Source organism: Variovorax ginsengisoli, from assembly GCF_030811835.1.
GTDB lineage: Bacteria > Pseudomonadota > Gammaproteobacteria > Burkholderiales > Burkholderiaceae_C > Variovorax > Variovorax ginsengisoli_C.
Window position 1 is genome coordinate 333,980 of the sequence record NZ_JAUSRO010000006.1, and the last position, 40,837, is coordinate 374,816.

Here is a 40,837-nt window from a genome sequence, read left to right on the forward strand (position 1 = left end):
CGGGTTGTGGCAGCAGGCGTGCAGCACGACGATGGTGCCCGCAGCGGCGGCGTTCAGTGCAGCGAGCATGCCGTCGAAGTTCACGCCGCGGCGTTCTGCATCGTAGTAGGGGTAGCTTTCGACCTTGAAACCCGCGCTGGTGAACAGCGCGCGATGGTTTTCCCAACTCGGGTCGCTGATGAGCACGGTGGCATCGGGGCTCAACTTCTTCAGGAAGTCGGCACCGACCTTCAGGCCGCCGGTGCCGCCGATCGCCTGGACGGTGGCCACACGACCTGAGGTGACGGGTTCGCTGTCCGCGCCGAAAACCAGGCCCTTGACGGCGTTGTCATAGGCGGCGATGCCATCGATCGGCAGGTAGCCGCGTGCGCTTGGTGTCTTCATCATGTCTTCTTCGGCTGCCTTCACGCATTCAAGCAGCGGCAGTTTGCCGTTATCGTCGTAATAGACGCCGACGCCGAGGTTGACTTTGTGGGGATTGCCGTCGGCGGCATATTGCTCGTTGAGACCAAGAATGGGGTCGCGCGGCGCCATCTCGACGGCGGTGAACATAGACATGAAAAAGTCCTCAGGATGAATCGGATCGCCGGCGGAGAAAGAGAACCCCGCCTCTGGCTCTGGCCCCAAAGCTGTATTAGGCTTTCGGGTTGCCTTGAATTTTACCGACGGCACGCCAACTGGTACGCAACAGTCTATGCCCGAAATCTCTGAAGTCATTCCCGGTTCTTCGCCCGCCGACACCGACGGCGCCGTCAAGGAGGGGCACTTTGTCAAGTACCCCGGCTCACCGTTCGAGCTTTACCAGCCATACCCGCCGGCCGGTGATCAACCCACGGCCATCGAAGGCCTGGTCGAGGGCGTCGAAAACGGTGAAGTGTTCCAGACCCTGCTGGGCGTGACCGGTTCGGGCAAGACCTACACCATGGCGAACGTCATCGCCCGCCTCGGCCGGCCGGCGATCGTGTTCGCGCCCAACAAGACGCTCGCAGCGCAGCTCTACAGCGAGTTCCGCGAGTTCTTCCCCAAGAATGCGGTCGAGTACTTCGTCAGCTACTACGACTACTACCAGCCCGAGGCCTACGTCCCGCAGCGCGACCTGTTCATCGAGAAGGACAGCTCGATCAACGAGCACATCGAGCAGATGCGCCTGTCGGCAACCAAGAGCGTGCTGGAGCGGCGCGACACGGTGATCGTCGCCACGGTGAGCGCCATCTACGGCATCGGCACGCCCGAGGACTACACGCAGATGCGTTTCATCATGCGGGTGGGCGACAAGATCGGCCAGCGGGACGTGATCGGGCGGCTGATCCGCATGCAGTACACGCGCAACGAGCAGGATTTCTCGCGCGGCACCTTTCGGGTGCGCGGTGACACCATCGACGTGTTCCCGGCTGAGCACAGCGAACTGGCCATCCGCATCGAACTCTTCGACGACGAGATCGAGACGCTGCAGCTCTTCGACCCGCTGACCGGTCGCATCCGCCAGAAGATTCCGCGTTTCACGGTCTACCCGTCGAGTCACTATGTGACGCCGCGCGACAAGGTGCTCACCGCGGTGGACACCATCAAGCTCGAGCTGGCGGATCGGCTCAAGGAATTCGTCGGACAGGGCAAGCTGGTCGAGGCCCAGCGGCTGGAGCAGCGCACCCGTTTCGACCTGGAGATGCTCGCCGAGATTGGCCACTGCAAGGGCATCGAGAACTACTCGCGGCATCTGTCGGGTGCCGCGCCGGGCGACCCGCCGGCCACGCTGACTGACTACCTGCCGAAGGACGCAATCATGTTCCTCGATGAGAGCCATCAGATGATCGGCCAGCTCAACGGCATGTACAGCGGCGACCGCGCACGCAAGACCACCCTCGTCGAATACGGCTTTCGGCTGCCGTCGGCCATGGACAACCGGCCGTTGAAGTTCGAGGAATTCGAGCGGCGCATGCGTCAGTGCATCTTCGTCTCGGCCACACCCGCGCAGTACGAAATCGACCATGCGGGCAATGTTGTCGAGCAGTTGGTCCGGCCGACCGGTCTGGTCGATCCGGTGGTCGAAGTGCGCCCGGCCACGCACCAGGTCGACGACGTGCTGCAGGAGATCCGCATCCGCGTCGACAAGAACGAGCGCGTGCTGATCACCACGCTGACCAAGCGCATGGCCGAGCAGCTCACCGATTACCTGGGCGACAACGGCGTGAAGGTGCGCTACCTGCACAGCGACGTCGACACGGTGGAACGGGTGGAGATCCTGCGCGACCTGCGCCTGGGCACCTTCGACGTGCTGGTGGGCATCAACCTGCTGCGCGAAGGCCTGGACATTCCGGAGGTGTCGCTGGTGGCCATCCTGGATGCGGACAAGGAAGGCTTCCTGCGCGCCGAGCGCTCGCTGATCCAGACCATTGGCCGCGCTGCACGCAACCTCAATGGTCGCGCCATCCTGTATGCAGACCGCATGACCGACTCGATGAAGAAGGCCATCGGCGAGACCGAGCGCCGCCGCGTCAAGCAGATTGCACACAACGAGGCGAATGGCATCACGCCGCGCAGCATCGTCAAGAAGGTGCGCGACCTCATCGATGGCGTGTACAGCGAGAAAACCGGCAAGGAAATGGCCAAGCTGGAGCTGGAGCGCGCCAAGGTTGAGGACATGAGCGAGAAGGACGTCGCGCGCGAGATCAAGCGCCTGGAGAAGCTGATGCTCGAACATGCGCGCAATCTGGAGTTCGAGAAGGCCGGGCGGGTGCGCGACCAACTTGCGCTGCTGCGCGAGCAGGCGTTCGGCGGAGCCGGTGGTGACAACATCGCCGTTCTGCCGACGGGAGATGTGCGGGGCTGAGTGCCACAGCCAGCGCGACCGGTGCGGCCTCTTCGGGCTCGCATGCAGGCCCCTCGTTGCGCCGCCGGGTTTACCCGAGCACGCCGAGGGGCTTTCTGTTATACTTGACCGAAACACTCAACAACAAAAATAACTTCGCGATGAAGGGCCGGCATACACCCCGCAGAGGGGGCCGGACAAGGGCGGAGAGCACGCCACCTGGCTTCAGCCGAGGTGTCAAAGTAACGAAGCACATAAGGAGCTTGCGATGCGTCTCACTACCAAAGGCCGTTTTGCGGTCACCGCCATGATCGATCTGGCACTGCGTCAGAACACCGGTCCGGTCACGTTGGCGGCGATCAGCCAACGCCAGCAGATCTCGCTGTCCTATCTCGAACAGCTGTTCGGCAAGCTGCGCCGCCATGAACTGGTCGAATCCACCCGTGGCCCCGGCGGCGGGTACAGCCTGGGCCGCAAGGCGGCGGACATCACCGTGGCCGACATCATCGTGTCGGTCGACGAGCCGATCGATGCCACGCATTGCGGCGGCAAGGAAAACTGCCTGGGCGAGGCCGGTCGCTGCATGACGCACGAGCTGTGGGCATCGCTGAACCAGCGCATGGTCGAGTTCCTGGACTCCGTCACGTTGCAAAAGCTGGTCGACGATCAGATCGCCAAGGGCGTGCAGATCGAAAACAAACCGGCGGTCAAGCGGGCCATTTCGGCGCAGCCGGTGGTCAAGCCGATTCGCGTGAATGCGCCGAACTCGGTGTTCGCGCTGGGCAACGCCTTTGCCAAGTCCTGACTGAAGCCCGGCGCCCTCGGGCGCCATCAAGCCGGTCCGACTCGATCCCACGATATACAAAACCTCAAGCAGACAGAGCCAGCCATGGACGTCACTCCTCATTTCCCGATCTATCTCGACTACGGCGCCACCACGCCAGTTGATCCTCGCGTCGTCGACGCAATGATTCCCTGGTTGCGCGAGCACTTCGGCAATCCCGCTTCGCGCAGTCATGCCTGGGGCTGGGAAGCGGAAGAGGCTGTCGAAAAGGCCCGCGTCGACGTTGCCGACCTGATTGGCGCCGATCCGCGCGAGATCGTCTGGACGTCGGGTGCCACCGAGTCCAACAACCTTGCGATCAAGGGTGCTGCCCAGTTCTACAAGGGCAAGGGCAAGCACCTGATCACGGTCAAGACCGAACACAAGGCCGTGCTCGACACCATGCGCGAGCTGGAACGCCAGGGCTTCGAGGTGACCTACCTCGACGTGCAGGAAGACGGCTTGCTCGACCTGGAGAAGTTCAAGGCCGCGATACGTCCGGACACCATCCTGGCGAGCGTCATGTTCGTGAACAACGAGATTGGCGTGATCCAGGATGTGGTGGCGCTGGGCAACCTGTGCCGCGAACATGGCGTGATCTTCCACGTCGATGCGGCGCAGGCGACCGGCAAGGTCGACATCGACGTCAAGGTGCTGCCCATCGACCTGATGAGCCTCGCCTCGCACAAGACCTACGGCCCCAAGGGCATCGGCGCCCTGTACGTGCGCCGCAAGCCCCGCGTGCGGCTGGAAGCGCAGATGCACGGCGGTGGTCACGAACGCGGCATGCGTTCGGGCACGCTGCCCACGCACCAGATCGTCGGCATGGGCGAGGCCTTCCGCATCGCTCGCCTGGAGATGAGGAGCGACCTCGCCAAGGCGTCTGCGTTGCAGAAGCGTCTGCTCGACGGCTTGAAAGAAGTGGAACAGGTGTTCGTCAACGGCGACCTCGAGCGCCGTGTGCCGCACAACCTGAACATCAGCTTCAACTACGTCGAGGGCGAGTCGCTGATCATGGGCATCAAGGGCTTGGCCGTTTCCAGCGGCTCGGCTTGCACGTCGGCCAGCCTGGAACCCAGCTACGTGTTGCGCGCCCTGGGCCGCAGTGACGAACTGGCGCACAGCAGCCTGCGCATGACCATCGGCCGCTTCACGACCGAAGAAGAGATCGACTACGCGGTCTCCACCATCAAGCACAACGTCGCCAAGCTGCGTGAGCTCAGCCCGCTGTGGGAGATGTTCAAGGACGGCATCGACATCAGCACCATTCAATGGTCGGCTCACTGAGCCCGGCTTCCTGATTTCCTATTCGACAAGAGGTATCCCATGGCTTACTCTCCCAAGGTCATTGACCATTACGAAAATCCCCGCAACGTCGGCTCGTTCGAAAAGGGCGACGACTCGGTGGGCACCGGCATGGTCGGCGCACCGGCGTGTGGCGACGTGATGAAGCTGCAGATCAAGGTCAACCCAGAAACGGGTGTGATTGAAGACGCACGCTTCAAGACGTACGGTTGCGGTTCGGCGATCGCTTCTTCCTCGCTCGTCACCGAGTGGGTCAAGGGCAAGACGCTCGACGAAGCGGCTGCACTCAAGAATGCACAGATCGCCGAAGAGCTGGCGCTGCCTCCTGTCAAGATCCATTGCTCGATCCTGGCCGAGGACGCCATCAAGGCCGCGGTCAACGACTACAAGCAGAAGCATGGCGGCGCGGTCGGCGCGTCGGCTGCTGCCGAAGCGGTCCACTGACATGGCAGTGACGCTCACCGACGCTGCTGCGCGCCACGTCAACCGGTACCTCGGCAAACGGGGCAAGGGCGTGGGCGTGCGGCTGGGCGTCAAGACCACTGGCTGCTCGGGCCTGGCCTACAAGCTCGAGTACGTGGACGAGTTCGCACCGGAGGACGTGGTCTTCGAAGACCGCGGCGTGAAGGTGTTGGTCGACCCGAAAAGCCTGGCGTACATCGACGGCACGCAGCTCGACTTCGTGCGCGAAGGCCTCAATGAGGGCTTCAAGTTCATCAACCCGAACGAACGCGACCGTTGCGGTTGCGGAGAGAGTTTCAGAATCTGACGTTGCGCTTGTCCGCGTCACCAGCCGCCACCATGTCATGTGCTGGCGGTTTTTTCATGCCATGAACCTTCAAGACACCGACTTCGAACTGTTCGCAGTGCCTGCCACCTTTGCACAGGAGCGCAGCATGCTGGACGCCCGCTGGAAGGAGCTCCAGCGCGAGGCGCATCCCGATCGCTTCGCCTCGCAGGGCGCGGCGGCACAACGCATTGCCATGCAGTGGTCGGTGCGCATCAACGAGGCGTACCAGCGGCTGAAAGACCCTGTCCAGCGCGCCAGCTACCTGTGCGAGCTCCATGGCGCACCCGTCGACGCAGAGGTCAACACGGCGATGCCGGGCGCTTTCCTGATGCAGCAGATGGAATGGCGTGAAGCGCTGGACGATGCAGCCTCCATGGCGGCGGTCGATGCGCTGCAGGCCGAGGTCGATGCGGCGCGCACCCGCTCGCTGTCATCGCTCGACTGGCTGATCGATGAAAAGGGCGATTTTCAGGCGGCCGCGCAGCAGGTCAGAGCCCTCATGTTCATCGAGCGCTTTGCGCAGGACATCGAAAAAAAATCCGATCAGTGGGGACAATAGGCACATGGCTCTTCTTCAGATTTCAGAACCCGGCCAGGCGCCCGATCCGCATCAACGCCGCGTGGCTGTGGGCATCGACCTGGGGACTACCCATTCGCTCGTGGCCTCGGTTCGCAATGGCGTGGCCGAATGCCTGCCCGATGATCAGGGCCGTGTCGTGCTGCCTTCGGTCGTGCGTTATGTCGACCGTGAACGCCGCCAGATCGGCTTCGACGCGCTTGCCGCGCGTGCCACCGACCCGGCCAACACCATCACATCGGTCAAGCGGCTCATGGGGCGCGGGCTGGCCGACATCGCCAACCGGGACGCGCTGTCCTATCGCATCGGCGGCGAAGCCGGCATGCTCGCGGTGCACACCGCCGCTGGTGAGAAGTCACCGGTCGAGATCAGTGCCGACATCCTCGCGACGCTGCGCTACCGCGCCGAAGACACCTTCGATGACACGCTGTACGGCGCCGTCATCACGGTGCCCGCGTACTTTGACGAAGGCCAGCGCCAGGCGACCAAGGACGCAGCCGAACTGGCGGGCATTCAGGTGCTGCGGCTCATCAGCGAGCCCACGGCCGCAGCCATCGCCTATGGCCTGGACAACGCCAGCGAAGGCGTCTATGCCATCTACGACCTGGGCGGTGGCACTTTCGATATTTCGATCCTGCGGCTCACACAGGGCGTGTTCGAAGTGGTGGCGACCGGCGGCGATTCGGCGCTGGGGGGCGACGACTACGATCACGCCGTGGCCGACCTGGTGCTGGCCCGGAGCGGCCTCGCCGTCGAAAACGATGTCGACCGTGCCGCGCTGATGATCGCAGCGCGAAGCGCCAAGGAAGCGTTGACCACGGCCGATGCCGTGACGGTGGCGTTCGATCTCCACGGCCAGCGTGTCGAAGTGCCGTTGACCCGCGCACAGTTCGATGCGGCCACCGAGAGCCTCACCGCACGCACCGTTGCGGCCGTGCGCAAGGCGCTGCGTGATGCGCGGCTCAAGCCCGAGGCGCTTGAAGGCATCGTGCTGGTCGGCGGCGCCACGCGCATGCCCCAGATCCGTGAGGCGGTCGCCGCCTTCTTCGGCCGTGCACCGTTGACCAACCTGAACCCCGACGAGGTGGTCGCGCTGGGCGCGGCGATCCAGGCAAACCAGCTCGCAGGCAACGGCGGCGCCGATGACCTGCTGCTGCTCGACGTGATTCCCCTCTCGCTGGGCATCGAGACCATGGGCGGCCTGGTCGAGCGCATCGTGCCGCGCAACCAGACCATTCCGACGGCAATGGCGCAGGACTTCACCACCTACCAGGACGGTCAGACCGCGCTGGCACTGCACGTGGTGCAGGGCGAGCGCGACCTCGTGGCCGACTGCCGCAGCCTGGCGCGCTTCGAGCTGCGCGGCATCCCGCCCATGGCGGCCGGGGCGGCGCGCATCCGCGTGACCTTCACGGTCGATGCCGATGGCCTGCTGAGCGTGGCAGCCCGGGAGCAGGGCAGTGGCGTGGAGGCCAGCGTGACCGTCAAGCCTTCTTACGGCCTGTCGGACGACCAGATCGCCACCATGCTGCAAGAGAGTTTTTCGACCGCGCAGCAAGACATGCAGGCACGTGCGTTGGTGGAGGCGCGTGTCGATGCCGACCGCATGCTGATGGCCACGCAAAGTGCGCTCGACGCCGACGGCGACCTGCTGGCAGCTGACGAGCGCGCCGCCATCGAGGTGTTGCGAAGCGCGCTGCGCGAGGCGATTGCCTCCACCGATGCGGCCGTGGTCGAGGCCGCCACCAAGGCGTTGGCCGAGGGCACCGAGGCTTTCGCCGCGCAACGCATGAACCGCGGCATCGCGCGTGCGTTGTCGGGCCGTCAAATCGAATCGCTGTAGAACAACAAGCACATGCCCACGATCAAGATCCTTCCCCATCCCGAATACTGCCCGCAGGGCGCCGAAATCAGCGCGCCGGCCGGCACTTCGATCTGCGAGGCGCTGCTCGAGCACCATGTCAACATCGAGCATGCCTGCGAGATGAGCGCCGCCTGCACCACCTGCCACGTGGTGGTCCGGCAGGGCTTCAGCTCGCTCAATGCGTCCGATGAAACCGAAGACGATCTGCTCGACCGTGCCTGGGGCCTGGAGCCGCAGTCGCGACTGAGCTGTCAGGCGATCCTGGCGCAGGCCGACGTGACCATCGAAATCCCGAAGTATTCGATCAACCACGCCAAGGAAAACCACTGATGTCGCGCCAGATCGTTCTCGACACCGAAACCACCGGCCTGTCGGCGGAAAACGGCGACCGCGTGATCGAACTGGGTTGCGTGGAGCTGTTCAATCGCAAGCCGACCGGCAACGACCTGCACATCTACTTCAACCCGGAACGCGAAAGCCACGAAGACGCGCTCAAGGTGCACGGCCTGACGACCGACTTCCTGCGCGACAAACCCAAGTTCGCCATGCTGGCGCAGGACGTGGTCGACTATCTGCGGGATGCCGAATTGATCATCCACAACGCAGCCTTCGACGTCGGCTTTCTCAACAAGGAGTTCGAACGTGCCGGCCTGCCGCCGCTGCACACCTTCGTGGCCGAGGTGACCGACACGCTCGCCATGGCCAAGCAGGTGTACCCGGGCAAGCGCAATTCGCTCGATGCGCTGTGCGACCGTTTCGGCGTGGATCGCTCCAACCGCACCTTCCACGGCGCCAAGCTGGACGCGCAGTTGCTGGCGGACGTGTACATCAACCTCACACGCGGCCAGGATGCGCTGCTGATCGATGTGGCTGCGGATGAGCCCGCCTTCGGGAAGGTGGTGGCGGTCGACCTGCGCAGCTTCGAACTGCCGGTGCTGATGGCGGTCGAGCAGGAGATGACGGCGCATGACGCGCTGCTGCAGCAGATCGACAAATCGAGCGGTGGTCGCACGATTTTTCGCAAGCTCGAAGCATCAGCCTGAAAACCTATGGCATAATTCGAGGCTTCGCAGATAACGCGAAACACTTCAAGCAATCGCATACTCATGCGGTTGTGAAGGGCGGTTAGCTCAGGGGTAGAGCACAGCATTCACACTGCTGGGGTCGGAGGTTCGAAACCTCCACCGCCCACCAAATTCCACACCCTATCGCTTCAGTCTCCGGTTTTTACCGGGGACTTTTTGTCGTTGGCGCCCGCTCTGTCGCGCTAAGCTCGACGCATGGAAGATTTCGATTGCGCTGTCATTGGCGCCGGGGTGGTGGGGCTGGCCGTGGCGCGTGCACTCGCGTTGCAAGGCCGGGAAGTGATCGTGCTGGAAGCCGAGGGTGCCATCGGCACGGGCACGAGCTCGCGCAACAGCGAGGTGATCCACGCCGGCATCTACTATCCTCAGGGCTCGCTCAAGGCCACGCTCTGCGTGCAGGGGCGCGAGATGCTTTACGCGTATGCCCAGGCGCGTGGCGTGCCGCACCGGCGCTGCGGCAAGTTCATTGTCGCGACCGCACCCGGACAGGTGGCGCAACTGGAGGCGATCATCGCCAAGGCGCGTGCCAACGGCGTGGACGACCTGGTCATGCTCACGCGTGACGAAGCGCGGGCCATCGAGCCGCAGCTCGACTGCCTGGCGGCCGTGCACTCGCCGAGCACTGGCATTGTCGACAGCCATGCGCTGATGCTGGCCTACCAGGGCGACCTGGAGCATGCAGGCGGGGTGCTGGCGCTTCGGTCCGGCGTGAGTCACGCGCAGTGCGGGCCCCAGGGCATCGTGCTGACGGCGTTGGACGGCACGGTGCTGCGTTGCGCCAGCGTCGTCAATGCGGCCGGACTGGGGGCGCCAGGGCTCGCGCGCCGATTCGAGGGATTGCCGGCGAGCGCGGTCCCTGCCGACTTCTTCGCCAAAGGGAGCTATTTCACGTTGGCCGGTCGAGCGCCCTTTGGCCGGCTGATCTATCCCGTGCCGGAGGCGGCCGGTCTGGGCGTGCACCTCACGCTGGACCTCGGCGGGCAAGCCAAGTTCGGCCCCGATGTTCAGTGGGTCGATGCGCCCGACGACCTCGTGGTCGATCCGGCACGCGGGGAGGCGTTCTATGCCGAGGTGCGCCGTTACTGGCCCGGATTGGCAGACGGAGCCCTCATTCCAGGCTATGCGGGCATCCGGCCCAAGATCTCGGGTCCCGGCGAGTCAGCGCGCGATTTCATGATCGAAGGACCCGAAGCGCATGGCGTGGCCGGCCTGGTCAATCTCTTCGGCATCGAGTCGCCTGGTCTCACGAGCAGCCTGGCGATCGGCCAGCACGTCGCACAACTGCTGGCAACGTGCTGAGCAGCATGTAACATGGAACGGCACGCCGCTTGCTGGCGTGAAGTCGCCGGCGCGCTGCCGGTTGAAAGACGGAGGAACGATTCCAATGAGTGCATCCCACAATCTCGAAGCGGCCGCGAACGCAGTGGTCGAAGAACTTGCCAGCGACGTCAAGGGCGTGCTGGGCGGCAAGGATCTGGAGTCGCTGCCGCAGATCAAGGCATTGCGCCAACGCGTCGAAACCAAGCTGGCGATCGCGCGCGAACTGGCCGCTGAGAAGAGCAAGCTGGCGGCCAAGAAAGCCAAGGAAGCGGCCAACACCGCCAATGCCTATGCGCATGATGAGCCGTGGCAGATCGCTGCAGGCGCGCTTGCCGTGGGCGTGCTGGTCGGACTGGTGCTCGGCCGCCGCCGCTGAAGTGCACAGGGGCGCACCCGATGACGGTGCGAGCAAACTCAGGCAGGGAGGGAATTCATGAAACTGTTGTCCTTGTTCGGGCTGGATGCGCGCATCCGCCGTGTCAAGATCGCCATCGGCGAAGGTGGCATTGCAGCCGAAGACCGTGTGCAACTGCTGCGCATGGCGTGGGAAGAGGAAAAGCAGCGGCTCAAGCTGATGCTGGTCCTGGTGATTGCGGTGTTGGGCCTCGCCACCGTCGCAGTGGCCCTGCTGTCTGTTGCCGTGGTCGTGCATTACTGGGAAACACCATACCGCATCACGGCGGCATGGACCGTGGCGGGTGTATGGATTGCATTGTGGGCGGCTTGCGCGCTGGCGCTGTTCCAACTGCTGCGCCGTCCGAGCCGCGCGTTCGATCCCTTGCGCGAGCAACTGGGCCAGGATTGGGCCTGGGCGCAGGATCAGTTCCACCTCGGCAAGCAGGGCGATGACGAGGGCGACGCGGCGCCTGATGAAGGTGCGCCAAGGGCCGCACGTCCTGTCACCCGTGACGAACTGCTGGCGCGCATCGCAACGCAGCGACAGCGGATTGCGGTACTGCAGACACCAGCGCCCCGGGGTCCGGCGGAAGATATTCCAGCGGACGAGCCGCTCAGCGCAGCGGCCTGGCGCACGGCCCGTACGCATCCTGTCGCCTCGGGTGTCGCAGCCGCTGCCGTGGTGGCGGTGCTCGGTCCGCGCCGGCTGCTGCGCTGGGCTGCCTTTGCCGCTCCCTTGCTCTGGCGCATGCGCTGAGGCAGGCCAGTCGCCCGCGTCGGGCGGCTGGCTTCAGCGCCTGGCGTTGCGTAACGCCAGTGCGGCTTCACGGACGATGGCCGGGCCCTTGTAGATCAGGCCGGTGTAGATCTGCACCACATCAGCGCCCGCAGCGATCTTCGCTTGGGCATCGTTACCACTGAGAATGCCGCCTGTGCCGATGATCGGAAAAGCCGGACCGAGCGCAGCGCGCAGCTGAGCGATCACGCGGTTGCTGGCCTCCAGCACCGGGGCGCCCGACAGTCCGCCGGCTTCCTCGGCATGCGGCAAACCTGCGACCGCGTCGCGCGACAGCGTCGTGTTGGTCGCAATCACGCCGTCCATGCGGTGCCGCTGCAGCGTGGCGGCGATCACGGCCACTTGGGCAGCGTCGAGGTCGGGCGCGATCTTCACGAACAGCGGCACGCGCTTGCCATGCCGGGCCACCAGGGCCTCTCTGCGTTCGGCCACGGCACCGAGCAACGCATCGAGCGCCTCGTCGCTTTGCAGCGAGCGCAGGTTGGCCGTATTCGGACTGGAGATGTTGACCGTCACGTAATCGGCGTGGGCATACACGCCGTCCAGGCACAGCAGGTAGTCGTCGACCGCGCGCTCGATCGGCGTGGCAGCGTTCTTGCCGATGTTCAGGCCCAGCAGCATCGGTGCCTTGCCGGAACTGGCCGCAGAACGAAAGCGCGCGCGTTTCACATTGGCGACGAAGGCAGCCAGACCTTCGTTGTTGAAGCCCAGGCGATTGATCAACGCCTCGCGTGCGGGCAGGCGGAAGATGCGCGGACGCGCGTTGCCCGGTTGCGCCTTGGGCGTGACCGTACCCACTTCGACGAAGCCGAAGCCCATGGCCGCGAAGGCGTCGATACAGCGCGCGTTCTTGTCCAGGCCTGCGGCCAGGCCAACACGGTTGGGAAACTGCAGGCCCGCGAGCGTGACCGGATCGTCGACGCGTGGCGCCGCGTACAGGCAGGCCAGCGGCGTGTTCTGCGTGCGGGCGAGCGCACCGAGCGTGACCTCATGGGCATGCTCTGCATCGAGGCCAAATAAAAAGGGACGGGCAAGGCCGTAGAGGGACGAGGGCAGCGGCATGGGCATCGGATAATTCCGGACTTCGAACGAACAGAGCCAAGGATTCTCGCGCATGACCACTCCCGCATTCACCCAGGACGAACTCAAGGCGCAAGTCGGACGCGCCGCACTGGACTACGTGGTCAAGGGCGCCATCGTCGGTGTCGGCACCGGTTCGACCGTGAACAAGTTCATCGAGGCGCTCGCCACCATCAAGAACGACATCCGCGGCGCGGTGTCCAGTTCGGTGGCTTCGACCGAGCGCCTGCTGGCGCTGGGCATCGAGGTCTTCGACAGCAACGAGGTCGAGGAGCTGGCTGTTTACATCGACGGGGCCGACGAGATCGACGGCCACGGCTTCATGATCAAGGGCGGCGGAGCGGCGCTCACGCGCGAAAAGATCATCGCGGCCCAGTCGCGCAGCTTCGTCTGCATTGCCGATGCGTCCAAGCGCGTGAAGACCCTGGGTGCCTTCCCCCTCCCGGTGGAGGTGATCCCGATGGCGGCGCAGCGCGTGATGCGCCAGTTCGCACGCATGGGCGGCATGGCCCAGGTCCGTGAGCGCGACGGTGTGGCACTGGTCACCGACAACGGCCAGCACATCGTCGACGTGACGGGGCTGAAGATCACCGACCCGCTGGGCTTTGAGTCCGAAGTGAGCCAGTGGCCCGGTGTGGTGACGGTGGGCGTGTTCGCGCACCAGCGTGCGAACGTGTGCCTGTTGGGCACACCCACCGGCGTCGAAACGCTTCGCTTCGACTGAGGCGACACCGCTGCGGACCGCTGCCGCAGCGGATGCCGCCGACTGCGCCCACGCGCGTCAGGCAGCGACCGGCTCGCCCATGCCCTGGTGGCGCAGCAGCGCGTCGAGCTGCGGTTCGCGGCCGCGGAAGGCCTTGAAGGATTCCATCGCGCTGCGGCTGCCGCCCGCCTCCAGGATCGCCTGGCGGTACCTGCGGCCGGTCTCGATGCTCGGCTCGCCGTTGAGGCCTGCCGTTTCCTCGAATGCGGCGTAGGCGTCCGCACTCAGCACTTCGGCCCACTTGTAGCTGTAGTAGCCCGCCGCATACCCGCCCGAGAAGATATGGCTGAAGGTGTTGGGCGTGCGGCTGAAAGGTGGCGAAGGCATCACGGCGAATTCCTTGCGCACCTGGCCGAGCAGTGCCATCACTGCGCCAGGCTGCGCATTGGCGGCCTGGTACTCGGTGTGAAGCAGCATGTCGAAGAGCGAGAACTCGATCTGGCGCAGCGTCTGCAGGCCGCTCTGGAAGTTCTTGGCCGCCGTCATCTTGTCGAACAGGGCACGCGGCAGGGGCTCGCCCGTGGCGACGTGCGCCGTCATGTTCTGCAGCACGTCCCATTCCCAGCAGAAGTTCTCCATGAACTGGCTGGGCAATTCGACCGCGTCCCATTCGACGCCGCTGATGCCCGACACGTCGCGCTCGTCGATCTGCGTGAGCATGTGGTGCAACCCATGGCCGAATTCGTGGAACAGCGTGGTCACGTCGTCGTGGGTGAGCAGTGGCGGGTTGCCGTCGACGCCTTCGGCGAAGTTGCACACCAGTTGGGCGATCGGGGTCTGCAGGGTGCCGGTGTCCGGGCGCAGCCAGCGTGCACGCACATCGTCCATCCAGGCGCCGCCGCGCTTGGCCGCACGCGCGGACGGGTCCAGATAGAACTGGCCGACCTTCTGGCCGCCACGTTCGATGCGGTAGAACTCGACGCTCGGGTGCCACACCGGCGCGCTGTCGCGGCGAATGGCCACTTCGAACAGCGTCTCGACGATCTTGAACAGCCCGGCCATCACCTTGGGCGCCGGGAAGTACTGCTTGACCTCCTGTTCGCTGAAGGCGTAGCGCGCTTCCTTGAGCTTCTCCCCGACGAAGGTCCAGTCCCAGGGTTGTGGATCCAGCAGGCCCAGTTCGGACGCCGCGAAGGCGCGCAGGTCGGCCAGGTCGCGTTCGCCGTAGGGCTTGGCCTTGGTGCCGAGGTCGCGCAGGAACTTGATGACCTGTTCGGGTGTGTCGGCCATCTTCGGCACGACCGAGAGTTCGCCGAAGTTGCGGTAGCCCAGCAGTTTGGCCTCTTCTTCACGCAGTGCGAGGATCTCGCTGATGAGCGACGTGTTGTCGAAGGCCGGATTGCCGAACTCGCTGGCACGGGTGGCGTAGGCGCGGTACAGCGTTTCGCGCAGCGCGCTGCTCTTGGCGAATTGCATCACCGGCAGGTAGCAGGGCATCTTCAGCGTGAGCTTGTAGCCAGTCTTGCCTTCGGCCTCGGCAGCAGCGCGGGCTGCGCTCACCACATCGGCGGGCACGCCTTCGAGCGCGTTGAGCTCGGCGTAATGGGCAAAGGCGTCGGTCGCGTCCAGTGCGTTCTCGCTGAACTTCTGGCTCAATTCAGCCTGGCGTTCCTGGATGGCGGCAAAGCGCTCCTTGGCAGCGCCTTGCAGCTCGGCGCCTCCCAACACGAAGTTGCGCACCGCATTCTTGTGGGCCTGGCGCTGCTCGGCATTGAGGGTCGACGCGTCGATGGCCTTGTACTTGGCGTACAGGCGTTCATCCGAACCCAGGCGCGTCCAGAAGGCGGTCACCCGTGGCATGGCCTCGTTGTAAGCGGCGCGCAACTCGGGCGTGTCGGCGACGGCATTCAGGTGACCCACCGCACCCCAGGCGCGGCTGAAGCGCTCGGACGCCACGTCCAGCACCCGCGAGATCGCCAGCCAGTCGGCCGGAAAGTCGGGCGCGGTCACAGTCTGCAGTGCCGCATCGGCCTCGGCCAGCAGCAGATCGACCGCGGGGGCAACGTGCTCGGGTCGGATCTGGTCGAAGAGCGGGAGGTCGGTGAAGTCGAGGAGCGGATTGGTCATGGAGGGCATCTGGCGACGTGCGCCGCAAGTTCAAGTCAGAGGGGGGTGCGTTCAGCAGCTTCGAGGGTGTTGACGAGCAGCATGGTGATGGTCATCGGGCCGACGCCGCCGGGCACGGGAGTAATCCATCCGGCGACTTCACGGACACCGGCAAAGTCGACATCGCCGCAGAGCTTGCCTTCGTCGTTGCGGTTCATGCCCACGTCGATGACGACGGCGCCGGGCTTGACCATGTCGGCGGTGAGCACATTGCGCTTGCCGACGGCTGCGACGATCACGTCAGCCTGCCGCGTCATGGCGCCCAGGTCAGGGGTGGCGCTGTGGCAGATGGTGACTGTCGCGTTCTTGGCCAGCAGCATCAGCGCCATCGGCTTGCCGACGATGTTGCTGCGACCGATGACCACCGCATGCTTGCCGCGCAGGTCGTAGCCGATCGACTCGATCATCTTCATGCAGCCGTAGGGCGTGCAAGGCCAGAAGCCCGACGCGCCGGTCATGAGGGCGCCTGCGCTGGCGACGTGGAAGCCGTCGACGTCCTTTTCGGGCGCGATGGCTTCAATGACTTTCTGCGCATCGATGTGGGCTGGCAGCGGCAGCTGCACCAGGATGCCGTGGATGGACGGGTCGTTGTTGAGCGCGTCGACGCGCGCGAGCAAGTCGGCCTCGCTCAGTTCGGCGGGATACTTTTCCAGAACCGAATGCAGGCCGTTGTCTTCGCAGGCCTTGACCTTGTTGCGCACGTAAACCTGGCTGGCCGCGTTGTCACCGACCAGGACCACGGCCAGACCGGGTGTCACGCCACGGGCCTTGAGCGCCGCAGCGCGGGTGGCAACGTCGGCACGAAGCGTGCGGGAGAGGGCGTTGCCGTCGATCAGTTGTGCAGTCATCGGGTTCTGATTTTCCAAGTAAAAACGCCCGCTTGCGCAGGCGTGGAGAACGGTTGTGCCTATCGCGGCGATAGCGCTCAGGGCGTCTTGACCGGCGCTTGCGCCTGTCCGAGCGCGATCTTCAGCAGATCGGCCACGGTGTTCGCATTGAGCTTTTCCATGATGTTGGCGCGGTGCGCCTCCACCGTCTTGATGCTGATGCCCAGGTCGTCGGCAATCTGCTTGTTCAGGCGGCCGGCGACGATGCGTTCGAGCACCTGGGCCTCGCGGCCCGTCAGCTTGGACAGCAACGCGTCGCGGCTGGCCGATTGCTGGTGCTGCGTGAAGGTCCCTCGTGCATGTTCGAGCATGCGCTCGACCAGGCTCACCAGGTCGTCTTCCACGAAGGGCTTCTGGATGAAGTCCATTGCACCTTTTTTCATGCTGTCGACGGCCATCGGCACGTCGCCGTGGCCGGTGATGACCACGATCGGGAGTGGGGATTTGCGCTCGATCAGGCGATCCTGCAATTCCAGCCCGGTCATGCCGCCCATGCGGATGTCGACGATCAGGCACGCGACTTCGCGCGGATCGTAGCGCGACAGAAAGGATTCTGCGGAGTCGAAGCATCGAACCCGGTAGTCCTTGCCTTCCAGCAGCCATTGAAGCGAATCTCGTACGGCTTCGTCATCGTCGACGACATAGACCGTGCCCTTCTTCGGAATCAAACTCATGCGGGTACCTTTGCCTCGTCGTTTGCTACGGAACTGATAGCGTCCATCACCGGAATCCAGAAGGAAAAACGGCATCCGACCACGTCCGAACCATTGTAGATGTTCTCAGCCTGCATGCGACCGCGATGCGACTCCACAATCGTGCGGCAAAGGTTCAACCCAATGCCCATGCCTTCGGGCTTGGTAGAGAAAAAGGCTTCATAAAGCCGGTCCATGACCTCGGGCGCCAGGCCCATGCCGGTATCCTGCACCGAGAATTCCACGGCCTTGTGGCCTTCGATCACCTTGGGCAGCACGCGCAGCTCGACGCTGCGGCGCGCCAGCGGGCGTTCGGCCAGGTCGATCGACTCGGCCGCATTCTTCAGCAGGTTGACCAGCACCTGCTCGATGAGGATCGGGTCGACCAGCACGATCGGCAGCCGTGCCGCCACATAGTGGTTGAGACGCACGTTGCGCCGACGCAGCTCGATGCCCGCGAGTTCCACCGCTTCGCTCACCATCAGCGCCACGTCCGATGGCGTGCGGTTGGGCTCGCTGCGCTTCACGAACGAGCGGATGCGCTGGATGATCTGGCCCGCGCGCTGGGCCTGCTTGGACGTCTTCTCCAGCGCGGCGAGCAGCGTTTCCGAATCGATCTGTTGGCCCTTGATGCGCGACATCATGCCGTTGCAGTAGTTGCTGATGGCCGTCAGCGGCTGGTTGAGTTCGTGCGCCACGCTCGACGCCATTTCGCCCATCGTGATCAGCCGGCTGGCCGACTGCGCACGGTCGGCCTGCGCAGCCGCCTGTTCTTCGGCATCGCGGCGCGGGGTGATGTCGGTGGCGATCACCAGCTGCGCCAGGCGGCCGTCGACCCAGGTCAGGTAGCGTGAACGCACTTCGAGCCACTTGCCGAGCTCGGGCACGAAAATCTCGTTGTTGGCGGGTTGCGCAGTGGTGAGGGTGTCGATCGGCAGGCCGGCGAACGGGTCGACGTCGTCGAGCTCCTCGTCGTGCGCGGCCGATGCCGGCACACCGGCCTGCGCGACCATGCCCAGATGGCCGACGGTGTTGGAGCCGAACCAGAGCCGGTAGAGCTTGTTGGCAAACAGCAGTTCCTCGCTGCCGATGGGTGCCACCGACACCGCCGCGTCGAGCGCTTCGAGCACCGTCGTGAAGCGCTCGTACGAGGCAGACAGCTGTTCGCGGATGCGCGTGGGCTCGGTGATGTCGGTCATCGAGGTCATCCAGCCGGTCTGGTGGCCGCGCGCATCGATCAGCGGCGAGACGTAGAGCCGCGCATTGAAGATGGTCCCGTTCTTGCGCTTGACGCGCACCTGGAACCCGCCGGGCAGGGCGCGGCCATGCAGCTCCTCTTCGAGGCGCTCGTTCATCACCTCGCGGTCGGATTCGAGCCAGTAGGGGAAAGGGGGTTTCTGGCCGACCAGCTCTTCCTCCGACCAACCGGTCATCGCGCAGAACGCGGCGTTCACGTAGGTGATGTGGCCCTGGAGGTCGAGCACCCGCATGCCGGTGAGCATCGAGTTTTCCATGGCGCGGCGAAAGTTGGTCTCGGCGATCAGCGCTTGCTGGGCCTGCAGGCGCTTGCGCGTGTGGCGCCAGGTGCCGATCAGCATCCAGCTCGTGAGCACGCTCAGCGCGCCCACCAGCCAGAAAAGTCCATTGCCCACCACGCCCTGCGACGTGCGATAGGCCTGCGCCCGCAGCACGAGTGCATTGCCCACGGGCGACACCGGCACCTCATACTCATTGGTGGTCTCGCTCCAGGGCAGCAGCCGCGTGACCGTCTCGCGGGGATTGGCTACCGTGTTGCCCGCGATCAGGCCGCCCTTGGCGTCGAGCAGCGAGAGTGCATAGCGGGCCGACACCTCCGCCGGCATGCCATAGCGCAGCAGCCCGTCGACCGAAAATTCGCCCATCACCACGCCAGCGAACAGGCCTTGGTCGAACAGCGGGATATGCAACTGGAGCATCGAAGGCGGGTCGCTGCCCGCAACCGGTTGCGAGAACACGGGCTGGCGCAGCTCGCGGGCCAGGGCATAGCTGCTTTCGATGTCGCCGGGGCGCAGCACCTCGCCGACGACGTGCTGCAACGCCGGGTGCACGCTGGGCCCCGCATAGCTTGCCTTGAAGCGACGCCGGTCGTCGATCCAGCTGATGGCCTGCAGTTCCGGGAACTGGCTGACCAGCGACTCGGCCCGGCTGGTGAATTCGGCGGCATCGATCTCTCGGTTGGAGGCATCGCGTGCAATGCGCATGAGCTGTTCCTGGCGCTCGAGCAGGCGCAGGCGCACGCGTTGCTGCGCGTATTCGACGTCGCGCTTGACCGATTCCTGCTCGCGCTCGACCTCCTCGACACGCAGGTACCAGAAGGCCGAGACGATGGCTGCCAGGAACAGCAGGACGGCTGCCATGGGGGCGAGCATGGCGACCGCGTCCTGCAGCACCGGGGTCTGGCCACGCCACCAGCGGCGCCACCACGACAGAGGTGATGCGTTTGCCGCACTCCGTGCGGACGCGATCTTAGAGAAGAAGGGCATGGCGCCAAGTTTAGGGGAAGCCCCCTGTCCGCACGCCCAATAGCAGGTCATATTGGGTCGTCAGCAACTCTGTCGACCGACATCACCATGGCGCATTCGTCTTTTGATATTTCATAATAAGAAAAGCATGCGCACCATTTGAAATCATGTGGTTTCTGTGCGAAACTCCCGCGCGCTGGCCTCTGCAGCAATCCTTTTCCGTCACACCCCTATCCAGGAGACAAGCATGTCGGCAAATCCCGAGAACACTTTTGGCTCGGCCGCGAACGACGCGGATGCGCAAGAAACACGTGAATGGATGGACGCGCTGTCCGCCGTCATCGAGAGCGAGGGCCCCGAGCGCGCGCACTTCCTCCTCGAACAGCTGCTCGAGCACGCCCGCCAGAACAGCATCGACAAGCCCTTCTCGGCCAACACCGCCTACGTCAACTCGATCGAAGTCGACCAGGAAGAGCGTTCGCCCGGCAATCTGGCGATCGAAGAGCGCCTGCGCTCGTACATGCGCTGGAACGCCATGGCCATGGTGGTCAAGGCCAACCGCCTGCATCCGCCCGAAGGCGGGGACCTCGGCGGCCACATCGGCTCCTTCGCCTCGCTGGCCAGCATGTTCGGCGCCGGCTTCAACCATTTCTGGCACGCCGAGAGCGAGAACCATGGGGGTGACTGCCTCTACATCCAGGGGCACGTGTCGCCCGGTATCTACGCACGGGCCTACCTCGAAGGCCGCCTGACCGAAGAGCAGTTGCTCAACTTCCGCCAGGAAGTCGACGGCAAGGGCCTCTCGAGCTACCCGCATCCCAAGCTGATGCCCGCGTTCTGGCAATTCCCCACGGTGTCGATGGGCCTTGGCCCGCTGATGGCGATCTACCAGGCGCGCTTCCTGAAGTATCTGCATGCCCGGGGCATCGCGAACACCGAGAACCGCAAGGTCTGGGTGTTCTGTGGCGACGGCGAAATGGACGAGGTCGAATCGCTCGGCGCCATCGGCCTGGCCGCGCGCGAGAAGCTCGACAACCTGATCTTCGTGATCAACTGCAACCTGCAGCGTCTGGACGGCCCGGTGCGCGGCAACGGCAAGATCATCCAGGAACTCGAAGGCGAGTTCCGTGGTGCCGGCTGGAACGTGCTCAAGCTGATCTGGGGCTCGGGCTGGGACCCGCTGCTCGCGCGCGACAAGGACGGTGCGCTGCGCAAGATCATGATGGAGTGCAACGACGGCGACTACCAGTCGTTCAAGGCCAACGATGGCGCCTATGTGCGCAAGAACTTCTTCGGCCGCGATCCGCGCACGCTCGAGATGGTCTCCAAGATGAGCGACGACGACATCTGGCAGCTGCGCCGTGGCGGCCATGATTCGCAGAAGGTCTATGCGGCCTTCGACGCGGCCGTCAAGCACGAGGGCCAGCCGACCGTGCTCCTGATCAAGACGGTCAAGGGCTTTGGCATGGGCAAGATCGGCGAGGGCAAGAACAACGTCCACCAGACCAAGAAACTGGCCGACGAGGACATCAAGGCCTTCCGCGACCGTTTCAACATCCCGATCCCGGACAGCCAGATCGCGGACATCCCTTTCTACAAGCCGGCCGACGACACGCCGGAAATGAAGTATCTGCACGAGCGCCGCAAGGCCCTGGGCGGCTACCTGCCGCACCGCCGCGTGAAGGCCGACGAGAGCTTCACCGTGCCGGCACTGGAAACCTTCAAGGCCGTGCTGGAGCCGACCGCCGAAGGCCGCGAGATCTCGACGACGCAGGCCTACGTGCGCTTCCTCACGCAACTGCTGCGCGACCAGGCACTGGGCCCGCGCGTCGTGCCGATCCTGGTCGACGAGGCGCGCACTTTCGGCATGGAAGGCCTGTTCCGCCAGATCGGTATCTACAACCCCGCAGGTCAGCAGTACACCCCGGTCGACAAGGACCAGGTCATGTACTACAAGGAAGACAAGGCCGGACAGATCCTGCAGGAAGGCATCAACGAGGCCGGCGGCATGTCGAGCTGGATCGCAGCCGCCACGTCGTACAGCACGAACAACCGCATCATGGTGCCGTTCTACGTGTACTACTCGATGTTCGGCTTCCAGCGCATCGGCGACCTGGCCTGGGCGGCCGGCGACATGCAGGCGCGCGGCTTCCTGCTGGGTGGCACGTCGGGGCGCACCACGCTCAACGGCGAAGGCCTGCAGCATGAGGACGGCCACAGCCACATCCTGGCCAACACCATCCCGAACTGCGTGAGCTACGACCCGACCTTCGCGCACGAGGTCGGCGTGATCCTGCACCACGGCTTGAAGCGCATGGTCGAAAAGCAGGAAAACGTCTACTACTACCTGACGCTGCTCAACGAGAACTACGCGATGCCTGGCCTGCAACCGGGCACGGAAGAGCAGATCCTCAAGGGCATGTACCTGTGCAAGCAGGCGCCTGTGATCGCGCCCGCCAAGGGCAAGGATGCCGAGGAGGTGCCCACGGTGCAGTTGCTGGGCAGCGGCACGATCCTGCGCGAATCGTTCTTCGCGCAGGAACTTCTGGAGAAGGACTGGGGCGTGAGCGCGGCCGTGTGGAGCTGCCCGAGCTTCAACGAGCTCACGCGCGATGGTCAGGACGCCGACCGCTGGAACCTGTTGCATCCGACCGAAGAACAACGCGTGTCCTTCGTCGGGCAGCAGCTCGCTGCGAGCAGTGGCCCGGTGGTGGCATCGACCGACTACATGAAGGCGTTTGCCGAGCAGATCCGTCCGTACGTGCCCAAGGGCCGCAACTACAAGGTGCTGGGCACCGACGGCTTTGGCCGCAGCGACTTCCGCAGCAAGCTGCGCGAGCACTTCGAGATCAACCGGCACTTCATCGTGGTGTCGGCGCTCAAGGCGCTGGCTGAGGATGGCACCATCCCCGCATCCAAGGTCGCCGAGGCCATCAAGAAGTACGGCATCAACGCCGAGAAGATCAACCCGCTCTACGCATAACCGACGCGCCTGGCGCGGGAGACAGACATATGGCAACAGTGGATATCAAGGTGCCGGACATTGGCGACTTCGACGAGGTCGCGGTCATCGAGGTGCTGGTGAAGGTGGGCGACACGGTCAAGGCCGAGCAGTCGCTGATCACGGTGGAGTCGGACAAGGCGTCGATGGAGATTCCGTCGAGCCAGGCCGGCGTGGTCAAGGAGATCAAGGTCGCGGTGGGCGGCAAGGTCAAGGAAGGTTCGGTCGTGCTGGTGCTCGAGGCCGACGGTGCACAGGCGCCTGCGCCCGCAGCTGCCCCTGCGCCGGCCGCAGCGTCACCGGCTGCCGCTGCGGCAACGCCGGCCCCTGCTGCACCCGCCCCTGCACCGGCCGCAGCAAGCGGCCCGGTCGAGGTCAAGGTGCCCGACATCGGCGACTTCAAGGACGTTTCGGTCATCGAGGTGCTGGTGAAGGTGGGTGACACGGTCAAGGCCGAGCAGTCGCTGATCACGGTGGAGTCGGACAAGGCGTCGATGGAGATTCCGTCGTCGGCGGCTGGCGTCGTGAAGGAACTCCGGGTGAAGGTGGGCGATGTCGTGAACATCGGCGACCTGGTGGCGATGCTGGAAGGCACGTCGGCCGCTGCACCCGCCGCCGCAACCGCGCCTGCTGCAGCCGCTTCGGCACCTGCCTCGGCGACCGCGTCTGCGCCGACGCCAGCTGCTGCATCGCCATCGCCTGCAGCAACGACCGCCGCTGCCGCGCCTGCGCACAACCCCACCGTAGCGCCGACCGGCAAGCTGCCACACGCGTCGCCGTCGATCCGCAAGTTCGCACGCGAACTCGGCGTTCCGCTCGACGAGATCAAGGGTTCAGGCCTGAAGGGCCGCATCACGCAGGAAGACATCCACGCCTTCACCAAGGCCGTGATGAGCGGCGCTGCCAGCACCAAGGCTGCCGCGGCGAAGGCTCCGGTGGGTGGTGGCAGTGCCGACGGCGCGGCGCTCGGTCTGATTCCGTGGCCCAAGGTCGACTTCGCGAAGTTTGGCACGGTCGAGCGCAAGGACCTGTCGCGCATCAAGAAGATCAGCGGCGCGAACCTGCACCGCAACTGGGTGATGATCCCTCACGTCACCAACAACGACGAAGCGGACATCACCGAGCTCGAAGCCTTCCGCGTGGCGACCAACAAGGAGAACGAGAAGAGCGGCGTGAAGGTCACGATGCTGGCCTTCGTGATCAAGGCCGTGGTCTCGGCGCTGAAGAAATTTCCCGAGTTCAATACCAGCCTGGACGGTGACACGCTGGTCTACAAGCAGTACTACAACGTCGGCTTCGCAGCGGACACGCCCAACGGGCTGGTGGTGCCGGTGCTCAAGGATGCCGACAAGAAGGGCATCCTGCAGATCAGCCAGGAGATGGGCGAGCTCGCCAAGAAGGCGCGCGACGGCAAGCTCGGCTCGGCCGACATGCAGGGCGGCTGCATGTCGATCAGTTCGCTCGGCGGCATTGGTGGCACGCATTTCACGCCCATCATCAACGCGCCCGAAGTGGCCATCCTCGGCCTGTCCAAGGGCCAGATGAAGCCGGTGTGGGATGGCAAGCAGTTCGTGCCGCGCCTGACGCTGCCGCTGTCGCTGTCCTATGACCACCGCGTGATCGATGGCGCCTCCGCAGCACGCTTCAACGCGTACCTCGGCCAGGTCCTTGCTGACTTCCGCCGCGTGCTGCTCTGAGAAGGAACCGAACATGAGTGAACAACAGATCAAGGTTCCGGACATCGGTGACTTCGACGAGGTCGCGGTGATCGAGGTGCTCGTGAAGGTGGGTGACACGGTCAAGGCCGAGCAATCGCTGATCACGGTGGAGTCGGACAAGGCGTCGATGGAGATTCCTTCGTCGGCGGCCGGTGTGATCAAGTCGGTGGCCGTGAAGGTGGGCGACAAGGTCAAGCAGGGTTCGGTCGTGGTGACGCTGGAGGCGGCGGAAGGTGCCGCCACGGCATCGGCGCCCGCGGCAGCTCCTGCGGCGCCCGCGCCCCAGGCCGCCCCGGCGGCGGCTGCGCCCCAGGCGACCGCACCCGCACCCGCTGCGGCTTCCAGCTACGGCGGCAGCGTCGACATCGAATGCGACGTGCTCGTGCTCGGCGCCGGCCCTGGCGGCTATTCGGCGGCGTTCCGTGCAGCCGACCTCGGCCTGAAGGTCGTGCTGGTCGAGCGTTATGCCACGCTGGGCGGCGTCTGCCTGAACGTCGGCTGCATCCCTTCGAAGGCGCTGCTGCATGTCGCTTCGGTGATGGACGAGGTCAAGCACTTCGCCGATCTGGGGGTCGACTTCGGCACGCCCACTGTCGACCGCGCCAAGCTGCTTGGCCACAAGAACAAGGTCGTGGGCAAGCTCACGGGCGGCCTCACGGCCATGGCCAAGATGCGCAAGGTCACGACCGTGCGTGGCCTGGGCGAGTTCGTCGACCCGTACCACCTCAAGGCGCAGGAAACCTCGGGCACCGGCAGCGCGACGACCGACAAGGCGCAGACCATCAAGTTCCGCAACTGCATCATCGCTGCCGGCTCGCAGGCGGTGCATCTGCCCTTCATGCCCAAGGGCGATCCGCGCGTGGTCGATTCGACCGGCGCGCTGGAAATGGGCATCGACCCCAAGCGCATGCTGATCCTCGGCGGCGGCATCATCGGCCTGGAGATGGGCTCAGTGTATTCGTCGCTCGGCGCGCGCCTCGACGTGGTCGAGATGATGGACGGCCTGATGCAGGGCGCCGACCGCGACCTGGTGAAGGTCTGGCAGAAGATGAACGCGCCGCGCTTCGACAACATCATGTTGAAGACCAAGACGGTGGGTGCCGAGGCGACCAAGGAGGGCATCAAGGTCATGTTCGAAGGCGAGAACGCCCCCAAGGAGCCTCAACTGTACGACCTGGTCCTCCAGGCCGTCGGCCGCACCCCCAACGGCAAGAAGATCGGTGCCGAGAAGGCGGGCGTGGCCGTGACCGACCGCGGCTTCATCAACGTCGACATCCAGATGCGCACCAACGTGCCCCACATCTTCGCGATTGGCGACATCGTTGGCCAGCCGATGCTGGCGCACAAGGCGGTGCACGAGGCGCACGTGGCGGCCGAAGTGATCGCCGGCGAGCAGAAGGGCGACAAGGAACTGGCCAGCGCGGCCTTCAATGCCCGCGTGATCCCAAGCGTGGCCTACACCGACCCTGAAGTGGCCTGGGTCGGCCTGACCGAAGACCAGGCGAAGGCCGAAGGCATCAAGGTGAAGAAGGGGCATTTCCCTTGGAGCGCGTCTGGCCGCGCCATTGCCAACGGTCGCGACGAAGGCTTCACCAAGCTGCTGTTCGACGCCGAGACGCACCGCATCCTGGGCGGTGGCATCGTCGGCACCCATGCGGGCGACATGCTGGGCGAGATCGCCCTGGCCATCGAGATGGGCGCCGACGAGATCGATATCGGCAAGACCATCCATCCGCATCCGACGCTGGGCGAGAGCATCGGCATGGCGGCAGAAGTCGCGCACGGTACCTGTACCGACCTGCCACCGGTCAAGCGCTGAGCTTCGCGGCGCGCACGCGCAAAAAAACCCGCCTCGGCGGGTTTTTCATGTCTGCCCGCAGATCGGGCCTGCAAGCGGATGGTCAGTTGTGGGCTCAGTCGCCCGACGTTGCCTTGATCACAGGCGCTTCCATCGACTGCACGCGGCGCGCGCCATCGAATCGGCGCTGCCAATAGCTGCCGTTCATGTCTTCCACGCGGACATTGGCGCCCGAGCGTGGCGCGTGGATGAATTTGCCTTCGCCCACGTAGATGCCGACATGGCTGAATGCGCGGCGCATCGTATTGAAAAACACCAGATCGCCTGGCTTGAGTTCGCTGCGATCGATCTTTTCGGTGGCGGCGGCCTGTTCTTCGGCACGGCGGGGAAGGAGTTGTCCCACCGTCTGGTTGTACATCGCGCGAACAAAGCCGCTGCAGTCGAAGCCTGTTTCGGCGGTATTGCCACCACGGCGGTAAGGAACGCCCAGAAAGCCGATGGCGGTCACGACCAGATCGGACGTGCGGTCGACCACGTTGCGGCCGACCTGCTGGAAGTGGCCGACCAAACCGCGCTCGGCCAGAATGCGGTCCACCTCGCTCGAACTGTCTGGCTGTTGCTGAGGCGCTGCATGGGCAGCGAAGGCGATCAGGAGGCAGGCAGGTAGGGCAAGAAAACGCATGGTCCGTAGGATAGGGATGACACCGGTCGTTGTCAATTGAATGGGGTGCCTAAATTATGAACGTAACCCATTGTCAACATTGGAGATTTGGAAGATGTGTTGATTCTAAATTGTAACGGTAGGGTCTCTCGGTGCCTCGATTGGGCCATGAGAGTCCGTAGCGCCTTGGGCAGAACAACGGCACACCGTACCGCTTGATGTTGAAATCCGACGGATGAAGCGTGCTGTATATGTTGGCGTGGCGGCTGTCTGGCTCGCGGCATTCATGCCGCTGTCCACCCTGGGTGCACCCCGCACCCAGCCAGTGGCCGCGGGCCTGGAAAACCCGTGGGGTCTCGCCTTCCTGCCGGATGGGCGTTATCTGGTGACCGAGCGGCCAGGCCGTTTGCGCGCCATTGCTGCTGATGGCAGGCTCGGCGAGCCTATTGCCGGACTGCCGGCCATTGCCACCGGCGGCCAGGGCGGCCTGCTGGATGTGCTGGCCGATTCCAGCTTCGCCAGCAATCGCACGTTCTATATCTGCTATTCGGAGCCCGAGGCACGCGGTTCTGCAAACAGCACGGCGCTGGCCCGCGCCCAGTTGTCGGCCGACGGTCTGCGCGCGGAGAACCTGCAGGTCATCTTCAGCCAGCGGCCCAAGGTGGCAAGCAGCAGCCACTTCGGCTGCCGCATCGTCGAGGCCCGGGACGGCACGCTGTTCCTGACGCTGGGCGATCGCTTCAGTCGCAAGGAAGACGCGCAGCGCCTCGACAATCATCTGGGCAAGGTGGTGCGCGTCGCCAAGGACGGCAGCATTCCCAGGGACAACCCGTTCGTTGGCCGCGCGGGCGCATTGCCCGAGATCTGGAGCTACGGCCACCGCAACGGCCAAGGAGCAGCGCTCGGCCCCGATGGCCAGGTGTGGATGCACGAGCACGGCCCGCAGGGTGGCGACGAGATCAACGTGCTGCAGGCGGGTGCGAACTATGGCTGGCCCACGGTCACCTACGGCGAGAACTACGGGGGCGGCAAGATCGGCGAAGGCCTGACGGCCAAGGACGGCATGGTGCAGCCCCTGCACTACTGGGTGCCGTCGATCGCGCCCTCCGGCATGGCGTTCCTGACCAGCGACCGGTACGGGGCCGCGTGGAAGGGCAATCTGTTCGTCGGCTCGCTGAAGTTCGGCTACCTCGACCGCATCGAACTCAAGGATGGCAAGGTGGCGGCGGAACACAGGCTCATCGACGGTCGCGCACGCATCCGCGATGTGCGTCAGGGTCCCGACGGCCTGCTCTACGTCCTGACCGACGAATCGAACGGCAAGCTGTTGCGACTGCTGCCCGACTGAGCGCGCATTCCGGGCTTTTTCAATGGTACGGTTGCGTGTTCGATGCGGCCGGTCGCGGTCGCAGTTCCTTACCGTGTTTCCCCTGTATTTGAAAAGAAGACCTTCGCCATGCTGCTCGACGCATCCCAATCCCAACTCGTGCTGGTGGACTACCAAGCCCGTCTGATGCCCGCCGTCTTTGAAGGCGAGGCGGCGGCGGCCAACGCGGTGCGATTGGGCAAATTCGCCCAGTGGGTCGACGTGCCCGTCTGGGGTACCGAGCAGAATCCGTCCAAGCTCGGCGAGAACCTGCCGGAAATCCGCGCACTCTGCAGCCGGACCCTCGCCAAGATGCATTTCAGCGGGGTGGAGGAGGGCCTGGGCGAATGGCTGCGTGTGCCGGCCAAGGCGCCGCAGGGCAACGCCCGCAGCCTGCCCAAGCACCTGCAGAAGCCCGCGGCCGCCGAGGAGCGCAACACCATCGTGATCGCGGGCTGCGAGGCCCACGTCTGCCTGCTGCAGACCGCGCTGGATCTGCTCGAGGACGAATTCGAGGTCTGGGTGGTCACCGACGCCTGCACGTCCCGCACCGAGCGCAACCGCGATGCCGCCTTTGACCGCCTGGCGGGTGCCGGTGCGGAGCTGGTGACGACCGAAATGGTTGGCTTCGAATGGCTGCGTACGGCCGAGCATCCGGCGTTCCATGACTTCCAGGCGCTGATTCGTTAAGTCGATTGCGCTGCGCAGCCGCCATTTGTCAGGCGCGCGCAAGTCAAAGCGCCATACTGGCGGCATGCCGGCGTCGACCGGCAACCACGGAGACAAGACATGAGCCGCTACGACGATTTCTATCGCCAGTCCATCGACGCGCCCGAGGCCTTCTGGGCCGAAGAGGCCCGCCGCATCGACTGGCACACGTCCCCCACCCAGATCCTGGATGCGAGCCGCCCGCCCTTCGTGCGCTGGTTCGCGGGCGGGACCACCAATCTGTGCCACAACGCGATCGACCGGCATCTGGCGGCGCGCGGCGATCAGCCCGCGCTGATTTACGTCTCCACCGAAACGGGTGTCGAACGAACCTGGAGCTTTCGCGAAATGCATGCCGAGGTGCAGTGCATGGCCGCCAGCCTGATCGAGCTGGGCGTGGGCCGGGGCGACCGCGTGCTGATCTACATGCCGATGATCCCGCAAGCCACGTTCGCGATGCTGGCCTGTGCGCGGATCGGCGCCATTCACTGCGTGGTGTTCGGTGGTTTTGCCAGCGGTTCGCTGGCCACACGCATCGAGGATGCCCAGCCCAAGGTGGTGGTGAGTGCCGACGCTGGTTCGCGCGGCGGCAAGGTCATCGCGTACAAGCCGCTCCTCGACGAGGCGATACGCCTGTCGGCCTTCAAGCCAGCGGCCGTGCTGCTGGCCGACCGGGGACTGGCACCGATGGACCTCGTCGACGGACGCGACCATCGCATGGAGGCACTCGCTGCACGCCACGCCGGTGCCCAGGTGCCGTGCACCTGGCTCGAATCGACCGAGATCAGCTACACGATCTATACCAGCGGCACCACCGGCAAACCCAAGGGCGTGCAGCGCGACACGGGCGGCTATGCGGTCGCGCTGGCTGCCAGCATTCCGCACATTTTTGCAGCCAGGCCAGGCCAGACCTTCTTCTGCACGAGCGACATCGGCTGGGTGGTCGGCCACAGCTACATCGTCTACGGCCCGCTGATCGGCGGCATGGCCACCCTGCTGTACGAAGGCCTGCCGACGCAGGGCATCGATGGCCAGCCCGACGGTGGTATCTGGTGGCGGCTGGTGGAGAAGTACAAGGTGAGCGTGATGTTCAGTGCGCCGACGGCGGTCCGGGTGCTCAAGAAGCAGGATCCGGCGCTGCTCAAGCAGTACGACCTGTCTAGCCTGCATGCGCTGTTCCTGGCAGGCGAACCGCTGGATGAGCCCACGGCGCGCTGGATCAGCGAGGGCCTGGGCGTGCCGATCGTCGACAACTACTGGCAGACCGAATCCGGCTGGCCGATCATCACCATTGCCAACGGGGTCGAGAAAAAACCCGGCAAATTCGGGAGCCCGGGCCTGCCGATGTATGGCTGGCGCGTGAAGGTCGTCAACGAATCGACGGGCGAAGAGCTGACCCAGCCGGGTGAGAAGGGCGTGGTCGTCATCGAGGGCCCGACCCCACCAGGCTTCATGCAGACGCTCTGGAAGGACGATGCGCGTTTCGTCGACACCTACTGGAAGAGCGTGCCCGGCCCGGGGGTCTATTCGACCTTCGACTGGGGCATTCGCGATGCCGATGGCTATTTTTATATCCTGGGGCGCACGGACGACGTGATCAACGTCGCCGGGCACCGGCTGGGAACCCGCGAGATCGAAGAGAGCATTTCCGGCCATGCCGGCGTCGCCGAAGTGGCGGTGGTGGGCGTGGCAGATGCGCTCAAAGGGCAGGTGGCCGTGGCTTTCGTGGTGCCGCGCAACACGGCCGTGGCGCAAGGCGAGGGCGCGATGCAACTCGAAGGCGAGATCATGCTGCGGGTGGCCGGGCAGCTTGGTGCGCTCGCGCGCCCCGCGCGGGTGCATTTTGTCGGGGGCCTTCCAAAGACGCGCAGCGGCAAGTTGCTGCGCAGGGCGATCCAGGCCGTGTGCGAGCGGCGCGACCCCGGGGACCTCACCACCCTGGACGACCCGGCCCTGCTCGAGCGCATCCGGGAACACATCACCGGCTGAGTGGTTGTCACAAGGCCGCGACATGTCATCGAACCGACGTGGCACAATGCGAGAGTACTCAGGCCCTTCCCTAGCCACAGTCGCATCCGCCAACCGGTCCAGCCGTGTCGCGGAAGGTTTCTTAAACCAGCTAATGCTTCCCCAAGGGAAGCGAAAGTCAGCGGAATATGAGCAATTCCTCGACGTCCAACGTCACCCAAGCCTATCAAGGCAGCACCTACCTCTTCGGCGGCAATGCGCCCTATGTCGAAGAGATGTACGAAAACTACCTCGCCAATCCCGGCAGCGTGCCTGACAACTGGCGCGAGTATTTCGACGCGCTCCAGCACGTGCCCGCTGCCGACGGCAGCGACGGTAAGGACGTCGCCCACCTTCCCGTGGTCAATGCCTTCGCCGAACGTGCCAAGGCCGGCACCACCAAGGTGGTGCATGCCAGCGGTGCGGACTCCGAACTCGGGCGCCAGCGCACGGCGGTCCAGCAGCTGATCGCCGCCTACCGCAATGTCGGTGCCCGCTGGGCCGATCTGGACCCGCTCAAGCGCACCGAGCGCCCGGCGATCCCCGAACTGGAGCCGTCGTTCTACGGCCTGCGCGACGCCGACCTCGAGACGGTGTTCAACACGAGCAACACCTTCTTCGGCAAGGACACCATGTCCCTGCGCGACCTGCTCAACGCCCTGCGTGAAACCTACTGCGGCACCATCGGCGCCGAGTACATGTACACGACCGACCACCAGCAGAAGCGCTGGTGGCAGGAGAAGCTGGAAACGGCGCGCACCAATCCGAAGCTCAATGCCGAGCAGAAGAAGCACGTGCTGGAGCGCCTGACGGCCGCCGAAGGCCTGGAACGCTTCCTCCACACCAAGTACGTCGGCCAGAAGCGCTTCTCGCTCGAAGGCGGCGAAAGCTTCATCGTGTCGATGGACGAACTGATCAACGAAGCCGGCGTCAAGGGCGTGCAGGAAATCGTGATCGGCATGGCCCACCGCGGTCGCCTGAACGTGCTGGTCAACTCGCTCGGCAAGATGCCTGCGGACCTGTTCGCCGAGTTCGATCACACCGCCCCTGAAGACCTGCCCAGCGGCGACGTGAAGTACCACCAGGGCTTCAGCTCCGACGTGAGCACGCGCGGCGGCCCGGTCCACCTGAGCCTCGCGTTCAATCCGTCCCACCTTGAAATCGTCAACCCGGTGGTCGAAGGCTCGGTGCGTGCCCGCATGGACCGCCGTGGCGACCCGCTCGGCAAGCAGGTGCTGCCGATCATCGTGCACGGCGATGCCGCCTTCGCCGGCCAGGGCGTGGTCATGGAAACGCTGGCACTGGCCGAGACGCGTGGTTACTCCACCGGCGGCACGGTGCACATCGTCATCAACAACCAGATCGGCTTCACGACCAGCGACCCGCGCGACAGCCGCTCGACGCTGTATTGCTCGGACATCGTCAAGATGATCGAGGCGCCGGTGCTGCACGTCAACGGTGACGACCCCGAAGCCGTGGTGCTCGCCACCCAGCTCGCGCTGGACTTCCGCATGGAATTCCAGAAGGACGTGGTTGTCGACATCATCTGCTTCCGCAAGCTGGGCCACAACGAGCAGGACACCCCGTCGCTCACCCAGCCGCTGATGTACAAGAAGATCGCCCAGCACCCCGGCACGCGCAAGCTGTACGCCGACAAGCTGGCCGCGCAGGGCCTGGGCGACACGCTCGGCGACGACATGGTCAAGGCGCAGCGCGCCGCCTTCGACGCCGGCAAGAACACGTCGGACCCGGTGCTCACCAACTTCAAGAGCAAGTACGCGGTCGACTGGAGCCCCTTCCTCAACAAGAAGTGGACCGACGCCGGCGACACGGCCATCCCGACGGCCGAGTGGAAGCGCATCGCCGAGAAGATCACGACAGTGCCGGCCGGCTTCACGGTGCACCCGCTGGTCAAGAAGGTGCTGGACGATCGTGCCGCCATGGGCCGGGGCGATGCCAACGTCGACTGGGGCATGGGCGAGCACATGGCCTTCGCCTCACTGGTGGCCAGTGGCTATCCGGTTCGCCTTTCGGGTGAGGACTGCGGCCGCGGTACGTTCACGCACCGCCACGCCGTGCTGCACGACCAGAACCGCGAGAAGTTCGACACCGGCACCTACGTGCCGCTGCAGAACGTGGCCGACAACCAGGCCCCGTTCGTCGTCATCGACTCGATCCTGTCCGAAGAAGCCGTGCTGGCCTTCGAATATGGCTATGCGTCGAACGACCCCAACACGCTCGTGATCTGGGAAGCGCAATTCGGCGACTTCGTCAACGGCGCACAGGTCGTGATCGACCAGTTCATCGCGTCGGGCGAGGTCAAGTGGGGTCGTGTCAACGGCCTGACGCTGATGCTGCCGCACGGCTACGAAGGGCAGGGACCGGAGCACAGCTCGGCGCGCCTGGAGCGCTTCATGCAGCTGAGCGCCGACACCAACATGCAGGTCGTGCAGCCGACCACGGCCAGCCAGATCTTCCACATCCTGCGCCGCCAGATGGTGCGCAACCTGCGCAAGCCGCTGATCATCCTCACGCCCAAGTCGCTGCTGCGCAACAAGGATGCGACGTCGCCGATGTCGGAATTCACCAAGGGTGCGTTCCAGACGGTGATCCCGGACCCGAAGGAGCCCAAGGCCGAGAAGGTCAAGCGCGTGATCGCCTGCTCGGGCAAGGTCTACTACGACCTGAACAAGAAGCGCGAGGAGAAGGGTGCAGACGACGTGGCGATCATTCGCGTCGAACAGCTCTATCCGTTCCCGCACAAGGCCTTCGCTGCCGAGATCAAGAAGTACCCGAACCTGGTCGACGTGGTCTGGACGCAGGACGAGCCGCAGAACCAGGGCGCCTGGTTCTTCGTTCAGCACTACATCCACGAAAACCTCCAGGACGGCCAGAAGCTCGGTTACTCGGGCCGCGCGGCTTCGGCATCGCCGGCCGTCGGTTACTCGCACCTGCACCAGGAACAGCAAAAGGCGCTGGTCGATGGCGCATTCGCCAAGCTCAAGGGATTTGTCCTCACCAAGTGAGTTGGCGCCTTTTCTTGAACACCCCACACAATAAATCGGAGCCCTCTCCCAATGTCTATCGTTGAAGTCAAAGTCCCCCAGCTGTCGGAATCCGTGGCTGAAGCCACCATGCTCACCTGGAAGAAGAAGGCCGGTGAAGCCGTGGCCGTCGATGAAATCCTGATCGAAATCGAGACCGACAAGGTCGTGCTCGAAGTGCCCGCTCCATCGGCCGGCGTGCTCGTCGAGATCGTGCAAGGCGATGGCGCCACCGTGGTGGCCGACCAGCTGATCGCCAAGATCGACACCGAAGGCAAGGCCGGCGCTGCGGCACCGGCGCCCGCTGCTGCCGCTCCCGCCGCCGCTCCGGCGCCGGCCCAGGCCGCGGCCGCCGCCACCGGCGGTGCCAAGTCCGACGTCGCCATGCCTGCCGCTGCAAAGCTGCTGGCCGACAACAACCTGTCGACCGGCGATGTGGCCGGCACGGGCAAGGACGGCCGCGTGACCAAGGGCGACGTGCTCGGCGCCGTGGCTTCCGGCACGACCGCCAAGGCACCGGCTGCTGCGCCCGCACCTGCCGCCAAGCCTGCGCTGCAGCAAGTCGCTGCACCATTGAGCCCGCAGGACCTCGGCGACCGCCCGGAACAGCGCGTGCCGATGAGCCGTCTGCGCGCGCGCATCGCCGAGCGCCTGCTGCAATCGCAGTCGACCAATGCCATCCTGACCACCTTCAATGAAGTCAACATGGCCCCGGTCATGGAGATGCGCAAGAAGTTCCAGGACGCGTTCACCAAGGAGCACGGCGTCAAGATCGGCTTCATGAGCTTCTTCGTGAAGGCCGCAGTGCACGCGCTGAAGAAGTTCCCGGTCATCAACGCCTCGGTCGACGGCAACGACATCGTCTACCACGGCTACTTCGACATCGGCATCGCCGTCGGCTCGCCGCGGGGTCTGGTGGTGCCCATCCTGCGCAACGCCGATCAGATGAGCTTTGCCGAGATCGAAAAGAAGATCGCCGAATTCGGCAAGAAGGCACAGGACGGCAAGCTGGGCATCGAAGACATGACCGGTGGCACTTTCTCCATCTCCAATGGCGGCACCTTCGGCTCGATGCTGTCGACGCCCATCATCAACCCGCCGCAGTCGGCCATCCTGGGCGTGCATGCGACCAAGGACCGCGCGGTGGTGGAGAACGGCCAGATCGTGATCCGCCCGATGAACTACCTGGCCATGAGCTACGACCACCGCATCATCGACGGCCGCGAAGCCGTGCTGGGCCTGGTTGCCATGAAGGAAGCGCTGGAAGATCCGTCGCGCCTGTTGTTCGACATCTGAGGACGCACACAGATGGCTGATACCAAGCAATTCGACGTCGTCGTCATCGGCGGCGGCCCCGGCGGCTACATTGCCGCCATCCGTGCGGCGCAACTCGGCTTCAACGTCGCCTGCGTCGACGAGTGGAAGAACGCCAAGGGCGGCCCGGCACCGGGTGGCACCTGCACCAACGTCGGCTGCATCCCGTCCAAGGCGCTCCTGCAATCGTCCGAGCACTACGAGCAGGCGCACCATCACTTCGCCGACCATGGCATCCAGGTCGAAGGCCTGACCATGGACGTGTCGAAGATGCTGGCGCGCAAGGACACCGTCGTCAAGCAGAACAACGACGGCATCCTGTACCTGTTCAAGAAGAACAAGATCACCTTCTTCCACGGCCGCGCATCGTTCGTGAAGACCGACGCCACTGGCTACGAGCTGAAGGTCGCGGGTGCTGCCGAAGAGAGCATCTCGGCCAAGCACGTGATCGTGGCGACCGGTTCGAATGCGCGTGCGCTGCCGGGCACGCCGTTCGACGAAGAGAACATCCTGTCGAACGACGGCGCGCTGCGTGTGGGCGCCGTACCCAAGAAGCTGGGCCTGATCGGTGCCGGCGTCATTGGCTTGGAAATGGGTTCGGTCTGGCGCCGCCTGGGTGCTGAAGTCACCGTGCTCGAAGGTCTGCCGACCTTCCTGGGTGCAGTGGACGAGCAGATTGCCAAGGAAGCCAAGAAGGCCTTCGACAAGCAGGGCCTGAAGATCGAGCTCGGCGTGAAGGTCGGCGAGATCAAGTCCGGCAAGGACGGTGTGAGCATCGCTTACACCACGGCCAAGGGCGAAGCCCAGACGCTGTCGGTGGACAAGCTGATCGTCTCGATCGGCCGCGTGCCCAACACCATCGGCCTGAATGCCGAAGCCGTGGGCCTCAAGCTCGACGAGCGCGGCGCCATCGTGGTGGACGACGACTGCAAGACCAACCTGCCCAACGTCTGGGCGGTGGGCGACGTGGTGCGCGGACCGATGCTCGCGCACAAGGCCGAGGAAGAGGGCGTGGCCGTGGCCGAACGCATCGCGGGCCAGCACGGGCACGTCAACTTCAACACCGTGCCGTGGGTGATCTACACCTCGCCGGAAATTGCATGGGTCGGGCAAACCGAGCAGCAGTTGAAGGCAGCGGGCCGGGCGTACAAGGCCGGCACCTTTCCGTTCCTGGCGAACGGTCGCGCGCGCGCGCTGGGCGACACGACCGGCATGGTCAAGTTCCTGGCCGATGCCACGACCGATGAAATCCTGGGCGTGCACATGGTCGGTCCGCAGGTCAGCGAGTTGATCTCGGAAGCCGTGGTGGCCATGGAGTTCAAGGCAAGCGCCGAGGACATCGCGCGTATCTGCCACGCGCACCCTTCGCTGTCCGAAGCCACCAAAGAAGCTGCGCTGGCTGTCGACAAGCGCACGCTGAACTTCTAGAGAAAGCTGGCGCCGCGGAGCCTGCCTCTGTGCGGGCCCCCGCGGCCGCCACCGACCATCTTGAACGTCAAACAAGCGTACGAAGCGGAACTCGTCACCCGCGGCTTTCGCAGCGACCCTGCCCAGTTGCGCGCAGTGGAGGCGCTCCAGCGATGTGCCGATGAGTGGGCCGAGTACAAGGCCCAGCGGTCTAACGCGCTCAAGAAGCTCATCCATCGGCCGGAAGTGCCGCGTGGCGTCTACATGTACGGCGGCGTCGGGCGTGGCAAGAGCTTCCTGATGGACTGCTTCTACAACGTCGTGCCGATCAAGCGCAAGACACGGCTGCATTTCCACGAGTTCATGCGCGAGGTGCATCGTGAGCTGCGCGAGTTGCAGGGTATCGTCAATCCGCTGGACGAACTCGGCAAGCGCATTTCCAAGCGCTACAAACTCATCTGTTTTGACGAATTTCACGTGGCGGACATTACCGACGCCATGATCCTGCACCGACTGTTGGCAGCGTTGTTCGACAACGGCGTGGGTTTTGTCACGACCTCCAATTTCAAGCCCGACGACCTGTATCCGGATGGGCTGCATCGCGATCGCATCCTGCCGGCGATCGCGCTGCTCAATGAGCGGCTCGAGGTGCTGAGTGTCGACAACGGAACCGACTATCGGCGCCGTACGCTCGAGCAGGTGCGTCGCTATCTCACGCCGAATGGCCCCGAGGCCGACCGTGAAATGGACGAGGCGTTCAATCAGCTGGCCGAAACCGCCGATGAAGATCCGGTTCTGCACATCGAGTCTCGCGAGATCGCGGCCCGCCGCAAGGCCGGCGGCGTGGTGTGGTTCGACTTCCGCAGCCTTTGCGGCGGACCTCGATCGCAGAACGACTACCTGGAGATCGCGACGCAGTTCCATACCGTGCTGCTGTCGGACGTGCCCGAAATGTCCGTCGGCCGGGCGTCGGAGGCGCGGCGCTTCACCTGGCTGGTCGACGTGTTTTACGACCGGCGCGTCAAACTGATCATGTCCGCCGAAGTGCCACCGGAGGCGTTGTACACCGAAGGCCCGCTGGCGCACGAGTTTCCGCGCACGGCGTCACGGCTCAACGAAATGCAGTCGGCCGAGTTCCTCGCGCTGGAGCGCCGGACCGTCGATACTCGCCTGACATGAAGATACTGCTCTGTGCCCTGTCGATCGCCGTTGCCGCCGTGCCGTTGCTGGGTGCACCCGACGCCGCCGCGCAGGCGCAAGCAACGGCGGGCAACACCGATTTCGCTGCCGAGCGTGCGCGCCTGGCGGCTCAGCGGCAGGCCATGGAGCAACGTGTCAAGACGCAGCAGGCCGAGTGTTACCAACGGTTTGTCGTCGAGTCCTGCCTGAGCGACGTTCGGGCGCAACGCCGCAAGGAAGACGAGGACATCAAGCGCCAGGAAGCTGCGATGAATGACATCGAGCGTAAGCAGCGGGGTGCCGCGCAGCTCGATGCGCTGGACCAGAAGAACGCCACGCCGCGGCCAGAGGATGCGCTGGAGACGCGTGCGCGCTCCGTCGAACAGCAAGCGCAACGCGAGCAGCGTGCGGCCGACAATGCGCGCAGCCGCGAAGCTGCAGCAGCAGAAAGCGCACAGAAACGCCGTGATTTCGAGAGCAAGCAGCGCACGGCTGCCCAAGACCAGGCCAAGGCGGCCGAACGCCGCGCCGAAAGCCCGGCCCTGGCGCGCGACTACGAGCAGAAGCTGCAGAAAGCCGCCGAGCATCGCGCCGACGTCGAACGCAAGAACGCAGAGCGCACCAAGCCGCGCTCGGCCCCCCTGCCTGCGCCGCCCTGAGCGTGTCCCAGGCTCCTAGCCTTTCCGCACAGGTCCGCGACGTCTTTGCGCAGGGCGGGGTGCTCTCACGCGCCGCTGATGAATTTCGTGAGCGCGGCGGGCAGACCGACATGGCGTTGGCGGTTGCGCGAACCATCGAGGACGGTGGGGTGCTGGTGGTCGAGGCCGGGACCGGCGTTGGCAAGACTTTTTCCTATCTGGTGCCCGCGCTGCTGAGCGGCGAGCGTGTGCTGCTGTCTACCGCCACCAAGACGCTGCAGGACCAGCTCTTCGGGCGTGACCTGCCGCGGTTGGTCGAGGCGTTGGGGCTGCCTGTACGTACCGCGTTGCTCAAGGGGCGTGGGAGCTATCTGTGCCTGCACCGTTTGCATCAGGCCCGGCACGACCCGTCGCTGCCCGAGCGAGGCAGCGTGCGCGCGCTGGCCAAGATCGAGCAGTGGGCCTTGGCCACACGCACGGGCGACCTGGCCGAGCTGCCCGGCCTGGACGAGCGTTCGCCATTGATTCCGCTGGTCACCTCGACGCGCGAAAACTGCCTGGGCGCCCAGTGCCCCGAGTTCAAGCCCTGCCACGTCAACCTCGCGCGGCGCGAGGCGCTGGCCGCCGACCTGGTCGTCATCAATCACCATCTGTTCTTCGCCGATCTGGCCGTGCGTGAATCCGGCATGGCCGAATTGCTGCCCAGTGTGCGCGTGGTGGTGTTCGACGAGGCTCACCAGCTCAACGAGACGGGCGTGCAGTTCCTGGGCTCCCAGCTGGGCACGGGCCAGGCGCTCGACTTTGCGCGCGACCTGCTCGCCACCGGCCTCCAGCAGGCCCGAGGCCTGGTCGATTGGAGTGCATTGGTGGCCGGCGTCGAGCGTGGCGCGCGGGAGTTGCGCCTGGCCGTTGGCAAGCAGTGGCCGGGCGCCAAGCTGCGCTGGCCCCATGCCGGCGCGCCGGAAGGTGTGCCCCTGCACCCTTGGCAGGACGCGCTCGACATGCTGCAGGCCGCGTTCGAGCAGGCCGCCGAGGGCCTGGACACCGTCAGCGAGATATCCCCCGACTTCGTGCGGCTGCACGAGCGCGCAACGCAACTCGCCGAGCGTTCGGCGCGCTTCGCCCAGCCCTGCGCACTCGCTTCGGTACGCTGGGTTGATGTCGGTACGCAGTTGCGGTTGGTGGAGTCGCCGTTGGACATTGCCGAGGCCGTGCGCACGCGGGTGCTCAAGCGCGATGCACAGGACGCGGAGTCGAACGGACGCGCGTGGATCTTCACCTCGGCCACGCTGGGCGATGATCCGCGCTTGCGCTGGTTCACCGAGCCCTGCGGGCTCGACGACGCCGAGGTGCTGCGGGTTCACAGCCCCTTCGATTACGCGTCGCAGGCGGCGCTGTACGTACCGCGCACCTTCCCCAAACCAAACGATCCGGCTCACAGCGGTGCCGTCGCCACGCTTGCGGCGCGGGGTGCCAGGGTGCTGGGCGGCCGCACGCTGGTGCTGACCACCACGCTGCGCGCGTTGCGAATCATCGGCGATGTGCTGCGCCAGCAGCTCGAGGCGATGGATGCGGCCGAGCGGCCCGAGGTCTTGGTGCAGGGCGAACTGCCCAAGCGGGTGCTGATGGACCGCTTTCGCGAGGGCGCGAGCGCTGGGCGTGCAGGCTGCGTGCTGGTGGCGTCGGCGTCGTTCTGGGAGGGCTTCGATGCGCCTGGCGACGCACTGCAGTTGGTGGTGATCGACAAGCTGCCGTTTCCGCCGCCCAACGACCCGCTGGTGGAGGCGCGTTCACAACGCCTGGAGGCGCAAGGCCGCAATGCATTCGGGGAGTATTCGCTGCCCGAGGCGGCGGTGGCGCTCAAGCAAGGGGCCGGACGCCTGATTCGACGTGAAAGCGATCAGGGCGTGCTCGTGATCTGCGACACCCGTCTGGTGGCGATGGGTTATGGCAAGCGCCTGATCGCGGCGCTGCCGCCGATGCGTCGACTCGACGGCGATTCAGACTTCGAGGCGGCGATCGAAGCCTTGCGTTGACCTCCCGCGAGTCCCACGAGAGGCAGCGAGGAAGGCAAAAGCCGCTGAACCTGAGAGGCCCTTAGGCTCTTCTCACCAGACCTTCCACCAGGGGTCGTCCTTGGCGCGGAATCCGCGCGCGAGGTACTCGCTCTGGGGGTAGTTGGTGACCAGCACGCGTTGGGCATCG

32 protein-coding genes and 1 tRNA gene (1 of these 33 only partly in view) are annotated in these 40,837 nt (G+C 65.0%); 26 read left to right on the forward strand and 7 right to left on the reverse strand.

Annotated elements, in window-relative coordinates; translation table 11 throughout:
- Nucleotides 1-558: the 5' portion of an amino acid aminotransferase gene (locus tag J2W36_RS11820; RefSeq protein WP_307689911.1), read on the reverse strand. It extends 639 nt beyond the left edge of the window; only the first 558 of its 1,197 coding nucleotides appear in the window; the start codon lies at nucleotides 556-558; its stop codon lies beyond the left edge, outside the window.
- Nucleotides 559-694: 136 nt separating this feature from the next.
- Here J2W36_RS11820 and uvrB point away from each other — a divergent pair, with 136 nt between their 5' ends.
- The 13 genes from uvrB to J2W36_RS11885 all read left to right on the forward strand — a co-directional run bounded on the left by uvrB (nucleotide 695) and on the right by J2W36_RS11885 (nucleotide 11,723).
- Nucleotides 695-2,827, forward strand: coding sequence for an excinuclease ABC subunit UvrB (gene uvrB, locus J2W36_RS11825; RefSeq protein ID WP_307689912.1), 2,133 nt, complete (start codon nucleotides 695-697; stop codon nucleotides 2,825-2,827).
- Between the two features lie 247 nt (nucleotides 2,828-3,074).
- Nucleotides 3,075-3,611: a Fe-S cluster assembly transcriptional regulator IscR gene (iscR, locus tag J2W36_RS11830; protein WP_262074354.1), complete on the forward strand. Its 537-nt coding sequence runs from the start codon at nucleotides 3,075-3,077 to the stop codon at nucleotides 3,609-3,611.
- 84 nt (nucleotides 3,612-3,695) lie between these two features.
- The gene (locus J2W36_RS11835) at nucleotides 3,696-4,916 is read left to right on the forward strand and encodes an IscS subfamily cysteine desulfurase (RefSeq protein WP_307689913.1); all 1,221 of its coding nucleotides are present in this window, start codon (nucleotides 3,696-3,698) and stop codon (nucleotides 4,914-4,916) included.
- A gap of 39 nt (nucleotides 4,917-4,955) precedes the next feature.
- Nucleotides 4,956-5,378, forward strand: coding sequence for a Fe-S cluster assembly scaffold IscU (gene iscU, locus J2W36_RS11840; RefSeq protein WP_307689914.1), 423 nt, complete (start codon nucleotides 4,956-4,958; stop codon nucleotides 5,376-5,378).
- A gap of 1 nt (nucleotide 5,379) precedes the next feature.
- On the forward strand, nucleotides 5,380-5,703 hold the full coding sequence (iscA, locus tag J2W36_RS11845) for an iron-sulfur cluster assembly protein IscA (protein ID WP_187052488.1): 324 nt from the start codon (nucleotides 5,380-5,382) through the stop codon (nucleotides 5,701-5,703).
- Between the two features lie 61 nt (nucleotides 5,704-5,764).
- Complete coding sequence (gene hscB, locus J2W36_RS11850; RefSeq protein ID WP_307689915.1) at nucleotides 5,765-6,283, forward strand: Fe-S protein assembly co-chaperone HscB; 519 nt, start codon at nucleotides 5,765-5,767, stop codon at nucleotides 6,281-6,283.
- A 4-nt stretch (nucleotides 6,284-6,287) separates the two neighbouring features.
- Nucleotides 6,288-8,144 carry a Fe-S protein assembly chaperone HscA gene (gene hscA / locus J2W36_RS11855; RefSeq protein ID WP_307689916.1) on the forward strand — a complete coding sequence of 619 codons (1,857 nt, stop codon included), beginning with the start codon at nucleotides 6,288-6,290 and terminating at the stop codon, nucleotides 8,142-8,144.
- 12 nt (nucleotides 8,145-8,156) lie between these two features.
- On the forward strand, nucleotides 8,157-8,495 hold the full coding sequence (gene fdx, locus J2W36_RS11860; protein ID WP_307689917.1) for an ISC system 2Fe-2S type ferredoxin: 339 nt from the start codon (nucleotides 8,157-8,159) through the stop codon (nucleotides 8,493-8,495).
- Nucleotides 8,495-9,208 carry a DNA polymerase III subunit epsilon gene (dnaQ, locus tag J2W36_RS11865; protein ID WP_307689918.1) on the forward strand — a complete coding sequence of 238 codons (714 nt, stop codon included), beginning with the start codon at nucleotides 8,495-8,497 and terminating at the stop codon, nucleotides 9,206-9,208. The genes fdx and dnaQ overlap by 1 nt, the downstream gene beginning before the upstream one ends.
- A 76-nt stretch (nucleotides 9,209-9,284) precedes the next feature.
- Nucleotides 9,285-9,359: transfer RNA gene (locus J2W36_RS11870), tRNA-Val, on the forward strand.
- A gap of 86 nt (nucleotides 9,360-9,445) precedes the next feature.
- On the forward strand, nucleotides 9,446-10,549 hold the full coding sequence (locus J2W36_RS11875) for an NAD(P)/FAD-dependent oxidoreductase (protein WP_307689919.1): 1,104 nt from the start codon (nucleotides 9,446-9,448) through the stop codon (nucleotides 10,547-10,549).
- An 85-nt stretch (nucleotides 10,550-10,634) separates the two neighbouring features.
- Nucleotides 10,635-10,946: a glycine zipper domain-containing protein gene (locus J2W36_RS11880; protein WP_307689920.1), complete on the forward strand. Its 312-nt coding sequence runs from the start codon at nucleotides 10,635-10,637 to the stop codon at nucleotides 10,944-10,946.
- 57 nt (nucleotides 10,947-11,003) lie between these two features.
- Complete coding sequence (locus J2W36_RS11885; protein WP_307689921.1) at nucleotides 11,004-11,723, forward strand: phage holin family protein; 720 nt, start codon at nucleotides 11,004-11,006, stop codon at nucleotides 11,721-11,723.
- 33 nt (nucleotides 11,724-11,756) lie between these two features.
- Here the strand turns inward: J2W36_RS11885 and J2W36_RS11890 are convergent, their stop codons facing one another.
- Complete coding sequence (locus tag J2W36_RS11890; protein WP_307689922.1) at nucleotides 11,757-12,830, reverse strand: quinone-dependent dihydroorotate dehydrogenase; 1,074 nt, start codon at nucleotides 12,828-12,830, stop codon at nucleotides 11,757-11,759.
- 46 nt (nucleotides 12,831-12,876) lie between these two features.
- Here J2W36_RS11890 and rpiA point away from each other — a divergent pair, with 46 nt between their 5' ends.
- On the forward strand, nucleotides 12,877-13,566 hold the full coding sequence (gene rpiA, locus J2W36_RS11895; RefSeq protein ID WP_307689923.1) for a ribose-5-phosphate isomerase RpiA: 690 nt from the start codon (nucleotides 12,877-12,879) through the stop codon (nucleotides 13,564-13,566).
- A gap of 57 nt (nucleotides 13,567-13,623) precedes the next feature.
- Here the strand turns inward: rpiA and J2W36_RS11900 are convergent, their stop codons facing one another.
- The 4 genes from J2W36_RS11900 to J2W36_RS11915 form a co-directional block, all read right to left on the reverse strand.
- Complete coding sequence (locus tag J2W36_RS11900; protein WP_370869304.1) at nucleotides 13,624-15,681, reverse strand: M3 family metallopeptidase; 2,058 nt, start codon at nucleotides 15,679-15,681, stop codon at nucleotides 13,624-13,626.
- A gap of 26 nt (nucleotides 15,682-15,707) precedes the next feature.
- Complete coding sequence (gene folD, locus J2W36_RS11905) at nucleotides 15,708-16,559, reverse strand: bifunctional methylenetetrahydrofolate dehydrogenase/methenyltetrahydrofolate cyclohydrolase FolD (protein WP_307689925.1); 852 nt, start codon at nucleotides 16,557-16,559, stop codon at nucleotides 15,708-15,710.
- Nucleotides 16,560-16,636: 77 nt separating this feature from the next.
- Nucleotides 16,637-17,272 carry a response regulator transcription factor gene (locus J2W36_RS11910; RefSeq protein ID WP_307689926.1) on the reverse strand — a complete coding sequence of 212 codons (636 nt, stop codon included), beginning with the start codon at nucleotides 17,270-17,272 and terminating at the stop codon, nucleotides 16,637-16,639.
- Nucleotides 17,269-19,812, reverse strand: coding sequence for a PAS domain-containing sensor histidine kinase (locus J2W36_RS11915; RefSeq protein ID WP_307689927.1), 2,544 nt, complete (start codon nucleotides 19,810-19,812; stop codon nucleotides 17,269-17,271). Before J2W36_RS11915 ends, J2W36_RS11910 begins: the two co-directional genes overlap by 4 nt.
- 226 nt (nucleotides 19,813-20,038) lie before the next feature.
- Here J2W36_RS11915 and aceE point away from each other — a divergent pair, with 226 nt between their 5' ends.
- The 3 genes from aceE to lpdA (J2W36_RS11930) are packed head-to-tail and all read left to right on the forward strand — an operon-like array spanning nucleotide 20,039 to nucleotide 26,329.
- Nucleotides 20,039-22,774: a pyruvate dehydrogenase (acetyl-transferring), homodimeric type gene (aceE, locus tag J2W36_RS11920; RefSeq protein ID WP_307689928.1), complete on the forward strand. Its 2,736-nt coding sequence runs from the start codon at nucleotides 20,039-20,041 to the stop codon at nucleotides 22,772-22,774.
- Between the two features lie 29 nt (nucleotides 22,775-22,803).
- Entirely contained in the window at nucleotides 22,804-24,489 is a 1,686-nt protein-coding gene (gene aceF, locus J2W36_RS11925; protein WP_307689929.1) for a dihydrolipoyllysine-residue acetyltransferase, read from the forward strand.
- Nucleotides 24,490-24,502: 13 nt separating this feature from the next.
- On the forward strand, nucleotides 24,503-26,329 hold the full coding sequence (gene lpdA, locus J2W36_RS11930) for a dihydrolipoyl dehydrogenase (RefSeq protein WP_307689930.1): 1,827 nt from the start codon (nucleotides 24,503-24,505) through the stop codon (nucleotides 26,327-26,329).
- A 94-nt stretch (nucleotides 26,330-26,423) separates the two neighbouring features.
- On the opposite strand, the gene J2W36_RS11935 is transcribed toward lpdA (J2W36_RS11930), so the two are convergent.
- Nucleotides 26,424-26,990, reverse strand: a complete 567-nt coding sequence (locus tag J2W36_RS11935) for a C40 family peptidase (protein ID WP_307689931.1) — start codon at nucleotides 26,988-26,990, stop codon at nucleotides 26,424-26,426.
- A gap of 265 nt (nucleotides 26,991-27,255) precedes the next feature.
- Here J2W36_RS11935 and J2W36_RS11940 point away from each other — a divergent pair, with 265 nt between their 5' ends.
- The 9 genes from J2W36_RS11940 to yoaA all read left to right on the forward strand — a co-directional run bounded on the left by J2W36_RS11940 (nucleotide 27,256) and on the right by yoaA (nucleotide 40,668).
- Nucleotides 27,256-28,317, forward strand: coding sequence for a PQQ-dependent sugar dehydrogenase (locus J2W36_RS11940; RefSeq protein ID WP_307689960.1), 1,062 nt, complete (start codon nucleotides 27,256-27,258; stop codon nucleotides 28,315-28,317).
- A gap of 108 nt (nucleotides 28,318-28,425) precedes the next feature.
- Nucleotides 28,426-29,025: an isochorismatase family protein gene (locus J2W36_RS11945; RefSeq protein WP_307689932.1), complete on the forward strand. Its 600-nt coding sequence runs from the start codon at nucleotides 28,426-28,428 to the stop codon at nucleotides 29,023-29,025.
- A 99-nt stretch (nucleotides 29,026-29,124) separates the two neighbouring features.
- Nucleotides 29,125-31,032: a propionate--CoA ligase gene (locus tag J2W36_RS11950; protein ID WP_307689933.1), complete on the forward strand. Its 1,908-nt coding sequence runs from the start codon at nucleotides 29,125-29,127 to the stop codon at nucleotides 31,030-31,032.
- A gap of 167 nt (nucleotides 31,033-31,199) precedes the next feature.
- Nucleotides 31,200-34,076, forward strand: coding sequence for a 2-oxoglutarate dehydrogenase E1 component (locus J2W36_RS11955; protein WP_307689934.1), 2,877 nt, complete (start codon nucleotides 31,200-31,202; stop codon nucleotides 34,074-34,076).
- 51 nt (nucleotides 34,077-34,127) lie between these two features.
- Nucleotides 34,128-35,390 carry a 2-oxoglutarate dehydrogenase complex dihydrolipoyllysine-residue succinyltransferase gene (gene odhB / locus J2W36_RS11960; RefSeq protein WP_307689935.1) on the forward strand — a complete coding sequence of 421 codons (1,263 nt, stop codon included), beginning with the start codon at nucleotides 34,128-34,130 and terminating at the stop codon, nucleotides 35,388-35,390.
- Nucleotides 35,391-35,402: 12 nt separating this feature from the next.
- The gene (gene lpdA, locus J2W36_RS11965) at nucleotides 35,403-36,836 is read left to right on the forward strand and encodes a dihydrolipoyl dehydrogenase (protein ID WP_307689936.1); all 1,434 of its coding nucleotides are present in this window, start codon (nucleotides 35,403-35,405) and stop codon (nucleotides 36,834-36,836) included.
- Between the two features lie 60 nt (nucleotides 36,837-36,896).
- Complete coding sequence (gene zapE, locus J2W36_RS11970) at nucleotides 36,897-37,994, forward strand: cell division protein ZapE (RefSeq protein WP_307689937.1); 1,098 nt, start codon at nucleotides 36,897-36,899, stop codon at nucleotides 37,992-37,994.
- Nucleotides 37,991-38,653 (forward strand): hypothetical protein, encoded by a 663-nt coding sequence (locus tag J2W36_RS11975; protein WP_307689938.1) that lies wholly within the window; start codon nucleotides 37,991-37,993, stop codon nucleotides 38,651-38,653. Before zapE ends, J2W36_RS11975 begins: the two co-directional genes overlap by 4 nt.
- Before the next feature lie 2 nt (nucleotides 38,654-38,655).
- Complete coding sequence (yoaA, locus tag J2W36_RS11980) at nucleotides 38,656-40,668, forward strand: DNA repair helicase YoaA (protein WP_503169904.1); 2,013 nt, start codon at nucleotides 38,656-38,658, stop codon at nucleotides 40,666-40,668.
- Nucleotides 40,669-40,837 lie beyond the last annotated feature (169 nt).

Coding starts and splice junctions, on each gene's coding strand:
- hscB (WP_307689915.1), top strand. CDS start 5,765: ATGAACCTTCAAGACACCGACTTCGAACTGTTCGCAGTGCCTGCCACC.
- lpdA (WP_307689930.1), top strand. CDS start 24,503: ATGAGTGAACAACAGATCAAGGTTCCGGACATCGGTGACTTCGACGAG.
- J2W36_RS11945 (WP_307689932.1), top strand. CDS start 28,426: ATGCTGCTCGACGCATCCCAATCCCAACTCGTGCTGGTGGACTACCAA.
- J2W36_RS11955 (WP_307689934.1), top strand. CDS start 31,200: ATGAGCAATTCCTCGACGTCCAACGTCACCCAAGCCTATCAAGGCAGC.
- J2W36_RS11975 (WP_307689938.1), top strand. CDS start 37,991: ATGAAGATACTGCTCTGTGCCCTGTCGATCGCCGTTGCCGCCGTGCCG.
- J2W36_RS11935 (WP_307689931.1), bottom strand. CDS start 26,990: ATGCGTTTTCTTGCCCTACCTGCCTGCCTCCTGATCGCCTTCGCTGCC.
- J2W36_RS11835 (WP_307689913.1), top strand. CDS start 3,696: ATGGACGTCACTCCTCATTTCCCGATCTATCTCGACTACGGCGCCACC.
- dnaQ (WP_307689918.1), top strand. CDS start 8,495: ATGTCGCGCCAGATCGTTCTCGACACCGAAACCACCGGCCTGTCGGCG.
- J2W36_RS11880 (WP_307689920.1), top strand. CDS start 10,635: ATGAGTGCATCCCACAATCTCGAAGCGGCCGCGAACGCAGTGGTCGAA.
- J2W36_RS11875 (WP_307689919.1), top strand. CDS start 9,446: ATGGAAGATTTCGATTGCGCTGTCATTGGCGCCGGGGTGGTGGGGCTG.
- hscA (WP_307689916.1), top strand. CDS start 6,288: ATGGCTCTTCTTCAGATTTCAGAACCCGGCCAGGCGCCCGATCCGCAT.
- uvrB (WP_307689912.1), top strand. CDS start 695: ATGCCCGAAATCTCTGAAGTCATTCCCGGTTCTTCGCCCGCCGACACC.
- folD (WP_307689925.1), bottom strand. CDS start 16,559: ATGACTGCACAACTGATCGACGGCAACGCCCTCTCCCGCACGCTTCGT.
- J2W36_RS11950 (WP_307689933.1), top strand. CDS start 29,125: ATGAGCCGCTACGACGATTTCTATCGCCAGTCCATCGACGCGCCCGAG.
- aceE (WP_307689928.1), top strand. CDS start 20,039: ATGTCGGCAAATCCCGAGAACACTTTTGGCTCGGCCGCGAACGACGCG.
- J2W36_RS11890 (WP_307689922.1), bottom strand. CDS start 12,830: ATGCCCATGCCGCTGCCCTCGTCCCTCTACGGCCTTGCCCGTCCCTTT.
- rpiA (WP_307689923.1), top strand. CDS start 12,877: ATGACCACTCCCGCATTCACCCAGGACGAACTCAAGGCGCAAGTCGGA.
- J2W36_RS11910 (WP_307689926.1), bottom strand. CDS start 17,272: ATGAGTTTGATTCCGAAGAAGGGCACGGTCTATGTCGTCGACGATGAC.
- iscA (WP_187052488.1), top strand. CDS start 5,380: ATGGCAGTGACGCTCACCGACGCTGCTGCGCGCCACGTCAACCGGTAC.
- J2W36_RS11915 (WP_307689927.1), bottom strand. CDS start 19,812: ATGCCCTTCTTCTCTAAGATCGCGTCCGCACGGAGTGCGGCAAACGCA.
- aceF (WP_307689929.1), top strand. CDS start 22,804: ATGGCAACAGTGGATATCAAGGTGCCGGACATTGGCGACTTCGACGAG.
- J2W36_RS11900 (WP_370869304.1), bottom strand. CDS start 15,681: ATGCCCTCCATGACCAATCCGCTCCTCGACTTCACCGACCTCCCGCTC.
- odhB (WP_307689935.1), top strand. CDS start 34,128: ATGTCTATCGTTGAAGTCAAAGTCCCCCAGCTGTCGGAATCCGTGGCT.
- lpdA (WP_307689936.1), top strand. CDS start 35,403: ATGGCTGATACCAAGCAATTCGACGTCGTCGTCATCGGCGGCGGCCCC.
- J2W36_RS11885 (WP_307689921.1), top strand. CDS start 11,004: ATGAAACTGTTGTCCTTGTTCGGGCTGGATGCGCGCATCCGCCGTGTC.
- fdx (WP_307689917.1), top strand. CDS start 8,157: ATGCCCACGATCAAGATCCTTCCCCATCCCGAATACTGCCCGCAGGGC.
- J2W36_RS11940 (WP_307689960.1), top strand. CDS start 27,256: ATGCCGCTGTCCACCCTGGGTGCACCCCGCACCCAGCCAGTGGCCGCG.
- iscR (WP_262074354.1), top strand. CDS start 3,075: ATGCGTCTCACTACCAAAGGCCGTTTTGCGGTCACCGCCATGATCGAT.
- iscU (WP_307689914.1), top strand. CDS start 4,956: ATGGCTTACTCTCCCAAGGTCATTGACCATTACGAAAATCCCCGCAAC.